The organism is Halocynthiibacter sp. SDUM655004 (genome assembly GCF_026015885.1).
In the GTDB taxonomy this organism is placed as follows: Bacteria; Pseudomonadota; Alphaproteobacteria; order Rhodobacterales; family Rhodobacteraceae; genus Falsihalocynthiibacter; species Falsihalocynthiibacter halioticoli.
The window spans coordinates 1,126,473-1,183,036 of sequence record NZ_JAPDUG010000001.1; the positions used below are offsets into that span (position 1 = coordinate 1,126,473).

Below are 56,564 nucleotides of genomic sequence, written 5' to 3' on the forward strand. Positions count from 1 at the left end.
TCTCAAGATAATGCGCAGGAAGTGTCTCGCGGTTGTTCAGGGTCGCGTCCCCGATTCCGTACACGCCCTGATCCGTTTCGATCTTGAGTGTGACATAGTTCTTTTTCGGGCCGCCGACAAAGACCTTGGCTTTGGTGATTTTCATGCTGCATCTCCTCCTTTGCAACGTTTGGTCCGGCTCAACTCAGCGCAGGGCGCTTGGAGCGGTCCATGGATCGTCGTTGCGGATTTGGTCGATGATCTGCTGATACTGGCTGCCTTCCGCAAAGGTCGGATAGGGCTGGACGGGTTCACCTTGGATATCCTTGATGAAATCCTGTGCCAAAATGTGCCAGCAGAGTTCGGTCTCGCCGGATACATCGGGCATTGCCGCTTCGATGTCCGCGGGGAGGGGGAGCGCTTCCCAATCCTTGTTCTCACCGTAATAGTAGAGCTGCCCGCTGCCGTAATGTCCCTTGAGGTAGATCGCGCCTTTAGTGCCGTAGAATACGATGTGATCTTCGTTGAAGCGCGGCACAAGCCCGCCATGCTTGAACAACACGGAAACGGGTTTCTTTGCCAGCTCGCTTTCGATCTGTCCCATGACGGTATAGGACCATTCAACGTTGCTCTCGCCCCACTCGAGCGTCGGGTCATCAAGGTTCTCCGGGATGAAATTCCGGCGTGTCGCGAAATTATGTACCCCTTTGACAATTGGAGCTTTTCCAAGGTCGTCGCGTACCTCTCCGGCAAGGCCAAGGATGTTTTCGCCGACTATCGAGGTCACGATCGAGAGTGTATGGGTGAAGTTGTTATTCAGCCGCCCGCCGCCATCTTCGGCGCGGTGGGACCAGCCAAAGGGAATGTCGCGTTCAAGGTTGAAATGCGAAATGCACTCAATCTCGGTTGGCTCGCCAATTGCGCCTTCAGCGACGAGGCGCTTTGCATGTAGAACGCTTGGTGTATAGCGGAAGCTCGCGGCGTAGGCGGTCTTGACGCCTTTCTTCTCTGCGAGAACGGCCAATTCAACGGCCGTTGCGCCTGTGGTGGTCATTGGCTTGTCGCAGAAAACATGACAGCCCGCAGCGATGGCCTGTTTGATCGGGTCATAGTGAGCACCGCCAGGGGTCGCGATAGACACGACATCGGGGCGGCACGCTTCCAATGCAGCGGCCCAGTCTGTTCCGGCGTAGGGAATCGCTAGTTTCGCGGCAACGTCTTTGACGACTTCAGGCGTACGTCCGACGATGCCAACAATTTCGGCACCTGCGGCGCGAAACGCCTCTGCGTGACCTTCTCCCGCGAATCCCGTTCCGTGGACCAGTACTTTAAGCCTTTTGCTCATGATATTCCCGTCTTCGGTTTTTAATTGTTGACTAGTATACTACTTTGGGTATGAATTGCCGTCAATCAATATGCTGAACGAAAGAAATAGAAATTTTGAAAGGACGCGCGATCGAATTTCGCAAGCAAACAAGACAGTTTTTTGGTTTTTTGAGCCAAGGAAAGTCTTGACACATCTTGTATACAAGTTAGTGTTGCGTCTACTGACTAGTCGACAGTACGCTGCGAGCCAAGAAGGGGACGGTTCAGAGGAGGCGATGTCGATGGCCATGTGGAGGGGAATTCGAGCAAAAAATTCGGCAGGCCAGAAATGGATGCCCAAACAGAATTCAGGTCCGATTGTCTCGTAATCGACCGGAATACCCAAACACTGAAATTACCAATCAATACCTAGGGAGGAATTATGAAACATACACTAAACGCAACATTCGTTGGTGCAATCACGGCAGTTGCTGTGCTCGGTGGCGCGGCGCAAGCTGCTGACTGGCGCGGCTGGAACATTCATGCAGACGGCTACCCGAACACAGTCGCCATGGATAAATTTGCCGAGTTGCTCGAAGAGAAAACCGGCGGCGAAATCAAGCTCCAGATGTTCCACGGCGGCACATTGGGCAGCCAGCCTGACGCGATTGAGCAGGTTCGCCTTGGCGGTCTGGAAATCGGCAACTTCAACCTTGGCCCAATCGGCCCGATTGCTGCTGAAGCAAACGTTGTTTCCCTGCCGTTTATCTTTAAAGACGTGCCACATATGTTCCGCGTTCTGAACGGTGAGGGCGGCGCGAAAATTGCTGAAGGTATGGCCGCAAAAGGTCTTGTACCTCTGGCATGGTACGACGCTGGTGCGCGTTCGTTCTATAACGGCGAAAAAGCGATCAACGCCCCTGCGGACGTTGAAGGCATGAAGGTTCGCGTTATGAACAACGACCTTTATTCCGGCATGATCGCCGAGCTTGGCGGTAACCCGTCGCCAATGGCATTCTCCGAAGTATATCAGTCTCTTAAGACTGGTGTTGTAGATGGCGCTGAGAACAACTGGCCATCCTACGAGTCCACAGGTCACTTCGAAGTTGCTGGCTACTACTCGCTGAGCCAACACCTGATCATTCCTGAGTGTCTCTGCATCAATACTGATGTTTACAACGGCCTGTCTGACGACATGAAAGCCGCTGTGAAAGAAGCCGCAATGGAATCTGCTGCGCTTCAGCAAGAGCTTTGGGCCGCACGTGAAGCATCCAGCCGTGAAAAGGTTGAGGCTGCTGGCGTTATGACCAACGAAATCGCCGACAAAACTCCATTCCAGGAAGCAATGGCGCCGGTTTACGAAGGTTACCTTGAAGCAAACCCGGATCTCCGTCCGCTGGTTGAGTTGATCCAGGCTACCGAATAATCGGCCGGACCTAAATACATGCCCCTGCGAAGAAATTCGCGGGGGCATTTTTGTAATAGGGTATGCGCATGACTGAACACGAGGCTCCAGAGGCCGCTTCTGATTTTATGACCCCAATCGACAAGGTTTTGGACGGGATCGCTTTGCTTTGCCGTGTCATCACCGGAGTTTCGATTGTTGTACTTACCGTGATTTTCGGCTGGCTTGTTTTTGGCCGCTACGTGCTGAACGCCACGCCCACTTGGGTAGAGCAGGCTGCTCTGCTTCTGGTGATGGTAATCACCTTTCTCGGGGCTGCTGTTGGCGTTCACGAGCACACGCATCTGTCGGTTGCGGCTTTCCGTACCGCTGCTCCGCGCTGGCTTCGAATGATCTTTGTCGTCTGTAGCGACATCGGTATGTTGGTCTTTGGACTGTTGATGTTGATCTACGGTGCAAAACTCACTGCATTCAAATGGGGCTCGATGATTCCACTCATTGACCTTCCCGAAGGGTTACGTTCGCTTCCGCTTACCATTGGTGGTGGTCTCATAATGCTATTCTCGCTCGCTCATCTGGTGCGTATCGTACTGGGTCGTGATCTGCGCAGCGACACAATTCAATAAGGGTCCGCAAAAATGGGGCTTCTCCTACTTCTTGGTTTATTCGCGTTCTGCGTGGTATTTGGCGTACCTGTAGCCTTTGCGCTTGGCATCTCCGCCGTTGCGGCCTTTGCCTTCGAGGGCTTGCCGATCATGATCGGTTTCCAGCGCATCATCTCGGGGATCAACGTGTTTTCGCTTATGGCGATCCCGTTCTTCATCTTCGCAGGGGAGCTGATGTTCCATGGCGGTATCGCCATGCGACTTGTCAAATTCGCCTCTGCTGCGGTTGGCGCGGTGCGTGGCGGTTTGGGCATCGTCAACGTGTTCTCTTCGATGCTGTTCGGCGGTATTTCCGGCTCTGCGGTGGCGGATATTTCCGCGCTTGGTTCGATCCTCGTCCCTGTGATGAAGGAAAAAGGCTATGACGCGGACTATGCCGTTAACGTCACGGTTACATCCTCGATCGCGGGCATCATCATTCCGCCGAGTCACAATATGATCATTTACGCCATCGCCGCCGGCGGGGGCATTTCGATCTCCAAACTGTTCCTCGCGGGCGTTGTTCCCGGCATTCTGATGTGCCTCTGTCTGGCGTTTGCGGCTTATGTGGTTGCTGTGCGTCGCGGTTATAGATCAGAGCGGTTCCCTGGCTGGAATGCTCTGCTCCTCAGCTTTATGGGCGCTATTCCGGGTTTGCTGACAGCGGTTATCATTGTGGGCGGGGTGCTTTCGGGCGTCTTTACAGTGACTGAGTCAGGTGCGTTTGGCGCGATTTATGCCTTTATCGTTACGCTCTTGGTTTACCGCAGCCTCACTTGGGAAAACTTCAAGATCGCTGTGCGTTCCTCGGTGCGGACGACGTCGATGGTCATGATCCTGATCGCATGTGCGGGCGCCTTTGCCTACATGCTGACGTTCTATCGTGTGCCTGACAAAACGGTGACTCTGCTGACAACACTCACAGACAACCCGATCCTGATCCTTCTGATGATCAACGCAGCGTTGCTGATCCTTGGCATGATTATGGACATGGCCGCACTCATCCTGATCTGTACACCGATCTTCCTTCCGGTGGCCACGAGCCTTGGTGTTGATCCGTACCAGTTCGGCATGATCCTCTTGGTGAACCTTGGCCTTGGTCTCTGCACGCCGCCTGTGGGGTCTTGTCTCTTTGTCGGCTGTGCGGTCGGGAAGCTGCCCATGGAAAAAGCGGTGCGGACAATCTGGCCGTTCTATCTGGCGATCTTCGTGGCGCTGATGCTGATCACTTTCGTACCGGCAATCTCGCTCACACTGCCTGGTTTGCTTGATCCATAGAATTCGCCACCAGACACAATTCAAAAGCAGGCCCAACGGCCTGCTTTTTTCGTTCGGCCTCTTCCTTTATGCTGTCTGTTCGGTCTATGAGCACCGAAACCCTTAGAGATCGCATTCTGGATAAGAGCACCCCGTGACCAAGACAGATTCCATATCGGCCCCACGCGCAGCAAAGCTATCGGTTGCCCCCATGATGGATTGGACCGATCGGCACTGCCGCTACCTGCATCGGCTGCTGAGCAAGCGCACGCTGCTCTATACAGAGATGGTGACGTCGCCTGCGATTGTGCGGGGTGGGGCGGTGCATCTGTTGGACTACAATCCCGAGGAACATCCGGTTGCCTTGCAGCTTGGCGGCTCTGACCCCGCCGAATTGGCAGAAGCCTGCAAGATCGCCGCTGACTTGGGATATGACGAGATTAACCTTAATGTCGGCTGCCCAAGCGACCGTGTGCAATCGGGTGCTTTCGGAGCGGTTTTGATGGAAAACATACCGCTGGTGGCAGAATGCGTGGCCGCGATGCGCGCCGCGAGCGATGTTGAAGTGACGGTGAAATGCCGTATTGGCGTTGATGACCAAGCGCCCGAAGAGGTTCTGCCAGAGTTTATCGCCCGCGTGGCCGCAGCAGGGGCAGGGCGCTTTCAAATCCATGCGCGCAAAGCGTGGCTTCAGGGGCTCTCGCCCAAAGAAAACCGCGACATCCCGCCGCTTGATTATGATCTTGTGCTTGAGATGAAGGGATTGTTCCCTGCGCTGCACCTGTCGGTCAATGGCGGCATCACAACGCTAGATCAGGCCGAAGAGTTCCTTGAGCGCGGCATGGATGGCGTGATGATCGGGCGCGCAGCATATCACAGCCCTGCCGATGTACTTTGTGCCGCTGACCGACGGATTTTCGGTACTGACGGGCCAGACAGTGACCCTGTCGAAGTTGTTCACCAGATGGTGCCCTATATCGAACGCCACATCGCAAATGGCGGGCGCCTCCATCAGGTGACGCGCCATATGCTTGGGCTGTTTACGGGTCGTCCAGGTGCGCGGGGCTGGCGGCGTGTCCTGTCCGAAGGCGCAAGCCGTGAGGGCGCAGGGCCGGAATTGCTGCTCGAAGCCCTTGACCGCGTGACCGGAGGCGATATTGGTGTGGAGCAAGCCAGTTAGCCCCCAGTCTAAGGACACTCCATGACCGACCTGATGCAGTACCTGCCAATTCTTCTTTTGCTTTTGGTGATTGGCGGGTTTGCCGGCGTGATGGCAGGGCTTTTGGGCGTTGGCGGCGGAATTATCCTTGTGCCTGCGTTTTTCTATGTATTCAGCGCGCTTGGGTACGGCGGCGATCAATTGATGCAGGTGTGTCTGGCGACCTCACTTGCCACCATCATCGTGACCTCCATGCGTTCAGTGAACAGCCATAACAAGAAAGGCGCAGTCGAGTGGCCCATCCTGAAGGGCTGGGCGCTTGGGATCGCCATTGGTGCGGTGATCGGGATGCTGACCGTTAGCTCGCTTCGCTCTGCGACGCTTCAGGGCATCTTCGGTGTTCTTGGAATTTTCATCGGGCTCTACATGGCGTTTGGCAAATCTGATTGGCGCATTGGCGAGGCCATGCCAACCGGCATCAAGAAAGCAGTGATCTCGCCATTTATCGGGTTTCTGAGCGTGCTGATGGGCATCGGCGGCGGGAGCTTTGGCGTACCTCTGATGAGCTTGCACGGTGTGCCGATCCATCGCGCAGTGGCCACGGCGGCGGGCTTTGGGGTGATTATTGCGCTGCCTTCGGTTGTCGGGTTCTTTTTTGTTGATGTTGCCGCCGACAGTGCGCCGCCCTTTACCCTTGGCGCGGTGAATATTCCCGCGTTTCTCGTGGTGATTTCCATGACAATGCTGACCGCGCCACTGGGTGCAAAGCTGGCGCATCAACTTAATGCCAAGGCGCTCAAGCGGATATTCGCGGTTTTCCTGATTGTGGTTGCGCTGAATATGCTGCGCAAAGCGGTTGGCCTCTAGGGCTTTTCGCGGCGCAAACGCCCTGCGCGGCCACCACGGCGCTGCTTTAGTAATGGCGCGCGCGAGGGAAGGTCATCCAGCACGTCTTGACGCTCCTCGGCTGTCATTTTGCCCCAGCTGGCAATCTCGTCCATGCTGCGCAAACAGCCGGTGCACAGCCGCGCCGCAGGGTGGATAACGCAAATATTCACACAGGGAGACTGCGGCTCTTCGCGTTTCCAGATGGGGGGCTTTTCTTGGGTCATGCGCGTTTGATGTGCTGCATCCGATCAAGCACACCCTGCAGGATGAAGCCCGCGGCCACGTGGTCGATCACCTCGCTGCGCTTGGCGCGGGAAGTGTCTGCCAACAGAAGCGCGCGTTCGGCGGCAACGGTCGAGAGGCGCTCGTCCCAATAGGTTAGGGGCAGATCGGTCACGCCCTGAAGGTTGCGAGCAAAGGCGCGGGTTTTCTGGCAGCGTGGCCCTTCGGACCCGTCCATATTGCGCGGCAACCCAAGCACGATCCCCTTGACCTCACGCTTTTCAAGCAGGGCCATGAGCGCGGCTGCATCCACGCCGAATTTCTTGCGCCGGATGGTTTCAAGCGGCGTCGCCACAGACCAAAGCCGATCCGAAACCGCGACGCCGATGGTCTTGTCGCCAAGGTCCAGCCCCGCAATGGGGGCCATTGACGGCAGGGCTGCCGCGAACTCGGAGATGTCATCAAGGATCATTGATCAAGCCTCGCGCGGCGTTCTGCATCGGCCAAAATATCCAGTGCGGCTTGATCGCCCGAAAATTCCGCGCGCGCATTGGCCAGTGTTTCGCGGGCCAGCGCCTCGTCGCCCAAGACGGTCTGGGATATGATCAACTGTGCATAGTCCTCTGCGGTCCCGCCCTCTTCGTCGATGCGGGTTGTCAGGCGGTCTACCATGTCGCGGATCATCGCATTGCGGTCGTCCTCATTCATGGCCTGTGCGGCTTCGATGGCGGCTTGATCCGGCCCGTTTGCTGTCATCTCGGCATCGGCCGCTGCTGAGTCATAGCGCTCGCCTGCCAGAAACGCCACTTCGGGAAGCTGCTGCACAACCGCATCATACCATGGCATCTGTGGATCGGCCGTATGGGGCAGGGGTTTCCAGAAGTCATACGCAAGGTCAGGGCGGCCCGTTTGGGCGAGCATCAGGCCATAGTAATACCGTGCAGTCGGGACGTTTTCATTGCGGCGCAGCACTTCGGCAAAAATCGCTTCGGCCTCGGGGGAAATATATCCCTCTGCGCCGTACACCATGATCTCCGCCAGCAGCAGAAGGTCATCAACCGTTGCGTCTTCGGGGCCTGCAATCGCAACCACCCTGGACTGTGCCTCACGTGCGGCCACAAAATTGCCGATGCGGGCCTCGTTCTTGGCCAATAGGCGGTGCCCAACAGGATCGTTAGGGCGTGTTTCAAGCGTATCGCGCAGCGCTTGGATCAGGTCGAGGTCTTCTTGCGGGATATTGGCTGCGTGTTCAGGGGCGTCTGATTCCGCCTCAAGCTGGGTTGGGCGGGTTTCATAGCGTTCTTGGGCGGCCAATTTGCGCTCGGTCAGGGGCTGGTCGGGCATGCCAGCAGCGCCAAGTTGGTGATAGAGCGCGGCTCCGCCACCAAACACAACAAGCGCCACAACCGCCGCCAGAGCAATCGCTGCGCTTTTGGGCGCGTTGCTCGGCTCTGTTTCAGAGTTTTGATCGCTTTTCTTATCTGCTTCAAGCAAACGGCGCGAAATTTCCAGCCTCAGGCGCTCTGCCTCGGCTTCGCTAATAACACCGCGGGCCTTGTCGCGCTCAAGCTCGTCAAGCTGCGCACGATACACATCCACATCTCGCGCCTGATCCGCTCGCAAATCCTTGCGAAACAGAACTGCCCAAATCAACGCCACCACAATGGCGCCAAGGCCTGCAATCAATAGATAAAACCACATGGGCTGCTCCTTTTGTTGCATCTCCTTTACCCTGTCTGGGCGGCGTGCAAAAGGCTCAAGTGGTCGCAAGCCTGCGGCAAACAGGAGCAATGTCGCAGATGTGATGAAAACTGTCGTTCATCGTGTGACTATGGCTTGGCAAACGCGACAGAAATGGCAAAGATAGCAGCGAATTGCTGGCTTTGGGGGAGCGATTTGTGTGGCCATTGGAATTGGTAAGCCGCGATTTGCTGTTGTGACGCGGCGAGGTTTGCCATTGCAAGTGCCGCGTATCTGAACCACCCTGAACACAGTCGCCTGTTGGAACTCCTAGCGGAAGAGCCTGAAATGAAACGATATTCTGCCTTTGCCATCGCCCGAGAGGCGTTCCGGTATCACACAGGATGGGAGCGCGCATGGCGCAGCCCAGAGCCAAAATCGCGTTATGACGTTGTGATTGTCGGTGCGGGCGGGCACGGGTTGGCAACGGCGTATTACCTTGGCAAGAATTTCGGCATCACCAATGTGGCCGTGCTTGAAAAAGGCTGGCTTGGCGGCGGCAACACAGGCCGCAACACGACGATTATTCGAAGCAATTACCTTCAGGACCCATCTGCGGCGATCTATGAAAAAGCGCGTGGTCTGTATGAGACCCTCAGTCAGGATCTCAACATGAACGTTATGTTCAGCCCGCGCGGTGTTTTGATGTTGGCGCAAACCGAGCACGAAGTCCGCGGCTATAAACGTACCGCACAGGCCAATGCCTACCAAGGGGTTGATACCGAGTTTGTTTCGCCCGAACGGGTACAGGAACTTTGCCCGATCCTTGATATTGGCGGGCCGCGCTATCCTGTGCTTGGTGCGCTCTGGCAACCGCGGGGCGGCACCGCGCGTCATGATGCCGTGGCGTGGGGCTATGCGCGGGCCTGTTCAGATATGGGGATGGATATCATCCAGAAATGCGAAGTTACCGGCATCACCCAATCCGGCGGCAAGGTGACAGGTGTTCAAACCACGCGCGGCGATATCGCCTGTGGCAAGCTCGGGATTGTGGTTGCAGGGCATTCAGGGCAGCTTGCCGAAATGGCCGGTTTCCGCCTTCCGATCGAAAGCGTCGCCCTACAGGCGATGGTGAGTGAGCCGATCAAGCCCTGCATGGATGTGGTCGTTATGGCGAACTCTGTGCATGGCTACATGAGTCAATCCGACAAGGGCGAGATGGTGATCGGCGGAGGCACCGACATTTACAACAACTATACCCAACGCGGCTCCTTCAATCACATCGAAGAAACCGTGCGGTCTTTGATCGAGATATTCCCTATTGTCTCGCGGCTTAAGATGTTGCGGCAGTGGGGCGGGATTGTGGACATGACGGGCGACCGCTCCCCGATCATCTCGCCCACACCGCTTGGCGGCTGTTTCATCAACTGCGGCTGGGGCACTGGCGGGTTCAAGGCTATTCCTGGCTCGGGCTGGGCTATGGCGGATATGATCGCCCGTGACGCGCCGGGCCCACTTGCTGCTGCGTTCAGCCTCGACCGTTTTGCCGAAGGCCGTTTCATCGACGAAAGCGTCGCAGCGGGGGTCGCGCACTGATGTTTACCCTTTCTGAATTCCGCCCAACCTTTAATGGTCCGACCGTAACCGATTGCGAGGCCCTCCCATGCTGATCCTTCATTGTCCTTATTGCGATCTTAACGCTGATGAAACCGAGCTGGCTGGCGGCGGAGAGGCGCATATCAAGCGTCCTGGAATGGATGCGGATGATACCGCGTTCGAAACCTATCTTTTCTCTCGCAAGAACCCGCGCGGGCCGCATTTCGAGCGGTGGCGGCATGCAAACGGCTGCGGCAAGTGGTTTCACGCGGCCCGCTGCACGCAAACGCTTGAGGTGTTCGGCACATATCCGGCGCAAACCCTTGAGCCGCCTGCGGACATCATCGCCAAAATCCGCAAACGTCACCCCGATTGGCAATCGGACACCGAAGTTAAGGTGGCGTCATGAGCAACCGTTACACACAAGGCCGCCTGACCAACCCCGAAGCGCCGCTTGCGTTCCGTTTCAACGGGCAGAGCTTTACGGGCCTTGCAGGAGATACGCTGGCCTCCGCGCTGCTTGCCAACGGGCAATCGCTGATGGGGCGGAGTTTTAAGTATCACCGCCCGCGCGGACCTGTTGCCTCCGGTGCAGAAGAGCCGAATGCGCTCGTTGCTCTTGGTGAGGGGCCCTATATGGAGCCCAACCAGCGCGCCACGACAACCGAGCTCTATGGCGGGCTATCCGCGCGCAGCCAGAACCATTGGCCGAGCCTTGAGTTCGACGTGGGTGAGATTAACTCGCATCTCTCACGGTTCCTGCCGGCGGGGTTCTATTACAAAACCTTCCTCGCGCCGCGTGCCGCGTGGAAACACCTATTCGAGCCGATCATCCGTAAATCCGCCGGGCTTGGCCCCGCGCCCAAAGACCGTGACCCAGACCGTTACGAGCATTTCTACGCTTTTGCGGATGTCGTTGTTGTTGGTGGGGGCATCGCGGGGCTTCAAGCTGCGCTTGCCGCAGGGCAGGCGGGGGCGAAAGTCTTGCTGCTGGAGCAAACGGCCCATTGGGGTGGTCGTGCGCCAGTTGATGGCGAGGAGATCGCGGGCAAACCTGCAGACGCGTGGATTGAAGAAACCGTTAAAACACTGGAAGACCTAGACAATGTCACCCTGCGCCTACGTACGCAGGGGAGCGGTGTTTACGATCACGGCTCTATCCTCGGCTACGAGCGACTGACCGATCATATCGGACCAGATTCCGCGAAAGGCATGCCGCGCCACCGTCTCTGGCGCATCCGCGCCAAGCGCATCATCACCGCAACGGGCGCCATCGAACGTCCGCTCAGCTTTGCCGGAAATGACCTGCCGAATGTTATGCTCGCAGGGGCTATGCGCGATTTTCTGGTGAACTTCGGTGTTGCGGTGGCAAAATCACCCGTCATCGTGACCAACAATGATGATGCCTATCGAACCGCTATTACGTTTGCCGAGGCAGGGCTTATGCCCGCCGCGATTGTGGATGTGCGGAGCGATCCAGACGGCGATTTGATCCACGAAGCCCGCGCGCGCGGAATCCGCATTGAGCTTGGCAAAGCGATCTCGAAGGTTCAGGGCCGCAAGGCTGTGACAGGGGTGTATATCTGTCCTGCTGATGGTGACGGAAGCGATGCGATCCCGCTGGCCTGTGACGGGGTGGCGATGTCGGGCGGGTGGTCGCCTGTGGTGCATCTCTGGTCCCATTGCGGCGGCAAACTCTTGTGGAATGCAGAAGCCGCGCATTTCGCGCCCGATCCGACGCGCCCGCCTTTGGGGCATGACGGCGAAGGGTTTGTTCTAACAGCAGGGACGGCATCCGGCGCGCTCGCTGCGGGTGATGTGCTGACAGATGCCGATAAGGCGGGCAAAGATGCAGCGCGCGCCAGTGGGTACACGCCGCGTCGCCTCAAAGCGCCCAAGGCCAAAAAGGTGGCCGAAGCGCCGTTGCAACCCACATGGATTATGCCTGCAAATGCCACGCCAGAGTTGCGCGCAAAAGCATGGCTTGATTTCCAGAATGACGTGAAAGTCTCTGACCTCCAGCTTGCCGCCCGCGAGGGGTATGAAAGCGTTGAGCACTCGAAGCGCTATACCACAATCGGCATGGCGACTGATCAGGGAAAGTTGAGTAATATCAACGGTATTGGCGTTCTTTCTCAAGCATTGGGTGAAGATATTCCACAGGTCGGAACAACAACCTTCCGGCCACCTTACACGCCGATTTCGCTCGGGGCGATTGCGGGCGAAGCGCGGGGCGAGTTGTTCCAACCGTTGCGCCGAACACCCATGCATGACTGGCACGAAGCCCACGGCGCAAAGTGGGAGCCTGTCGGCGCATGGCGGCGGCCGTTTACGTATTTGCGTGAGCGCGAAACTGTCGAAGATGCCGTTGCGCGCGAAACCCAAAACACGCGAGAGAATGTAGGGCTTTTGGATGCCTCGACCCTCGGCAAAATCCTTGTGAAAGGGCCGGACGCGGGGAAGTTCCTCGATCTTCTGTACACCAATATGATGTCGACCCTTGCGCCCGGAAAGTGCCGCTATGGGCTGATGTGTAACGAAAACGGCTTCTTGATGGATGACGGGGTTGTTGCCCGAATTGATGAGGACACCTTCCTTTGTCACACCACAACCGGCGGCGCTGAGCATATCCATGGCCACATGGAAGAGTGGCTTCAGACCGAATGGTGGGACATGCAGGTTTATACCGCCAATCTCACCGAGCAATACGCACAGATTGCCGTTGTCGGGCCAAAAGCGCGGAAACTGCTCGAGAAACTTGGCGGAATGGACGTCAGCCGCGATGAATTGCCCTTTATGCAATGGCGGGACGGAACGCTCGCGGGGATTGATGCACGGGTCTACCGGATCTCTTTCTCTGGCGAGCTGTCTTATGAAATCGCAGTTGCCGCCGATCAGGGGCAGGCCCTTTGGGACAAGCTCTATGAGGCAGGGCAGGAATTTGGCGTTATGCCCTATGGCACCGAGGGGCTGCATATCCTTCGCGCCGAGAAGGGCTTTATCATGATCGGCGATGAAACCGACGGCACCGTCATTCCGCAAGACCTCAATCTCAATTGGGCGCTGTCCAAGAAAAAGGATGACTACCTCGGGAAACGCGCCCATTTGCGCAAGGACATGTCGCGCACGGATCGCTGGAAACTTGTGGGATTGCATGCGCTTGATGATTCAGTTTTGCCGGATGGCGCATACATTCTGGCCAAAGGCGAGAACGAAAACGGCCAGCGGAAGATGCAGGGGCGCATTACGTCGACCTATCATTCGCCCAACCTTGGCCATGGCATTGCGATGGCCTTGATTGAGGGCGGCATGGACCGTCTGGGCGATACTGTTGAAGTCGGCAACCTCGGCGGGGAACCGATTGAAGCGACGGTGGTTGATCCGGTGTTTTACGATAAGGACGGGGAGAAGCAGAATGTCTGAGGTAATGCTGACACCGGCGGACGCGACCGTAACAAAGGTTGAGGAGCAGGGGATGATTACCCTGCGCGGCGATTTGGGCCGCAAAAAGCTGCGTGCAGCGGTAAAGGCGCTCACGAAGATTGATGTTCCAGATACCCGCTGCATCACCACCAAGGCACAGGCTTCGGTGGCGTGGATGTCGCCGGATGAATTGCTGATCCTCGTGCCCAAAGCACGGATCAAAGAGGCCGTTTCCGCGCTTTCGACCGCTTTGGCGGGGGATCACGCATTGGTGGCGGATGTCTCTGATGCGCGCGCGGTGTTTACCGTTGCCGGACCGGATGCGCGCGACACGCTGGCTAAACTTTGCCCCGTCGATCTTGCGCCGGATCGGTTTAGCAAAGGCGAAATGCGCCGCACGCGTATGGCTCAGGTTCCGGCGGCGTTCTGGCTATCGGATGAGAGTGCGGAGGAATTCACAGTCGTCGTCTTCCGCTCGGTCGGGCAATACGCCTATGACTTGTTGCAAAACGCGGCGAATTCACCTGCGGTCGGGTTTCACAACGCTGCAGAATAAGGCTCCCTGAGTAATCTGTGCTTTCGTGGCGACACTCGTATAGGTTGCGTTTGCCGATCGGTGTAGGCGTTGATTTCTCAGGAAAAATGCCAGACGGTACGTGTTGTATTGTACGTTTGCATTGGAGAAGCCTTTTGCCTATTTTTTCACGTCGCGGGACATTTGCCGCGCTTTTATTTTCCGTGTTTTGTTTGGTTGCGACAACAACAGTCGCCGAAGTAAAGCGGTGCGAGTTCGTTAAAACGGAGGAGCAACTTGGCTGGATTAGCCAAGAGATTATGGTCGATTTTCAAGACGGCGAGGAAGAGGCGTATATTGGGGACCCAATCGCTCGCGATCTCTTAGGAAAAGATGTTGTGCTCGCGCGTGTCGATGTCGACAACGCAAAGCGCACAACTCTTGTTTGGGAAATCAAAGATACCCGCAAGAGCAAGAATCAGAATGCGAGATTCCTTTATCGGCTGACGTTGATGAAAAACAGCAATAAGGCTCGCATTACAGTTCAGCCGCTTGGATATATTGGGCCATTTCAGGGTGCCGGCGTTTGTACAATCTATAAAGGCAAAAATCCTAGATGGTTGCCGAGGGCCTAAATCACTGATTTTTCAGAACTCAGCCGATAAAAAATCCAGATCGCCCTTGACGTCCCCTAGGTGCGAGGGCCATTTGTGTGGCGATGACACGCGAACACGCGCCTTCGGGCGCCCCAATTTAAAGAGGTTTCACATGGCTTTTTCACTACCCGATCTTCCTTATGCACATGACGCGCTTGCAGCGGATGGTATGTCGGCGGAAACACTCGAATTCCACCACGACCTGCACCACAACGCCTATGTGACAAACGGCAACGCCGCAATCGCAGGTACTGAGTGGGAGGGTAAATCCCTCGAAGAGATCATTGTTGGTACCTATGACGCCAAAGCCGTTGCGCAAAACGGTATCTTCAACAACATCAGCCAGCTCTGGAACCATAACCAGTTCTGGGAAATGATGAGCCCCGGCGAAAGCAAGATGCCAAGCGAGCTTGAAAAAGCGCTGGTTGAAAGCTTTGGTTCGGTTGACGCGTTCAAATCCGAGTTTTCCGCAGCAGGTGCCGGCCAGTTCGGTTCCGGCTGGTGTTGGCTCGTCAAAGACACAGACGGCGGCCTGAAGGTCACGAAAACAGAGAACGGCGTGAACCCGCTCTGCTTCGGCCAGACTGCGCTTCTGGGGTGTGACGTTTGGGAGCACTCCTACTACATCGACTTCCGCAACAAGCGCCCTGTTTACCTCACAAACTTCCTCGACAAGCTTGTGAACTGGGAAAACGTGGCGTCCCGTCTGGGCTAAGCCACAGACATCGCTGTTGAATTTGGCCCGTCGCAGTATCTGCGGCGGGCCTTTTCTTTGCGCGGTCGTGGTGGGCGCTGAGGGGCGGCATTCTGTGTTGCGATACAATTTCGCGCTTTATCCGGCAGCAACTCTGTGAAACGCTGCACCGGCCCAATTACGGCGCGCGACCCAACCCAAAAAGATAGAGGAGGCAGGCATGACAGAGACGGCCAAAGGCTTGATCGCTATGTTTGTCGCCTGTGCGATCTGGGGGTTTTCATCGTTATATTATAATGCCTTGAGCGAGGTTCCTCCGATGGAAGTCCTTGCGCATCGGAGCTTTTGGTCATTTGTGTTTCTTTTGGCTGTGCTCGCAATACAGGGGCGCGTTCGTGAACTTTGGGATTTGTGCCGCGACCGGCCAATGATCGTTCGGGTGGCACTGTCTGCGGCGTTGATCTCGGTGAATTGGTTCTTGTTCATCTTCGCGGTTCAGATCGGGCGTTTGGTGGATTCAAGCCTTGGTTACTTCATATATCCGCTTCTGGCGGTGCTTTTGGGGGCTTTCGTTCTCGGTGAAAAGCTGGCGCCCCTTAAATGGTTTGCCGTGGCGCTGGCGGGCGGCGCCGTGATTTGGCTGACCATCGGATTGGGCGCAACGCCATGGATTGCCTTGATGCTGGCCTCGACTTTTGCGCTTTATGGCCTGATCAAAAAGCAGATTTCGGCGGGGCCGGTGGTGTCTGTTACGGGTGAAGTCTTTCTTATGTTGCCCCTCGTGGTGTTTTGGCTCTTTGCGGCACATGTGTGGGGTTGGCAACCGATCGGCCCACAAGAGGCGGGTGGTTTTGGCCGCGATACCCAAACAACGTTGCTTCTCATGCTTGCGGGGCCAATGACGGGCGGACCGCTTCTGATGATGTCATATGCGCTGAAACGCGTGTCTATGGTGAGCGCGGGGCTGGTTGCCTACACCAACCCCTCGTTGCAATTCTTGCTTGCGATTACGGTATTGGGTGAGGCCGTAACCCGTTATCACCTCGTAGCGTTCCCGATTATTTGGTTCGCTTTGGGGATTTATACGTGGGTTAGTTTCGCCGAGGAGAGATCCTTGCGCAAAGCCGCGCGTAGATCAGAGACCGTTCCGACCTCCTGAATGAAATCACGTAGGCTGGCATCGGCAAATCCTTGGTCGATGATGTGGTCCATCAAGGCAAGCAACGGCGTCCAGTATCCATCCGTTGACAGCAGGTAGATCGGCTTTTGGTGCAGTCCGAGTTGCCGCCACGTGAGGACCTCAAAGAACTCGTCCATACTCCCAGCACCGCCTGGCATCACAACGATGGCGTCAGCGTTCATATACATGACCTTTTTGCGCTCATGCATGTTCTCGGTAACGATAAACTGCGTGAGATCGCGCTTCCCGACCTCCCAATTGAGCAAATGTGTGGGAATCACACCGAAAGTCTGTGCGCCTGCAGCTTGTGCGGCTTGCGCAACGGCGCCCATAAGCCCAACATCTCCTGCGCCATAGACAAGCCGCCAGCCTTCTTCGGCGATCATTTTGCCTGTTTCCCGTGCTGCGGCCTCATATGAGGCTGATTTGCCCATCCGAGAGCCACAATAGACACAAATAGAAGCAGAAAACGGGGAAGTCATGGACAAGCGCCTTTGGTTAGGGTCAATTGAGGCCCGACAGCGGGCCTTGGGCCCACAATCGCGCCTTGCGGGACGAGGTGCAAGACCATTGGGGAATGGAATAAATGGCGGAAAATAAATCCGGGGAAAATGCTGGTAATGCATCTGCAAAGAGCAGCCGTGGCGCAATTATAGGCGGCGGCGCAGCAATCGTTGCGGTGCTTCTGGGCTATCTGCTCTATCAGTCGCAGCAAGACGATGCTGTAGAAACAACTGAGCTTGATACAGAGCAGAGCACAGAGGCCGTTGAAACCGCAGACACCGCAACAACGGATGAAAGCGCAACCGAAAGCGCGCCTGAAAGTGCGGTCACTGAAGAAACCGCTGAAGCAGAAGACACAGCGGATGCCGCACCAGAGCAGGCAGAGGACGCGCCTGCTTCAGATGAGGCAAGTTCAGATCAGGCAGGTGCTGATGCTGCGGATGATGCAACCGAGACTACGGAAGCCGAGGGTGCAACTGATACTGCGGGCGATGAAGCTGCTGAAGCAGGAGAAAGCACAGAAGCAGCAGAAACAGACGCCGAAGCGCCACCCGCTGACTCCGTTGCGACTGATGCCGAAGAAGTTGATGCGCCACCCGCGCCAACATTTGACGTTGTGCGCGTTGATGCAGAGGGCAACGGTCTTGTTGCTGGCTCCGCAACGCCCGGCGCGGAAATTATCATCAAGGTCGACGGAGCCGAAGTTGGCCGCGCCAAGGCTGACGGGAACGGCAAATTCGCACAACTCTTTTCAGTTGAGCTTTCAGATTCTGCGCAGGTCGTTACGCTTCACGCGGGCACAGACGATGTCATGGTGGCTTCGAACGAAAGCGTGGTGCTTGCGCCGGTTGAAGGCGCAGAGGTTACAGCCGATGCCGCCGAGCTTGCCAGTGTGGAAACCGGAGGCGATACGTCAGAGACAGCAGCCACAGAAACCGCCACGGATACCGCGAGCGAAACAGTGGTTGCCGAGGCTGAGGGGTCGGAGACTACAGAAACACCCGCCGAGCCAGCCGCTCCAGCAGCGCCTGAGGGTGCGACAGAAACAGCAGAGGCCACCCAGCCAGAGCAGCCTGCGCAACCAGAAGAACCCGAACAGCCAGAGGAGAAATCCGCCCCTGCGGTGTTGCTCGCAACGGATGAGGGTGTCGAAGTCCTGCAACCTGGCGGGGCGGAATTGCCCGTGGGAACCGTCGCTATCGATGCGATCTCCTATGCGCCAAACGGTGATGTGGTTGTGTCCGGCCGTGGTGATGCGCAATCTGTCTTGCGGCTCTATCTCAACAACAGCTTCCGCGCCGAGGGCAAAGTTGCCGAGGACGGGAACTGGTCCATCACGCTGGATGACGTAAACGCCGGTATCTATGCCATGCGCGTCGATCAGATCGACGCTGGCGGCAAAGTCATTGCCCGCGTTGAATCGCCGTTTAAGCGCGAGGAGGTCGAAGCTCTTGCCGCCGCCAAGCCGGATCAGCCAGCAGCAGGCGAAACCAAGGTCAAGGCCGTCACGGTACAGCCCGGAAACACGCTCTGGGGCATCGCCAAAGACAGCTATGGCGATGGTGTTCTCTATGTGCGGGTGTTTGAAGCCAACCGCGACGCTATCCGCGATCCGGACCTTATCTATCCTGGACAGGTGTTTAACGTTCCTGACGAAGAATAAGCACGAGTACAGAATGAGATTGAGGGCCGGCGGGAGCGCTGGCCCTTTTTCGTTTTACCGATACCATTCACCAGACGCAGGGCGGCTGTGCGCAAATGGGGGATGCTAAATCATGCGCGCCTCTGGTCATTCCTGAATGGCTTGACTAACCTGCGCGTCCGTCCAACGTGCCAGCCCCAGCCAGCCGGAGAATTTGATGCGCCGCCTAACACCAACAGATGCTGCCCTGAATGCCGGTCCGAAAGGGGGCGGCTGGAATGTTCTGCGCCGCGTTGCGCCATATCTCTGGCCAGAGGATCGCCCGTGGGTGAAGCGCCGCGTCGTCGCTTCGATGATTATGCTGTTGCTGGCCAAGTTGATCGCGGTGGTGGCGCCGCTGATCTATAAGGCGGCGGTTGATGCGCTGGCGGGTGAGGGCGAGCAAGCCGCGTGGATGCTCGGCCTTGGCGCGGTTGGGCTGACGTTGGCTTACGGGATGACCCGCGCGCTTAACGTTGGTTTTCAACAGCTTCGGGACGCGATTTTTGCAAAGGTCGGCCAACAGGCTCTCCGCAGCCTTGCGATCGAAACATTCGAGCATATTCACCAACTTTCCATGCGCTATCACATCACCCGCAAGACGGGCGGGCTGTCGCGGATTATCGAGCGTGGCGTAAAGGGCGTTGAATATCTCCTGCGGTTTTTGTTGTTTAATATCGGGCCGTTGATCCTTGAATTGATTATGATCGCCGCGATCCTCTATGTGGTGTTTGACGTCTGGTATCTGGTTGTTGTGGTTGTCACGATTGCCGCTTACGTCTGGTTTACTTTTGCCGTGACCGAATGGCGCGTACGCATCCGCAAAGAGATGAACGATCAGGATAAAGACGCCAACCAGAAGGCCATCGACAGCCTGTTGAACTTTGAAACGGTCAAATATTTCAACGCCGAGAAACGCGAGGCCGCGCGCTATGATGTTGCCATGGCAGGCTATGAACAGGCCGCGCTCAAGACCTCTTATTCGCTGGCCTTCCTGAATTTCGGGCAGTCGGTTTTGATCACCGCAGGGCTTGTGATTGTGATGGTTATGGCCGCGATTGGTGTGGAAAATGGCGCGCTGACAGTTGGCGATTTCGTGATGGTCAACGCCTATATGATCCAGATCACCATGCCGCTGAATTTCCTTGGGTCGGTCTATCGCGAAATCCGTCAGGCGCTGGTCGACATGGGCGAGATGTTTGACCTTTTGGAGCAACCCGCCGAGGTGCAGGACAAGCCCAACGCGCCCGCACTTAAGATCAATGGCGGAGAGATCGCTTTTGACCACGTTGAATTCGGCTATGACGCCAATCGCCCGATCCTTAAGGGTGTGGATTTTACCGTTGGCGCGGGCGAGACTGTGGCCATCGTTGGACCTTCGGGCAGCGGCAAATCCACCATCGGGCGACTGCTGTTCCGTTTCTTTGACGTGAACGCGGGCGCTCTTCGGATTGACGGGCAAGACATTCGTGATGTCACCCAAGAGAGCCTGCATCAGGCGATTGGCGTCGTGCCGCAGGATACGGTGCTGTTCAATGACACGATCCTCTACAACATCGCCTATGGCCGTGAGGGGGCCAGCCAAACCGAGATCGAAGATGCGGCAAAGGCGGCCAAGATTTATGACTTCATCATGTCTCTGCCGGATGGGTTTGATACCCAAGTGGGCGAGCGCGGGTTGAAGCTTTCGGGCGGAGAGAAGCAGCGCGTGGGCATTGCCCGTACCTTGCTGAAAAACCCGCCGATCCTGCTTTTGGACGAGGCGACCAGCGCGCTTGATACCGAGACCGAGCGCGATATTCAGGACAGTCTCAAAGCGATGGGACAAGGCCGCAGTGTGATTACCATTGCGCACCGCCTCTCGACGATCGCGGATTCAGACCGGATTATCGTACTTGAGAAAGGTGTGATTACCGAGGTCGGCACCCATGATGAACTGTTGGCCAACAATGCGCGGTATGCAGCGATGTGGCAGCGCCAGCAGAGCGAAGAGGACGCGGCCTAAGCGCTTTTTGCGGCGAGGCGATACTCAAGCTGTATCACGCCGTTATCAAAGCTTTTGCTCTGGGCGAGTTCCATGGGAACCGCGCCTTTGTCAGAGGCGAAAAGCGGAACCCCTGCGCCAAGCAGGACAGGCATCACAAACAGATCCAGCCGCTCCAGCGCACCAAGTTCAATGAACGCGGCCTGTAGCTTTGGTCCGCCGACAATCCATGTGTCGCCAGTGTTTTGGGCCAAGTCGTCTGCGAGTTCGGATAGGGGGCGGGACCATGCGCGCACATCGCCCAAAACCGTTTCAAGCGGAGAAGACGTAACCACTACGCCGCGCTTGCCCGCATAGGGCCAGCCCACGTCAAACCCGACGATCTGGTCGTAAGTGGCGCGGCCCATGACGACGGTGTCGATCTCTGCCATGAAGGGTTCATAGCCATAATCGACGCCTTGATACGCGTCCAGAAAACCAACGCCGCCGTCTTTATCGGCAACAAAACCATCGGCACTTTGGGCGATATATCCGCGGATCATGGTTGAGCTCCTTAGTAAATGAGAACGGCCTATTGATAACAAAAAACGGGCCGAAGAAATACCTCCGGCCCGTTAGAATTTGATCTGACTATTCTGCGGCGAGGGGACCGTCGCCCTTGGGCTTTGGCGGTGTCTCTTCGCTATTGCTGTCATTCGCCGGCTCTGGTGTCTCGTCCGCGGGGGCGTCTTTTGCATCCTCATCTTTTGGGTCAAGAGCGGACTCAAGCTCGTCTAGGTTGGGGAGGGTTTCGTCCTTCCCATCTGGTTCAAGCAAGTTGCCCCAGTCCAGCTGTGGCGATTTGGCATGACGGGCTTCGCGTTGCAGCGCCCAGTCTTGTGCTGCACGGCTGCCGCGGCCCATAGACATAGCCGCGAGGGCCCGCGCGATCCAGCGCACATAGGTCGCCGCCCAGACCCGCACAGCGAGTAGGGACGGGGTAAAGACCAGCGTTAGGACCGTTGCGATACCAAGGCCGAACACAACCGCCGTGGCAAGCTGTTTCCACCACAGGGCGGTCGGGCTGTCGATCGAGTAGCCGCCGTTGATGAAGTCGAGCGAGAGGCCAAACATCATCGGCGCAAGGCCCGCCATTGTCGTGATTGTGGTCAGAAGCACGGGACGGATCCGGTTTTGAGCCGTACGAACGATGGCTTCGATCTGTGGCATGTAACGGGAGTATTCCTGATAGGTGTCAATCAGAACGATGTTGTTGTTCACAACGATACCCGCCAGCGCCACGATGCCTGTTCCGGTCATGATAATCGAGAAGGCCTGATCCATAACGATCATCCCGATGAGCACACCCGTGGTCGAAAGGACCACCGCGATCAGCACGAGAACAGAGTTGTAGAAGCTGTTGAACTGCGCCAACAGGATCACGAACATCAGCCCGAGCGCACCCGCAAAGGCCTTCATCAAGAAGTCTGCGGATTCGGCTTGGTCTTCCTGATCGCCGGTCCATTCCCATTCCACAGTTTCGGGGAATACGCCTTCTTGGTTCAGCCATTCTGTCAGGGCGGTGATGCGCTCGTTCGCGTTCACAACGCCGATGACAAGGTCGTTGTTGGTGTCGAGTTGTTCCTGAACCGAGGCAAGGGTTACGCCGTCAAGAAGCACTTCAGATTTGTAATATTCCTGTGTGCCGGAAACCGTTTTGGTCAGGTCAAACGCCGCGCCCTCGGCAACTTCTTCTGCACTCACAGGAGAGACAAAGGCGAGCGTTTCGCCTGTTGTTTCCTCATCTTCCGGCGGCAGCGAGATTGAGCTCCAGCCAGCGGCAACGCCGGCTTTTACGTCGAAGTAACGAACCTGATCCACGCGGTCGATCTGGGCCAGCTTGGCAACGGGTTTGCGCGTAACGAAGTTGGACAGCGGCACCAGCCCTTCGCTTGTGCGGATGCGGAGGCTGTCGAGCGTTGAAAGGACGCGATCATCTTCAGGGAAGCGCACGCGGATTTCGATTTCTTCGTCCGAACTGTCAACTCGCATGGTGTCGAGGAGCAGCCCGCGCGTCACAAGCTGCACCATGCCGCCAACCGTGGCCACATCGGTGCCGTAGCGGCCCGCTTTCTGCACGTCCACTTCGATCTGCCAGTCGATACCGGGGAGCGGCATCGTGTCGTCGATATCAATGAGGGCAGGGGTTTCGTCAAACTTGGCGCGTGCGGTTTCTGCTGCGGTCAGCAGGTCTTCCCAATCTTCGCCTTTGATCCGAAGATGAACCGGTTTCGCCGAGGCCGGACCCCGCGATAGGTTCAGGATTTCAACGCGAATTCCAGGGATCGCATCAAGCTTGGCCTGAAGGCGGTCCAGAACGGCGTTACCGTCGTATAGCGGATCAATTACCTCGCGCTGAAGGCCGAAAATCCAGTCTTCTTTGACAGTTGGGCGTTTTTCCCATGCGGTAAGCTCGATTTGGGCCTGACCAATGGAATCCCGTGGCGCACCTGCGCCGCCGTCGTTTTGGTTGAGCCCACCCGCACCGGCAAAGGCAAAGACGCTTTCGACACCCGTTTCGCCAAGGATCATGTTTTCAACGGTGCGCACGGCCTCGTCTTTTTCCTCAAGCGAGAGGTTGCCGCGTTGACGCACATAGATAATGGCTTGTTCGGGTTCGGCATCTACGAAGAACTCAACGCCTTTGTTGTTTGCGCCGAAATAGCTGAAGGTCGTTGCCACAACAAAGATGACAACGCCGATTGTCACCAGCGGCATGATCGGGTTGCCTGCGATGAACTGGATGAACCGGCCAAATGGTGTGCGCCCTTTGCCGACTTTCACGGCTTTTGGCTTACGCTGGATCGCAGCGGCCCCCATGGCCGCAGAGCCACCAACCGCCCCGATAAAGAACAGCAGGGCACCGGGAATGATTGCGGTTATTCCCATGGAACTTGCTGCATCACCAAGCAAGTAGCTCGGGTTCAAAATCTGCATCAATCCGAGGAACAACAGATAGAACATCGGCAGTACGAGCAGCGCGCGTGCCCACCACGGCATGGTGCGTTTCAGCCAAGCCGAAATATTCTCGATGATACGCGAGCCGCGGCCGAACACACCGCCGAGAACCGGCAGGTAGATCAGCGCAACAATCAACGATGCAGAAAGAACAAAGATCAGCGTAACAGGCAACATTCCCATGAACTCACCAGCGACACCAGGCCAGAAGAGCATCGGCAGGAAGGCGCAGAGCGTTGTCGCGGTCGAGCTGACGATGGGCCAGAACATCCGCTTCGCGGCATCGGTAAAGGCGTGCATCGGGCCAACGCCTTCTTTGATGCGGCGGTCGGCGTATTCCACAACCACGATCGCCCCATCAACCAGCATCCCCACAGCAAGGATAAGGCCAAACATCACAATGTTGGAGATCGTGATCCCCATGGCACCAAGCAGCACGAAACACAGCAGGAAGCTTGTCGGAATTGCAAAACCCACGAGCAGCGCAGAACGCGTTCCAAGCGCACCAAGCACAACGATCATCACCAGCGCGATCGCCGTCAGGACAGACCCCTCAAGCTGGCTCACCATGGAGCCAACCGTGCGGGATTGGTCGTTCGAGGTGCCCATTGATACGGCGGCCTGTAGCTGTTCCGGCCATTCGGAGCGGGCTTGGTCGATGGTTTCGCGCACCGCGGCGGCGGTGTCGATGATGTTGTAGCCTTTGCGTTTCACAACCTGCAAAGCCACCGTCGTTTCACCGTTAAAACGTGCTGTTCCTTCGCGGTCTTCGAAGGTGAGGCGGATGTCGGCAAGATCGCCGAGGGTTACGACACGGTCACCGTTTGTTTTGACCGGAAGGTTGTAAATGTCATCCGCTGTCGAAAAGCTTGATGGAATTTTTACCGCAAATGTACCGTTTGGCGTTGTAACCTCACCGGCGGCGATCAACTGGTTGTTGTTGGTCACAACATTGATCAACTCGGGCGCGGTGACGTTGTAGGCTTCCAGGCGGAGCGGATCGATTGTGACCTCGACCATCTCGTCGCGATAGCCTGCCAGAACGGCCTCAAGTACAGGCTCAAGCCCTTCGAGACGGTCCTGAAGGTCCTTACCAACACGCACGAGGGTGCGTTCGGGTAAATCCCCTGACAGGTTTACAATGATGATCGGGAATTCAGAGAAGTTGATTTCGTTGACGGTGTATTTATCCGCGCCAGCAGGAAAATCAGCCTCAACGGTGTTCATCTTGTCGCGAACGTCGGCGATGATCTTGGTTTTGTCCCAGCCGAATTCAAACTCCAGCGCCGCGCCGGCATAGCCCTCTGCGGCGGTGGTGGACATGGTTTTCAGCCCGTCCAGATCGGAAAGCTCCGTTTCCATCGGCTGGACAAGAAGCGTCTCCGCATCTTCGGCCGAAATGCCGGGGAAGGGGACAGAAACGAAAAGAGCCGGGATTTCAATGTCCGGCTCTCCTTCTTTTGGTAGACCCACGTACGCCGCTGCGCCCGCGATCAACGAGATCGCGATAAACGCAAGCACCATTCGGGCACGGGATCCGGCCCAGTCAACAATTCCGGTCATTGGGCGGCCTCCTTGAAGGTCACTTCAACATGCACGCCATCGGTGACAAACTCTTGTCCCGACGTGATAACGCTTGCCTCATCTGGCAGGCCAGCCAACCATACACCATCAACACCATCACGTAGAAGCTGCACTTCGTTAAAGACAACGATGTCGTCATCTCCAACAAGGCGCACACCAAGGTCGCCGTGGTCATTGAGCGTTAGTGCGGATTGCGGCAACAGGTGGGCCAGCGACCCTTCGGAGGCGACGACGATTTCAACGGTCTGACCATCGCGGATCGAGAGGTCTTTGTTTGGTACGGTCACTTCAACGCGGAAAGTGCGGGTGGTTGGATCGGCGGAGCGCGATAGGAACGAAACCTGACCGCCGACTTCGCGGCCCGATGCGAGGCGCGCCATCGCATTTGCGCTAAGCTGAATTTTGTTGACCTCGGTTTCTGGTACGAAGCCCACGAGCTTGATCGGATCAAGCTGCACGATCGTTGCGCATGCAGATCCGGGTTGCAGCAGAGAGCCGAGCTCTGCCGTGTCGGTTTCGAGCAAGCCGGAGAATGGAGCCTTGATGTTCAGGCGTTCCAGCTCTTTTTCGGCAGAAGCAACGCGAGCCTCAGCGGATTTGATCGAGGAATAGGCAGCAGAAAGCGAAGCATTCGCCGATTCAACCGCAGCATGCGCGCTCTCAAGCGCGGCTCTTGCGGAGGCCACGCGCGTTTCAGAGGCAAAGCCCCCTTCCGAGAGGCGCCGCGCTGCGCGGTCATTGATTTCCGCTTCGTTCAAGCGGGCCTCGGCTTCGGCAACGCGGGCTTCCGCTTCGGGAACACCAGCCTGCGCGCGCAGCAAGATTGCGTCTGCGTCTGTTTTATCTGCGGCGCGGGTACCTGGATCAATTTCGCAAAGGAGCGTGCCTTCTTCAACGAAAGCGCCCTTGCGGATCGGTTCCGAAATGACAAGGCCGTTGGTTTCGGAGCGCACTTCCAACTGGCGGGCCGCTTCGGTCTGGCCCCGCAAAAGCACAGCGTTCTCGATATTCTGGGCCGTAGATTTCAGCGCCACGACTTTAACTTTGTGAACAGGTTTAGAGGCGGCCTCGACTTCAGGAGTGATTTCTGTGGCTGCGTCCCCTTCGCTTGCGCCGGCTATGCCGAGCAATGCATCGCGCTCAATAACGAGGAAAAACAGAAAAGCCGAAACAAGTCCGGCTGTTATCAAGGAAATTGGGCGCATTGAGTCCTCTGGTGTTCTTATTCGTAAATTGCCGAAAATTGGCGTGTGTCAAATACAAAAGGGTTAATAGCTATTCCACATAGGCGTTTGGTCCTGAATTTCAAACCGAATCCTCGAAAACTTGTCTAAACCGCACGGTTCAGTTTATTTTCTTTGCGACTGTGTTGCAAGTAGGAGCCACAGTCGGCAATCCTATGTTTTTTATGTGTTCTTACAATGGCCCGTGACAACGCGTTGCCAAGGGCTTTGCCTTCGGGGTAAGAGAGGGGAAACCCAGTGTTTAGGGGCAGGAGACAGCCGTGAGCGATACCGACAGTTTTATTAATGAGGTTAACGAAGAGGTCCAGAAGGACCAGTTTTACGCGTTTGTGCGTAAATACTGGTGGGTTGCGGCCGCGCTTGTTGTTCTGCTTGTTGGCGGCACAGCGTTGAACGAGGCCCGCAAAGCCGGGATCGCGCGGGATGCGCAGGTCTTTGGCGATTCTCTGGATCAGGCGCTTCTGTTGGAAAGCAGCGACGCACGCCTTGCCGCATTAAATGAAATTCCTGCCAAGGAGGGCGACGCAGGCGCAATGCTTGATCTGCTGAAAGCCGCCGAAATGGGCGCTTCGGGTGATACCGCTGGCGAGCAGAGCCTTCTACAGGCGATTGTCGCCGATGAAGACGTAAGCGATGTTTATAAGCAGTTGGCCAAGTTCAAATACGCGCTGTCCCTTGATGCGACCGCTTCGGATGACGAACGCAAAGCGGCCTTTTCCGAGCTGACCGCACCGGGTGCGCCGTTCCGGCTCTTGGCTGAGGAGCAAATCGCGCTAATTGATGCGGGTGCTGGCGACCTTGATGCGGCCACTGCGCGCCTGCAATCCATTGCTGACGATTCCCTTGCGACACCGGCGCTGCGCCAGCGTATCGGCCAATGGCTTGTGGTTCTGGGCGCTCCGGAAGCCGCTCAATAGCGAATTCCTGCACCGTAACGGGGCTGTGGGCGCTTGTTATTTGCGCCCAATCCTGACGCGGTGCAGAGTATGTCACAGCGAATCGGGCTTGGCCCTCGTGGCGCATGTGTTACTCTGCCGGCGAATTTGGAACAGGGCAAAAAATGATCCTTCACAAGTGTTTGAGTACTGGAAAGCCTTTGATGAATGGTGTTTCGTCCGCGTCACGCTCTGCCTATGCTGGGTTTACGCCGCTGCGCACTGGTCTTTTGGCTGTAGTTGCGCTCACGGTTATGGGCTGTTCCGATAAAGAGGTTATCCTGCCCGGCGAGCGGCTAGATATCCGCGCACCATTCGAGGATTCAGCAGCAACAACCGAGCCGCAGGTTAACCGCAAGCAATCCTTCTCTGCGCCACGGGCCGTGAATAACGCCAACTGGACACACCGAAACGGCGGCACAAGCCATTACCTCGGCAATCCGTCCCTTCGCAGCACGCTCGCGCCGCTCTGGAGTGCGTCAATCGGGGAGGGCGATAGCCGCAAGAACCGCCTCTCAACCGATCCTGTCGCCGCCAACGGGCGCATTTTTACGCTCGACAGCCGCGCGCGCGTTTCGGCCCATGCCACCAATGGCGGCCAGCTTTGGTCTGTTGACCTTACGCCAACAGGTGACCGCTCGGGCGAAACCTCTGGTGGCGGTCTTGCGGTGGCGAATGATGTGTTGATTGCCGTTACGGGCTTTGGCGAGATGATCGCGTTGAACGTGAAAACAGGTGCCGAACTCTGGACGCAGCGGGTCGACGCGAATTTCAACAGTAATCCAACCATCTATGGCGATCTTGTTTATGCGGTGAGCCGCGACAACATCGCTTGGGCGGTCAACATCAAGAACGGCCGCGTGCAGTGGCAAATTCCCGGAACCCCGAGCCCGACAAGTATCGTCGGCAGCGCAGGACCGGCAATTTCTGGGGACCGTGTTCTGTTCCCGTTTAGCTCGGGCGAGATTCTGTCTGCTTTCCGACGCGGTGGCGTGCGGCTTTGGGCGTCCTCAGTTTCGGGGCGTCGTCCGGGGGCGGCCTATGCAGGGATCACTGACATCACCGGCGATCCTGTCGTTGTCGGCAGTACCGTCTATGCGGCCAACGCTTCCGGTCGTACCGTGGCGCTTGATCTGCGTAGCGGTGATCTGAAATGGACCGCACCAGAAGGCTCAACCGGCCCGCTTTGGGTCGCCGGAGGCTCTGTGTTCCTTGTAAGCGATCAGGCCAAACTCGTGCGGCTCAACGCCAATACAGGGGACATCATCTGGAAGGTGGACCTGCCGTATTTCGAGGCCGAAAAGATCAAGAAGCGCAAAACCATCTATGCCCACCACGGCCCCGTTCTTGCGGGCGGACGGCTTTGGCTGGCGTCAACGGACGGTTACCTGCGCAGCTTTGACCCAACCGATGGCCGCGAGGTTGCACGGATCGAATTGCCCGATGGCGCAACGACAAACCCGATTGTGGTCAATAACACGCTTTATATCGTGACGACTGCGGGCAACCTTCTGGCCTACCGCTAGGGCTAATTTCACCAGCCCTTGTGAAAAACGCTTTAAGTCGCGCCCCGTATCGTGATACGGAGCCGTCTGATCCGTGCATTGGAGCATGATATGAGCTTTACCCTTGCCATCGTGGGCCGCCCAAATGTTGGGAAATCCACGTTGTTTAACCGCCTTGTTGGCAAACGACTCGCCTTGGTCGACGACCAACCCGGCGTGACGCGCGACTTGCGCGAAGGTGCGGCGCGGATTGCCGACTTGAAATTTACCGTGATTGATACGGCGGGACTTGAAGAAGCGACCGACGAAAGCCTTCAGGGGCGGATGCGGGCACTGACCGAGCGCGCGGTTGATATGGCCGATGTTTGCCTTTTTATGATCGACGCGCGGGCAGGGGTCACAGCAACAGATCGCGTGTTTGCCGATATCCTGCGCAAGCGGGCTGATCACGTTATCCTTGCCGCGAACAAGGCCGAGGGCAAAGCCGGTGAAGCCGGAGCGCTGGAAGCCTATTCGCTGGGTCTTGGCGATCCGCTAAGCCTATCTGCGGAGCATGGCGAAGGGGTAAGCGAGCTTTATACAATGCTCGCACCAATTGCGGACGAGCTTGCCGAGAAACAGGAAAGTTTCGAGCCAGAAACAGACGTTGAAATCGACGAGGACGAGGATGAGGACGCCCCGCGCGTTCCGACCAAAGCCAAGCCCCTACAAGTTGCGGTTGTTGGCCGCCCGAATGCAGGAAAATCCACGCTTATCAACCAGTTGCTTGGCGAGGATCGTCTTCTTACCGGCCCCGAAGCAGGGATCACACGAGACTCGATTTCGGTACAGGTGGATTGGAATGGCGTGCCTGTTCGCCTCTTTGATACGGCCGGAATGCGTAAACGCGCCAAGGTTCAGGAAAAGCTCGAGAAACTATCGGTATCCGATGGATTGCGCGCGGTGAAATTTGCCGAGGTTGTTGTTGTACTGCTTGATGCGGCGATCCCGTTCGAGCAACAAGATTTGCGTCTCGCCGACCTTGTCGAACGCGAAGGGCGGGCTGTTGTCGTAGCTGTAAACAAATGGGACGTTGAGCCGCATAAACAACAGAAACTCAAAGACTTGCGTGAATCCTTCGAGCGCCTCTTGCCGCAATTGCGCGGCGCGCCTTTGGTGACCGTATCGGCCAAAACGGGCCGTGGTATGGATCGCCTTCAGGACGCCATCATGCGCGCTCATGAGGTCTGGAACCGCCGCGTCACCACCAGCCAATTGAACCGTTGGCTCATGGCCATGATGGAGGCCCATCCGCCCCCCGCACCGGGTGGCCGTCGGATCAAGCTGCGCTACATGACACAAGCCAAAACCCGCCCGCCGGGGTTTGTTGTGATGTGTTCGCATCCGGAGAAACTGCCCGAAAGCTATTCTCGTTATCTTATCAATGGGTTGCGAGAAGACTTTGATATGCCGGGAACGCCGATCAGGCTTTATATGCGTAGCCAAGCCGCCGCGAACCCCTACAAGGATCGCAAAAAATCCACCCCAAGCCGCCTGCGCAAGCACCTCGGCAAAGGGGCAGCAGACGAATAACGACTGCTCAGATGATCAACGAAAAGGCCCGTGCGTTGCGCGGGCTTTTTTGCGTTTGGAGCATGGTGAAATGGGGCGTCAATCTATGCAGTAGCCCGCCGTTGCTGTGCGCCGATCTCGCAGGTTTCCGCCAATTGTGGTGAACCGTTGGAGGTGGCATACCCAATCCCTAGCTTAATATTAATTGGGAGGGACAGGGGCGCCTGTTCGATCAGCTTGTTGTATTGATCTTGCCACCCGACCTACCTCAGACGACAGCATTTAATCTCGTTTCACGATGCTCTCACCTAAATCGCGATTTTCCAGATATCTCACAGACCTCACGAAAACGTCATCATCAATTCACGCCCTTAATTGATCCAACATGAGCTCGGCCTCGTAGTTGGAGTACTGAAACTTCGGGCAAGTTGTTTTGCTCGAGCCACAATTATGGAGGCAAAAGTGAAAAACAAATTTGCATTGGGCGCGGCCGTTTTGGCAATTTCAACAACTTCGGCGCTCGCTCAGGATTGGTCCGGCTTCTATGCCGGTGGGGGAATTGGCAACCTAAGTATTGATACAAGCCTTGACGGTGTCGATGGCAATAGCACCACACTCGGTGTCCACGCTGGATATCGCTTTGACTTGGGCGAGGCCGTTCTTGGCGGTGAATTCGAGTATGACGCTGCTGATGTTGAGCTTGTTCCCGGTGCTGTGACTGCGGACAGCGTGATGCGCTTGAAGGTTACTGCTGGTTACGACCTAGGCTCGACATTGCTTTATGTCGCGGCTGGTTCTGCTCAGGTCAATGTTGATGGCCTCGGAGACGAGTGGGGCGGGTTCTTGGGCCTTGGTGCCGCATATGAGATCGCGCCACAAACCGTGATTGGCTTGGAAGTGCTCCAGCATGAATTCAAAGACATCGCTGGGTCTGGCATTGACGCAGACGCAACAAGCGTTGGACTAAGAGCGTCCTGGAGGTTCTAAGACCTCTAAGGGGAGAAAAAAGGCCCGCAGTGTGAAATGCACTGCGGGCCTCTTAATGGACGTGTTTGTATTGCCTAGACCAATTCGCCTTCGGCAGTGATGCGCGTCTTGCCGCCAAGATAAGCGTGCAGGCAAGCGGGAAGGGTGACGGAGCCGTCCTCTTCCTGTCCGTTTTCCAGAACCGCAATCAGTGTCCGTCCGATCGCAAGGCCAGAGCCATTGAGCGTATGGACGAATTCCGGCTTGCCACCCTCGGCGGGCTTATAGCGTGCATTCATCCGCCGCGCTTGGAAGTCACCCGCAAGCGATACCGAAGACACTTCGCGATATTGGTCCTGCCCAGGAAGCCAGACTTCCATATCGTGGGTGCGTTTCATGCCGAAACCAAGATCCCCCGTACAGAGAACAACCGTGCGATAGGGCAGGCCAAGCGCCTCAAGAATGTTTTGAGCGCATTCTGTCATCCGCTTGTGTTCCGCCTCTGAGTCTTCTGGGCGTGTGATCGAGACCATTTCGACTTTCTCGAACTGATGCTGGCGAAGCATGCCCGCTGTGTCGCGCCCAGCAGAGCCGGCTTCCGACCGGAAACATTGCGTTTGCGCAACATAGCGGCGTGGCAAATAGGACTCCGAGATCGTCGTGTTGTTGACGATGTTGGTCAGCGTCACCTCAGCCGTCGGGATGAGCCACCAACCGTTTGTGGTCTGATAGCTATCCTCGCCGAATTTCGGTAGTTGCCCTGTGCCTTCCATCATCTCGGTGCGCACCAAAACCGGCGTGTTGGTTTCGGTCAGGCCGTGTTGATCAATATGTGTGTCGATCATGAACTGCCCAAGCGCACGGTGTAGCCGCGCCACAGCACCCGAGAGCACAACAAAGCGGCTGCCCGAGAGTTTGGCGGCGGTTTCGAAATCCATTCCGTCTTGTACGGCTTTGATTTCATAGTGTTCTTTTGGCTTGAACGAGAACTCGCGTGGCGTTCCCCAGCGGCGGATTTCGACGTTATCGTCTTCATCCGCGCCGTCAGGAATGTCATCAGCCGGAGCATTTGGCAAACCCATCAACAGATCGCGCAGCTTGGCGTCTTCTGCTTTGGCTTCCTCCTCCAGAGTCGCGATCTCTGCCTTTTTCTCGGCAACTAGCGCGCGCAGGCGTTCAAACTCTTCCTCATCCCCACGGGCCTTTGCAGCGCCGACTTCCTTGCTGGCTTTGTTGCGTGTGGCAAGGGCATCTTCGGCTGCGGCGATCTTTTCGCGGCGGGCAGCGTCGAGGGCAAGGATCTCTTCGGAGAGAGACGACAGCCCACGGCGAGCCATAGCGGCATCAAAAGCGGCGGGGTTTTCGCGGATTTGGCGAATGTCGTGCATGTCGTCTGTCCTTTGTGTTGATCTATGCGTCGTGCGCACCATATGCCTTAGAACCTCCCTTGAAGGAAAGGGAGAAATGCAGTCGCGCCACCTTGCCAAGCATTTGGGCCACATATAGGGTGCGCGCCAGAATTCGTGGTGCATTTTGCGCTAACACACAAAGAAAAGGACGACCCTAATGCTCGTAACTCCCGCTTATGCTCAGGCCGCTGGTGGTGGCGCAGGCGCAGCCATGCAATTTTTGCCGCTGATCCTGATCTTCGCGATCATGTATTTCCTCATGATCCGCCCCCAGCAAAAGAAGCTCAAAGAGCACAAAAATATGGTGTCCGCTCTTAAGCGTGGCGATCAGGTTGTGACACAAGGCGGGTTGATCGGTAAGGTCACCAAAGTCAAAGACAACAACGAGCTTGAGGTTGAACTGTCCGAAGGCGTTAAAGTGCGCGTCGTACAGACCACAATTGCACAGGTTCTCAATAAAACAGAGCCTGCAAACAACTAAGCCGATCAGACAGGGCCGCATTTATAGGCGGCCAAGCAACGACGACGGACGGACATTATGCTTCAAATCGCTTTCTGGAAGCGAGTTGTGATCTGGGCGCTTTGCGCTGTTGGATTGCTCTTCGCCCTGCCAAATGCTTTTTACCCTCGGGTCGAAAGCTTCAACGACGCCCACAAGGCGATTGACGCAGGGGTGGGTACGCCCGCCGATCAGGAGGCAGCCGGTTTGTGGCCGGAGTTCCTTCCGTCTGGTCTGGTTAATCTGGGCCTCGACCTTCGGGGCGGGGCGCATTTGCTGGCCGAAGTAAATTTGGCCGAAGTTTATGCCGACCGTATGGACGGCATGTGGCCCGAAGTGCGTGATGCGCTGCGGGCTGGCGATGTCGGCCCGATCCGCGAGGTCAAGAATGATCTTGGCGAATTGCATGTCCGTCTGCAAAACCCTGAGAATATGACCCGTGCGATGGAGCTCGTTCGCGAGCTGTCGCGTCCGGTTGTGACGCTCACAGGTGTTGGGCAAAGCGATCTTGAGGTGACCGCCGATGGCGATTTGCTGAAGGTCGCCTTGTCCGAAGCCGAGAAACTCGCCACGGATGAGCGCACAATGGGCACCTCGCTTGAGGTTGTCCGCCGCCGTGTAGATGCCGCAGGGACCCGCGAGCCGACCATCCAGCGCCAAGGCGAAGATCGCATTCTTATTCAGGTGCCAGGCATCGGCTCTGCGGAGGAGTTGAAAACGCTGATTGGCTCCACTGCCAAGCTGACCTTCCACCCCGTTGTTCGCCGCACCAGCAGCGACAGCGAGCGCGTGAATTCACGCGAGTTGCTCTATCCTTCCCTTGACGAAGAGGGCATCTTCTACGTTCTTGAGAAAACACCTGTTGTAACGGGCGAAGACCTCACAACCGCGTCGCCGCAGTTTGACCAGAATGGTCGCCCCGCCGTGGCCTTCACGTTTAACGCATCCGGTGGACGCAAGTTCGGCGACTATACCGCCGAGAATATCGGCTCTCCTTTCGCCATTGTGCTTGACGAGGAAGTCATTTCCGCACCGACCATTCAAAGCCATATCTCTGGCGGCTCTGGTATCATCACCGGTAACTTTACCGTCGAAGAAACCACCCAGATGGCGATCCTCCTGCGCGCAGGGGCCTTGCCCGCCAAGATGACCTTCCTTGAAGAACGCACCATTGGCCCAGAGCTTGGGCAAGACAGTATTGATGCAGGGCGTATCGCTTGTATCGTCGCTTTTGTGGGCGTGCTGGTGTTTATGGTGCTGGCCTATGGCACCTTTGGGGTCTTCGCCAACATTGCACTAATCATCAACGTCGGGCTTATCTTCGGCCTGCTGTCGATCTTTGGCGCGACCCTGACGCTTCCGGGTATTGCGGGGATCGTGTTGACCATCGGTATGGCGGTTGACGCCAACGTGCTTGTGTTCGAGCGGATCCGCGAGGAACTCAAGGCCAAGCGCGGCCCTGTGCGCGCCATCGAGCTTGGGTATGAAAAAGCTCTGAGCGCGATTGTAGACGCCAACATCACCACGTTGATCACCGCGACCATCCTGTTTGTCATGGGCTCCGGTCCGGTCAAAGGGTTTGCTATCACCCTCGGCCTCGGCATCATCACATCGGTCTTTACCGCCATTTTCGTGACGCGCCTCATCATTGTGATGTGGTTCGAACGTCGCCGTCCCAAAACAATCGAGGTCTAAGCCATGCGTTTGAAACTTGTACCTTCCGAAAGCCATTGGGATTTCTTCAAGCACACCAAAGTGACACTCGGCGCTTCTGCGATCGCCTGTCTTGTGTCGATCGTGCTGTTTTTCACGATGGGTCTGAACTTCGGTATCGACTTCAAGGGCGGCACCACGATCCGTACCGACTCTGAGGTTGCCGTTGATGTTGGCGCATATCGTGACGCGCTGACGCCCCTGAACCTTGGCGATGTGACGATCACAGAGATTTTTGACCCGACCCAACCTGAATTGCATGCGTCGCAAATCCGCATCCAAGCTCAAGAGGGCGCAGAGGCTGTTTCGATTGACGTTTTGGCCCAAGTCAAAGACGCTTTGTTGGCCGTTGATAACACCCTGACATTCCCAGAAGTTACGTCCGTTGGCCCGAAAGTCTCGGGCGAGTTGGTGCAAACGGCTGTTCTGGCTGTTGTGGCGGCGATTGCTGCGGTGCTGTTCTATATCTGGTTGCGGTTTGAGTGGCAGTTTTCGGTCGGTGCTGTGGCCGCGCTCGTGCATGACGTGGTGCTTACCATCGGTGTCTTTAGCATCCTTCAGATCAAGTTCGATCTGGCGATTATCGCCGCGCTTCTGACAATTGTGGGCTACTCGCTCAACGATACTGTGGTCGTGTTTGATCGCGTGCGCGAAAACTTGCGCCGCTACAAAACCAAGCCGCTGCGTGAGGTTCTGAATCTATCAATCAACGAAACCCTAAGCCGCACCGTGATGACCTCGGTCACCACGCTTCTGGCGCTGATTGCGTTGTTTGTGCTTGGCGGCGACGTGATTCGAGGCTTTGTGTTCGCAATGATCTGGGGCGTTGTTGTCGGGACATATAGCTCGGTATTCGTGGCATCCGCGATCCTGCTTCGCCTAGATGTGAAGCGCGACTGGAGCAAAAAAGACTCCGAAGCCGGAACACAATTCGCAAATCCTGATGCTTGAGGTCTTCGCCCCGGTTCTTGAAGTTCCGGGGCTGATCCCAATGATCCTTGCCGTTTTGGTTGGGGGCATTGTTATGGGGTTTGCCGGATTCGGTAGCGGGCTCATCTTTTTCCCTGTCGCGGCGGCCTTTGTGTCGCCACATATGGTTGTGACTTCGTTTGCCCTAACCACCATCGGCTCCATCTTTACGGTACTGCCAAACGCGTGGCGCGACTGCGAGAAGCGGCGCACCATTACCATGGTCCTTCCAGCATTTGCGGGGCTTTTGGCGGGGATCTTTGTCCTGCGGTATGGCGATCCAGTTTTTCTGCGCTGGCTTATCACGCTGCTGGTGCTTGTGACCCTCGTAGCGATGGTTTTGGGGTGGCGTCGGACCGTTGGCGAAACGCCGCGTGCTCTTGCGAGCATTGGTGGCGCGGCGGGCGTTGTTGGCGGCGCATCGGGGCTTTTTGGCCCTGTGGTGATCCTGTTTAACCTGTCTGGCACGGCCCCCGCGCGTGTGACGCGGGCGAATATCCTGACGTTTCTGGTTATCGTGAGCAGTTCGACAATCCCAATCCTCTATCTGCAAGGACTGTACTCAGTTGAGTCCTTTGGCCTGGGGCTGCTGTTTGTGCCGGTATACATGATCGGAACGCTCTTCGGACAAGCGCTTTTCGTACCGAAATACGAGCGCCACTACCGTATTGTCGGTTATCTCATTGTCGCAGGGGCGGTGCTTGTCGGGCTGCCGATTTGGGGCTAGGGTGCGGCCATGAAATTTACCGAAGTATCATATGGTGATCTGCTGCCTGTTGACGGCTACGGCCCAGGATTTTTCCGTATTGGTGGCGAGAAAGTTGAGGGTCCGATGGCGATTATGCCATCCGGACGGATCGAATGGGGCGGCTATGAGGATAGCGATGCGCTCGTGGCCGAAGCAGGGAACATTGATGTGCTGTTCTTTGGCACAGGGACAGAGATCGCATATCTGCCCAAACCGTTGAAACAGGCGCTTGAAGCTGCGGGCATTGGCGTGGAACTTATGGCGACCCCTGCGGCCTGTCGGACATATAACGTTTTGCTTTCCGAAGGGCGGCGCGTTGGAATTGCCGCAATTCCGGTGTCTTAACATAGGGTGCGGCGTAAAAACGCTTGCGATTTTTGCGCGATAGGATACCCAACCCCCATGACACTTGAGGTTCAGTCAGTAGCAGTGCAGCGCGGCAGCGTTCCGGTTTTGGCGGGCGTTGATTTTGCGCTGCCCGCTGGCGAAGCTCTGTTTTTGCGGGGTCCAAATGGCATTGGCAAAACCACGCTTCTACGCTGTATCGCAGGGCTGCAACCGCCTCTATCTGGCGTAGTGCGGATGGCCAATGGCGGAGCAGCAACAGATGAAATCGCCTATGCCTCCCACGCCGATGGGGTCAAACCCACGCTGACCGTGGCCGAAAACCTTAGCTTCTGGGCCAGTGTTTTTGGCGCAAGCGGCATTGATGCTGCCCTTGAGACCTTCGACCTTGTGGAGCTGCGCAACCGCGCTGCGCAAAACCTTTCTGCGGGGCAGAAGCGTCGTCTGGGCCTGGCGCGAATGCTGGTTACGGGGCGAAATATTTGGGCGATGGACGAACCAACCGTATCTCTTGATGCCGCTGCAACCGCCAATTTCGCCCGCGTAGTTCAAGATCATTTGGCGCGCGGTGGCTCTGCCTTGATTGCGACCCATATCGACCTCGGGTTCGACGCCAAAGTGCTTGACCTGACACCGTTCAAAGCCACCACAGAAAACGCGCCCGAATTTGACGAGGCCTTCTTATGATTGCCCTCTTGCTTCGCGATATTCGGCTTTCCATGCGCTCTGGCGGAGGGTTCGGGCTGGCGTTGGCGTTTTTCCTGATCGTGATTGTGCTTGTTCCTTTTGGGGTTGGGCCCGAGACTTCGGTGCTTGGCACCATTGCGCCAGGTATCCTTTGGGTCGGGGCGCTTCTGGCTTGCCTGCTGTCGCTTGATCGGATTTTTGCGCTGGACTACGACGATGGCTCGCTTGACCTGATGGCAACCTCGCCGCTGCCGCTTGAAGGCGTTGTGGTGGTTAAGGCGTTGGCCCATTGGATCACAACGGGCGTGCCGCTTACCTTAATTGCGCCTGTGCTGGCGCTTTTGCTGAACTTGCCGCAAGACGGCTATTTCTGGCTGCTCGTGACGCTCGCCATTGGTACGCCGGCGTTGTCGATCATCGGGACGTTCGGCGCTGCTCTCACTGTTGGCCTCAAGCGGGGCGGGCTGCTTCTCTCATTGCTCGTGCTGCCGATGTATGTGCCAACTCTCATTTTCGGCGCCGAAGCCCTGCGGCGGGGGATGCGTGGAATGGAGGCCGGTGTGCCGCTTCTATTCCTCGCGGCGATCTCTCTTGCGGCGCTTGCGTTGCTGCCACTGGCGGCGGCTGCGGCAATCCGTATCAACCTGCGCTAACACAAATCTGTGTAGGGTGATTGCGCAACAAACAAAGGCGAAATAAGGTCCGGCCATGTCACTTTGGGAATACGCAAATCCGCGCAAGTTTATGCACACATCCGGCGCCGTTCTGCCGTGGGTGATTGCGCTGGCCGTTGTCACGCTGGTTGTGGGTGTGATCTGGGGTTTTTTCTTTACGCCGGATGACTACCGCCAAGGCTCGACCGTCAAGATCATCTTTCTGCATGTGCCTTCTGCATTGATGGCGATTAACGCGTGGCTGATGATGCTGATCGCGAGCCTGATCTGGCTCGTCCGCCGCCACCACGTGAGCGCACTTGCCGCGAAGGCCGCTGCGCCTATCGGCATTGTCATGACAGTCATTGCGCTGCTGACGGGTGCGATCTGGGGGCAGCCGATGTGGGGCACGGCGTGGGAATGGGATCCTCGGCTAACGTCCTTCCTGATCCTGCTGTTGTTTTACCTCGGGTATGTGGCGCTCTGGGCGGCGATTGATAACCCCGATACAGCCGCAGACCTTACCTCTGTTCTGTGTCTCGTTGGCTCTGTCTTTGCGCTTCTGAGCCGCTATGCGGTGTTGTTCTGGAACCAGGGGCTCCACCAAGGGGCGAGCCTATCGCTTGACCGTCAGGAGAATGTGCACAACGCCTTTGCCCTGCCGCTTTATGTTTGCATGGCCGGATTTGTGGCGCTCTTTGTGAGCCTGCTCTTGATCCGAACCCGAACCGAAATCCGCAAGCGCCGGATGAACGCGCTTCTTGCACGGGAGCGCGCCGCATGATGCCTGAACTCGGGAAATATGTTGTCGAGGTTTTGCTCGCCTATGCAGTGACCGGCCTTTTGTTGGCGGGGCTTATTCTGTCGACGCTCTGGAGCAGCCGCCGCGTAAAGGCCCAGCTTCAAGACGTCGAAGGACGCAACAAGGATCAGAAGAAAAATGGCTAAATTTCCGGTTATTGCAGTATTGCCGCCGCTGATTTTCGCAGGGCTTGCCGCAACCTTTTACATTGGTATGCAGAAAGAAGACGCTGATGCGTTGCCCAGCACCCTGATTGGGAAGCCCGCCGCGCAATTAACCACAACGCCGATGCCGCAATCGCCTTCGTTTGATGGAGAGGATCTGGCTGCGTCCGGTGTGAAGCTGGTGAACTTCTGGGCGAGTTGGTGTGTACCGTGCCGAGCGGAGCATCCGCAGCTTGAGCAGCTTGCTGAAGAGGGCGTGACCCTTTATGGCGTAAACTACAAAGACAAACCCGAAGACGCAGAACGTTTCTTGGCCGAGCTTGGCAATCCATTCACTGCCCTTGGTGCTGATACAACCGGCGTAACGGCGCGGGATTGGGGCGTTTACGGCGTTCCGGAAACCTTTGTGGTAGACGGAGAGGGAAATGTGGTTCTACGGTTTGCGGGGCCAATTGATCCTACGGTTCTAGAAAGTAAGATCCGCCCTGCGATGGAAGAGGCCGCGAAGTAATTGCTCCGCTGCTTTGGCCCCAAAGCGCCACATTTTTTCGTAGTTATAGAGCGCTGCATTCCGCGCGTGATTGCTGCGCTGTAAACCCAATTTGAACGCTGCCGTATTTCAGACGATTGAAAACTCATCAGAAATTGCCCGCGCTTGCGCGAGGCGACTGAATGCCGACCACCAAATTATGTGAAGTTAAGGCTATATCGCTTCAAACGTCGGGACTCCGAGCGTGGGTTGAAGCGCAGGTAGATTTAAGAAGTGTTAGAGCGGCCAACTACCGACAAGGGCCAACAAAACAAAAGCAGCAAGTTCAAAAGAAGGTGCCATTAAATAATCTCACTCGTACTGGTTACATGACTAGGCTAACGAAATTCGGTTAACAGTTCTACAACGCCACAGTCTTGCCACATTATTTTCACAGAAATACACTGTTTCCATATTCAAGGCAATGCATATGATAAGCGCCCCATCTGTAGGTTGGGGCGCTTTATTCTTTTTATATCAATGATTTATGATTTTGCGAGGTTGCGCAGAACATAGTGAAGAACACCACCGTGCTCGATGTATTCAACCTCGATTGCGGTGTCGATTCTGCATTTTAGGGTGATGTTTTTCACAGTTCCGTCAGCCATCGTGATCTCGCAGGGCACATCTTGGAGCGGTTCGACCGAATCCAGACCCATGATCGAAACAGATTCGTCACCTGTAAGGCCGAGTGATTTTCGGGTGTCGCCACCGGTAAATTCAAACGGAATCACACCCATACCAACGAGGTTGGACCGGTGGATACGTTCAAAACTCTCGGCAATGACCGCCTTCACCCCAAGCAGAGCCGTCCCTTTGGCCGCCCAATCGCGGGAAGAGCCGGCGCCATATTGTTCGCCACCGAAAATCACCAGTGGGGTGTCGGACGTTTGATAGGCCATAGCGGCATCGAAGATAGATGTTTGTTGCCCGTCTGGCCCTTTGGTGTAGCCGCCTTCAACGCCGTCGAGCATCTCGTTCTTGATGCGGATGTTGGCAAATGTGCCGCGCATCATGACCTCGTGGTTGCCGCGCCGCGATCCATAGGAGTTGAACTCGCGGACAGGAACCTGATGGTTAGTGAGATATTGCCCAGCGGGCGTTGTTTCCTTGAAGGAACCAGCAGGAGAAATGTGGTCTGTGGTGATCATATCGCCAAGCACCGCGAGTACGCGAGCGTCTTTGATATTTGTGATCTCGCTTGGATCTTTGCTCATCCCTTGGAAGTAGGGTGGATTCTGAATATAGGTTGACGCCGCAGGCCAATCATAGGTGAGGCTATCTGTGGTATTTACCGAACGCCATTTATCATCCCCTTTGAAAACATCGGCGTATTTGCTTTGGAAGGCCTCACGCGTGACGGTTCTTTCAACCAGTTCGGCGATTTCCTGTGTGCTCGGCCAAATATCTTTGAGGAACACGTCGTTTCCGTCTTTGTCTTGGCCAATCGGTTCGGTGGTCAGGTCGATATTCATATCACCTGTAAGCGCATAGGCCACGACCAAAGGCGGAGAGGCGAGGTAATTGGCGCGCACGTCCGGCGAGATGCGCCCTTCGAAATTTCGGTTGCCCGACAGCACAGACGTCGCAATGAGATCGCCTTCGGCAATCGCGTCGCTCAGTTCCTTTTGGATGGGGCCGGAGTTTCCGATGCAGGTGGTGCACCCATAGCCAACAAGGTTAAAGCCGATGGCGTCCAAATCTTCCTGCAAACCTGCGGCCTCAAGATAGGCGGAAACAACCTGCGACCCTGGTGCGAGCGAGGTTTTAACCCATGGTTTACGGTTTAGGCCAAGCGCACGCGCTTTGCGCGCCACCAAGCCAGCGCCAATCATCACATATGGGTTTGAAGTGTTGGTACAGGATGTAATTGAGGCAATTACGATTGATCCGTCCCGTAAACTGTAATCTTCTCCTTTAACGGCATGCGATTTGCGCGGATCGGTTGGCGCGGTTGGCGCAGGGCCTTCCGAGGCCATTTCGGCAGCGGCGGGTTCGGCGTCAACACCCCGATATTCGCTCACAACTTTCAGAAAGGCATCTGAGGCTAGATCAAGCGGAGTATGATCTTGTGGTCGCTTCGGACCGGAAATCGCAGGGACGACTGTGCTCATATCCAATTGAAGCGTATCAGTATAAATGGGCGCGTAATCTGCACCGCGCCATAGACCATTCTCTTTTGCATAGGCTTCGACAAGCGCAATTCGGTCTTCATCGCGACCTGTCGTGCGCAGGTAGCGCAGAGTTTCGTTGTCAATCGGGAAGAAGCCACAGGTCGCGCCATATTCTGGAGCCATATTGGCGATCGTTGCGCGATCTGCGAGGGGTAGGCGGTCAAGTCCCGCGCCATAGAACTCGACAAATTTGCCGACAACGCCTTTTTCGCGGAGCATTTCCACAACCTTGAGAACAAGGTCGGTGCCCGTTGTGCCTTCGACCATTTCGCCTGTCAGCTCAAAGCCGACAACCTCGGGAATGAGCATAGAAATTGGCTGTCCGAGCATCGCGGCTTCTGCTTCGATGCCGCCAACACCCCAACCCAGAACCGCAAGGCCATTCACCATTGTCGTGTGGCTGTCTGTGCCGACGAGCGTGTCTGGATAGGCAACTTCTTCGCCGTTTTGGTCCGTGTCGCTCCATACGGTTTGAGCGAGGTATTCGAGGTTCACCTGATGACAGATACCAGTGCCAGGAGGCACAACGCGGAAGTTGTCAAACGCCGACTGGCCCCACTTGAGGAAGGTATAGCGCTCCATATTGCGCTCGTATTCGCGGTCCACGTTCATCTGGAACGCGCGCGGATTGCCGAACTCGTCGATCATAACCGAATGGTCAATCACGAGGTCCACGGGGTTGAGCGGGTTGATTTTTTCTGCATCACCACCGAGGGCAACGATCCCGTCGCGCATCGCCGCAAGGTCAACCACGGCCGGAACGCCGGTGAAATCCTGCATCAACACGCGGGCAGGGCGATAAGCAATCTCGCGCGGGTTCTTGCCGCCGTTCGCGCCCCATTCCGCGAAGGCTTTTATGTCGTCCAAAGTAACAGTCTTGCCGTCTTCAAAGCGGAGCATGTTTTCAAGCACCACCTTGAGCGCAGCGGGAAGCTTGGAAAAATCGCCAAGTCCGGCTTCGGTCGCGGCGGGAATGGAGTAATAGGAAATGGATTTACCACCCGCGCTAAGCATTTTACGGGTTTTGGCGGTATCGTGTCCGACTGTAATGGGCATATTGGCCTCCCTTTTGAAATAACAGGGTATCGCTAGCGCAATTTCTGAAGCAATCCGCAGTGTTTATCAAGGTGGCGCCACAGATAGCTGCGATTTCACACGCGCATTTGATCAGCCTTCTTGGCGGGAGGAACGAACAGCGTGCGTCGCGGAAATGCACGGCTTCTGTTACTGCGCATTCTTTACGCATTCTGAAACGAATACGTGTTCTTATTATTGCGAGTGCTCTCGAATGGTTGATTAGGGTTTTGCGAGGTGATTGTCTAAAACGGGGGGAATGGGGATCAAAGGACGAGTAATGGAAGATTCGCTGAATAAGCGACTCGGTAAGGCGTTGCGCATGGGCATTGCGGCGCTTGGAGTTGCATTTGTACCGTTTACGTATACGAGCGCCGCTGCCGATCCAGTTGTGGTTGAGCTTTATACCTCACAAGGGTGTTCATCCTGTCCTCCTGCGGATGAGATGTTGTCGCATTTGGCAACGCGCTATGATGTGATCGCGCTTGGTTTGCATGTGGATTATTGGGACTACATCGGTTGGGCCGATGAATTTGCCAAGCCAGAGTTTACCGACCGCCAGCGCGGATATGCCCGCGCGAAAGGGGAGCGGATGATTTACACACCGCAGATGGTCATCGGCGGGCTTGATCATGTGATCGGCAGTAAACCCGCAGAGGTCGAAGCTGCGATCAAAGCTCATAAAAAACAGAAATCGCCAGTTCAGATGACCGCAACGCGCAATGGCAACATGCTCGAGATCAAGGCTACGTCTGCGAAGCCCGAGAAGATGACTGTGCAGGTTGCAGTCTATGCGCCGTCGCAAACTGTGAATATCAAACGCGGTGAAAACGCGGGCCGCAGCATCACCTATGCCAATGTGGTCACCGATTGGGTGAAGGTGAAGGAGTGGAGCGGCACTGACGCGTTAAGCTCTAAGGTGCAGCTGAACACGGAAAATCCGGTTGCTGTCATCGTTCAGCAAGGCAGCCATGGGCCAATCCTTGCCGCTGCTAAGGTGAAGTAAGTCCCGCGCGGCGCTTAGGATTTAAAGCGCCAGCGCGTGTGCCCCCAGAGCCATTGCCCCAAATTCTCGCGCACATGTTTCTCAAGGCTATCGTTGAGCATTTGAGTCATTTCGAGCGGCTCGGAGTGCGGGATAGGCGGGTCGATGATGATATCGAAATCCAGCCCGCCGTTTTTGCGGACACCGTAAACCGGGATCAGCAAGGCATTGTATTTCAACGCCATTTCAGCGGCGGAGACAGCAGTTTTTGCACGCTTTCCCATGAACTTCAGCTTTGCGCCTTTTGACATATGCTGATCGTTCAGGATCGCGATTGTGTTGCCTTGCCGCAGGAATTTCAGCATTTGAGCCAGACCTTTACGGCCACGGCCAAAGAGGGGCGCATTGTTTTCCTCAAGACGGCGGGCATAGTACGGATTGAAGAATTCGTTGTTGGTCGGGCGGTAAAGCGCGCCAACGGCAACGCCTTCAACGCCAAGTTTGGCGCGAATGGCATCGTAATTGCCGAAATGCCCCGAAACGAGAATAACAGGGCGCTTGTTTTCCACCGCTTCGCGAAGGTCTTCGACGCCGCCGCCCTGCATCGGAATATCCGCCACAAACTTGCGGAAGTCCTTGCCGGAGAAGTTCTCGCAAATCGTGCGGCCCACGTTGCGGGAAACCTCGGTTGCGATTGGCTTCATCTCTTCAGGAGACATGTCAGGGAAGATATAGCCGAGGTTACGTTTGATGGCATTCGGCCAGCCGACCATCGGAGCAATAACATGTGCTGTGATCCACCCAACGACATTCCGGCGGGTGTTGAAAGGCAAAATTCTCGTACCCTCGATGATAATCAAGAACACGATGTACTGAATGAAATATGATGCCTTTTTCCAGAATGACATTGCGGCTCCTTAAGCGGCTCTGGGCCGTGTTCGACAGCAGACATATGCGCTCTTGCGTTAACCCTCAAGAGGATTTGACGTAACGGTCATGACTTGTCTGTGGGCATGTTGCCGAAAAAGGGATTGTGCATGAATTGGTTGATGGTTTGGTGCCACGCTTGTGGATGAACAAGGCTGCGAAATGCGTAAAAGGGCAGAGCTTTGAGTAAACTCTCCGTTGTTTGATCTACTCACCTAAAACGCGTCGGCTCCTTCCAACACTATGCGTCATCCATTCGAAGCGAAATTTCACCAGTGGATTCAAGACGGCGCACCATGGCAACGACCTTGGCTTGGGCGGCTTCGCCATCTGCTTCGCCGACCTCGCCGCGCTCACCGATCTCTTCGTTAAGCGAAGCGGCCAAACGCTTTGACATGTTTTGCATGATATAATCGACAGCGGCCTCTTCGCCGGTTTGTCTGGCGTAGCCAAGCGCGGTCACGAGGTCCGCTTGATCCAGCCCACGGATGATCTTGGGCATGTCGCCTTCGTAAATACGCTGCGGGATGTTGGCGAATGTGAATATGGCCTTGCGGACGCGGGCGGCGAAGTCGCTGTCGTCTTGCTCCAATCCGTCCAGAACCTCATCGCGGCGGCGGGATTGTGAGAAGTTTAAGATCGCACCGACGCGGTCCACCGGATCATCATCAAAAGCCACAGGAGGTTGGTTGTTAAGCTGTTGTGCGAGCGAAATCCCAATGCGGCGCACGGCTTCGGGTGTGACGGATTTGGTAAGCGACACGGCATAAGCAATGCGCCGTGCTCGCGCTCCCGGGATTAGGCCAAGCAGTTCCGCAGCGCGGGACACGTCGAGCTTGGAGAGCATAACGGCGCAAACTTCGATACTTTCGTTGCGCATGGCGTCGAGCAGAATTTCAGTCGGTAGATCGACGATTTTCTCCCACGGATCGCCATAGAAAACACCGCCAGCCTCACGGCGGAGCCGCGTGACCATGGAAGGCGACAAACTGTTTTCAAGAATTTTGAGCGCGCCATCTAACCCGCCCGGGAAGAACATGCCGACATTGTCGATCTCGGAAATGAATTCCTCAACCACGGCCACCATCGTCTCTTGTGTGATGCTCTTGAGGCTCCCCATGCTGCGGGTTAGACTGTGTTGCAGGTCCTCGGGGAAATCGGAAATTGGCAAATCCGCGCCGTCGGCCAGCAAAACCCGCACGATGATAGCGGCTTTCTGTCCACGTGAAAGGCTCGCCAAGATTGCGGTTTGGTCCGGGCTTGGAAAATCTGATTGCGAGAAACTGGCTCTGTGCCCGTTTCCGGCCTCTGCCTGCGCGGGTGGGGACATTGGCGATGACAGCGGCGTTGCCATGGGGATGTTATCCGCAGGCGAAGGAAGGTCCGGCGGCAGGTCAAGTGGCGGTGTGCCAAGATCATCAAGAGAGGCCAATTCTGTACTCACGTAGGTCTCCATTCAGGATGTGAGCAGGTTGGCATGTCTTGTCTTAAGGCAGCGTTAAAATCACCCCGACAAAAATAGGCAACCACTCAATTTTGATGAAAACTGTCAGTAGAAATTTCCATATCCGAGCTTTGAATGAAAAAGGGGGCCGTTAAGCCCCCTCAATTCGCATAGATTTCCGTTTGGATCAGGACTCGCCAAAGACCCGCTTAAAGATCGTGTCAACGTGTTTGGTGTGATAGCCGATGTCGAACTTCTCTTCGATTTCTTCGGGCGACAGCGCTTTCAGCACGTCCTCATCCTGAAGCAATTCGGTTTTGAAATCCTTGCCTTCTTCCCACACGCGCATCGCGTTACGCTGCACAAGCTTGTAGCTGTCCTCACGGCTTACGCCCGCTTGGGTCAGGGCAAGAAGTACGCGTTGGCTCATCACGAGGCCACGGAATTTGTTCATGTTTGCCAGCATGTTATCTGGGTAGATCACCAATTTGTCGACAACCATAGTCAGGCGCGCAAGCGCGAAGTCGAGGGTGATTGTGGTGTCTGGCCCGATGTTGCGCTCAACCGAAGAGTGGCTGATGTCGCGCTCGTGCCAGAGGGCAACGTTTTCCATCGCAGGCACTACCGACATCCGCACAAGGCGGGCAAGGCCCGTTAGGTTTTCGGTCAGCACAGGGTTGCGCTTGTGGGGCATCGCGGAGGAGCCTTTTTGACCCTTGGAGAAGAACTCTTCGGCCTCAAGAACTTCGGTGCGCTGCATGTGGCGGATTTCGGTTGCGATATTCTCGATCGAGCTGCCGACAACGCCGAGTGCGGCAAAGAATGCGGCGTGGCGGTCGCGTGGAATAACCTGTGTGCTGATCGGCTCGGGCTTGAGGCCAAGCTCTTTGCAAACATGTTCTTCGACGGCTGGGTTGATGTTGGCGAATGTGCCGACCGCGCCAGAAATCGCGCCAGTTGCGATTTCTTCGCGAGCGGTTTTGAGACGGGCGAGGTTGCGGTCCATCTCGGCGTAGAAGCGCGCGAAGGTGAGGCCCATGGTTGTTGGCTCGGCGTGGATGCCGTGGGAGCGGCCGATGCGGACTGTCATTTTGTGCTCAAGCGCGCGGCGTTTGAGGGCGGCCAGTAGTTTTTCGACATCGGCAATCAGAATATCAGCAGCGCGGACAAGCTGGACGTTGAAACAGGTGTCCAGAACGTCGGAACTTGTCATGCCTTGGTGAACAAAGCGAGCCTCGTCGCTGCCCACATGTTCGGCGAGATGTGTGAGGAAAGCGATGACGTCGTGCTTGGTGACGGCTTCGATTTCGTCAATGCGGGCCACGTCGAATTCAACATCCTTGGCTTTCCAGACGGCCTCGGCATTTTCGCGCGGGATCACACCCAGATCAGCTTGGGCGTCACAGGCGTGGGCTTCGATCTCGTACCAAATTTTGAACTTGGTTTCAGGAGACCAGATAGCAACCATTTCGGGGCGGGAATAACGTGGGATCATGGGGTAGCCTTTTTTCGTAAACAGACATGGCAGAGGCGCGCGGCTTCTCTTAGACTGCATGGGCTTTGGCGGCAAGAGAGCGCGCCGGATAACAGGGGAAATGGCGTGGGTTTTTCGCTTAAATTGGCGGATTTTGCGGGTGTTTGGCAGATTGACCGTGAGATTCGCGGATTTGACGGCAAATTGCACGGTGAGTTTAGCGGGCAAGCCGTGTTCTCGGAGGTATCGAGCGGGCTGTCTTATGTTGAGGCAGGCACTCTATTAAGCAACGGAACGCGGATGCAGGCAGAGCGCCGCTATCTTTGGCGGGGTGCGCCGCAGGAGAGGAAAATCGATGTGCGTTTTGACGATGGCCGCGCCTTTCACGAGATTGATCTTGCCACGCCCGAACATGCGCCGCAGGCACGGCATTTCTGTGATCCGGACACTTATGTTGTGACCTATGATTTTCGTAACTGGCCAGAATGGGTGGCCCGTTGGCGGGTTACGGGACCGCGCAAATCTTATGTGATGGTGAGCCGCTATAGCCGCGCCGATTAGTTATCGGTTTTGACTTCGGCAAGAACGGTTTCGATAACAGATGTGCGTTCAAGCGTTTGATGCACGGGGCAGCGATCTGCGATCTCAAGCAGGCGGGCGGATTGCTCCGGCGCGAGCGGCCCCTCGAGGGTAATGCGGCGCGTAAAGCGGTCGATCTTTTCGGTGCTGGTGTTGCAGGTTGTTGCGTCTTGGGCATGGACCTTGTTGTGAGTCACATCCACATAAACAGAGGCAAGCGGCCATTTCTTGCGGCGCGCAAACATCCGCAAAGTCATCGACGTACACGCGCCAAGCGCCGCACTGAGCAAACCATAGGGTGACATGCCTTTGTTGGTGCCGCCATAGGCGAGCGGCTCGTCGGCTGTGATGTGGTGATGCGGCCCTGCGGAAATGTCTTGCAAGAATCCGTCGTGGTCGGCCTCGGTGACGCGCACAACGCCTTCGGGCGCGCCGATGGGCGGGGCAGGTGGTGATAGGTCAATATAGCGTCCTGCCCATGTCGCGATCATCTCTGCGGCATATTCGGCGTCGGCCGCATCGGTGAGCATGTGATCGGCTGTGTCGAGCGTTATGAAGCTTTTGGGATGGCGAGCGGCCATGAAAATTTCAGCAGCGTTGTCGATGCTGACGATTTCGTCGCGCGGGGCATGAAGCACAAGAAGCGCGGCTTTCAGGTCTTTAAGAGTCGGCAGGAGCGCAGGGCCCTTGAGGTCTTGCAGGAATGCTTCGCCCACGTTGACAGGAACGCCGCCGAGTGAAACTTGAGCAGAGCCGTTGCGCTCGATTTCCTCCAGAGCGGGGCCGAACAAATGCGTCACATGCGCTGGATCAGCAGGCGCGCCAAGTGTCGCGATCGCGCGGATGTCTGGAAGTTCTTGGGCCGCGCGCAACACCGCCGCTCCGCCAAGCGAATGGCCGATGAGCATGGAGGCTGGCATTCCGAGAGACTCCATATAGGCCGCCGCCGCCACGAGGTCTTGGGCGTTGCTGGTGAAACTTGTTTGGTCGAATGACCCTTCAGAGCCAAATAACCCAGTAAAATCAAACCGGAGCACCGCGATCCCCATGGATGCGAGCCGTGACGAAATGCGTTTGGCGGAGCGGATGTCTTTGCCGCAAGAGAAGCAATGCGCAAAAATTGCGGTGGCCAAATGCGGCCCTTCCGGCGTGTCGAGCCGTGCCGCGAGGCTTGAGCCATCATGGCCGGCGAACCGGTGGGTTTCAATTGGCATAGGCGCTCCTTTGGGTCGGTCGACCTAGGGTGCAGGGTTGTTAACGCTAGGGCAAGAGGCGTGGCGGCGAAGTCACGGCTTGGTGATCTTTGGTGGGTGCATCGAGCGTAAATAAAATCGCCATAGAAAGGCAGAGGCGGCAAAGTTAGGGTGACGCATGGAAACTGTTTTGAACGTTGAATTACCGCCGGATCAGATCGCTGCGGCCTGTCGTCGATTGCCGGGAATGGCGCCGCTGGATATGGCGGATTGGCTCGATGTGAACGACGCATATGTGGGGCAAATGCAGTTGCGAGAGGCGCTTTTGGCATCGCGCCGCAGCGAGGTTGTGGCGCAGGAAGCCTGTGCGCAAGGGGCTGCTGAGGAGTTGTTGGCGCTTGTGTTGGAGCGGCTTCGTTTACGTGATGATTTTGAGGTTGCGGCAACACAGGTGCGTTGCCCCGACGGGCGCTTGGTAGAGATTGATCACAGCGCGCCGCTTGTCACTTTGGGCCATCTTGTTCAGGAGGATTTTTGCATTCTGCAGGAGCAGGGCGGGGCTTACCTCCTTACCGGCGCGGTGCTGTGCTTTCCTGCGAGTTGGACTTTGGCGGAAAAGCTGGGCCGCCCGCTTTTGGGGATACATGACCCAGTAGACAGCTATACGCCCGACCTCGCCAAACGGGTGCAGCGCCTGTTTGATGCAATCCGGCCTGAGCGCGGGATGTGGCGGGCCAATGCGCTGTTTTACGATACGCCGGAGTTGTTTCATCCACGCGCCGAGTCTGACCCGCGCGTGCCGCTGTCAAAAGAGCCGCCGTTTCTTCGGAGCGAGCGACAATCCTTGCTGCGATTGCCTGACAGTGGTGCGGTGGTTTTCTCGATCCATACCTACATGATTAACCGCAAGAGTCTGCGGCCCGATGATGCGCGTGCGCTGGCCGAGAGATAGCAGCCTAGATAGGACCGTAAGCAGAGCCGTATGCAAAAAGGGCGCCCCAATGGAGCGCCCTTTCCGTTTATTTCCAGCAGCTTATACGCTGTAGTACAGGTCGTACTCAACTGGGTGTGGTGTGTGCTCGTATGCATACACTTCTTCCCACTTAAGCTCGGAGTAACCTTCGATCTGGTCTTTTGTGAACACGTCACCTGCGAGCAGGAAGTCGTGATCTTCTTCCAGAGCTTCCAGAGCTTCACGCAGGGATGCGCAAACTGTTGGAATGCCTGCCAGCTCTTCGGCTGGGAGATCGTAAAGGTCTTTGTCAGACGCCGCACCTGGGTCGATCTTGTTCTTGATGCCGTCAAGGCCAGCCATAAGCAGTGCAGCAAAGCAGAGGTATGGGTTGGCAGCCGGATCAGGGAAACGAGCTTCAACGCGTTTGGCTTTGGGCGATTCCGCGAATGGGATACGCACACAACCGGAGCGGTTCGATGCAGAGTAAGCGCGCAGAACAGGAGCTTCAAAACCTGGGATCAAACGCTTGTAGGAGTTTGTCGATGGGTTTGTGAAGGCGTTCAGAGCTTTAGCGTGCTTCAGGATGCCGCCGATGAAGTACAGAGCTTCCTGAGACAGGTCAGCGTATTTGTCACCAGCGAAGAGTGGCTTGCCGTCTTTCCAGATCGACATGTTCACGTGCATACCTGTGCCGTTGTCGCCAGCGATTGGCTTTGGCATGAAGGTTGCCGATTTGCCGTAGGCGTGGGCAACGTTGTGCACAACGTATTTGTACTTCTGAAGGTGATCCGCTTGCTCTGTGAGCGAGCCGAAGATCAGGCCAAGCTCGTGCTGACAGGACGCAACCTCGTGGTGGTGCTTGTCAACTTTCATGCCCATGCGCTTCATAGTGGAGAGCATTTCGGAGCGGATGTCCTGAGCGTCGTCGATTGGGTTAACAGGGAAGTAACCGCCCTTAACGCCAGGACGATGGCCCATGTTGCCCATTTCATACTCGGTGTCTGTGTTCCAAGCTGCGTCTTGTGCGTCAACTTCGAAGGACACTTTGTTCATGGTGTTGGAGAAACGTACGTTGTCAAAGAGGAAGAATTCTGCCTCTGGGCCAAAGTAGGAAACGTCACCGATACCGGAGGACTTGAGGTAAGCTTCGGCTTTCTCGGCTGTACCACGTGGGTCACGAGAGTAAGCTTCGCCTGTGTCCGGCTCAACGATGGAGCAGTGGATGCAGAGCGTTTTCTCGGCATAGAACGGATCCATATATACGGAGTTTGTGTCCGGGATCAGTTTCATGTCGGATTCGTTGATGGATTTCCAACCAGCGATGGAGGACCCGTCAAACATGAAGCCTTCTTCGAGGAAGTCTTCGTCAACTTCGTCTGCAATAACAGTCACGTGCTGTAGTTTGCCGCGTGGGTCTGTGAAGCGAATGTCCACATAGTCCACGTCTTCGTCCTTGATCAGTTTGAGAACGTCAGCTTTGCTCATCTTGATCTCTTCCCTTTTATTTAGTGTTAGACTGGTGCCGATGACCGGCGGTGTTGCTTAAAGTGCGTCTTCGCCGCTTTCGCCGGTCCGGATACGGATGGCTTGCTCAACGGTAGAGACGAAAATCTTGCCGTCGCCGATCTTGTCGGTTTTGGCGGCGTTCACGATGGCTTCGATGGCGTCATCAACCTGATCATCAGGCAGAACAACTTCGATTTTCACCTTAGGAAGGAAGTCCACCACGTATTCGGCACCACGATAGAGTTCGGTGTGACCCTTCTGGCGGCCAAATCCTTTGACCTCAACAACTGAGAGGCCTTGTACGCCGATTTCCTGAAGTGCCTCTTTGACTTCGTCCAGCTTGAACGGCTTGGTGATGGCTTCGATCTTTTTCATTGGCGACTCCTTGAAATCGGTCAGTGGATTCTTCGCTTCGATTGGTTCAGAACACTTCCCTATCTGAGGGACAATCGGGTATGCTGACGCAGCGCGGGTCAGCTTGTGGAATCCCGCTACTTTGGTGCGTTTTTGTGCGGGTTGCACAATAAATAGACAGAATGAAAACATTTCACCACCCGCAACTGCTCATTTTTTTCGCGTTCGATCTTTCTCTATGCGCTAACTCTGCCTGAAGCCTCTGTGTGTGCTCCGGTAAATAGCGCATTAAGTATTGCGTTGCCTGCGACGATCTCGGGCTTGCTTAGGGCCATGGCGCTGCCTAGCCTCTGGAGGAGTGACGCGGAGGTAAGAAACATGAGCCGAACCACCATCTACATGACCGCCGCCGAGATGCGTGCCCTCGAAATTCGCGCCATGGAGAGCGGGGCTGTCACCGGTGCGGACCTAATGGAGCGGGCAGGGCGCGGCGTTGTGGATGCGACTTTTGCGCGTTGGCCTGCATTGGCAAAGACGCGGCATCGCGCGGTGGTTTTATGCGGGCCGGGGAATAACGGCGGAGATGGCTATGTCATTGCGCGCCTTTTGCATCATGCTGGATGGGGCGTGCGTGTTCTTAGTCTTGGAGACACAAAATCTCTCCCTGCTGACGCGAAGTTGAATGCACAGCGATGGTCGGCGCTGGATCAGGACAGTGCGGCTACTGCGCCTTTGAATGCCGAAACGCTGGCTGATGCTTTGGGCGAAGGCTGTGACCTCGTGGTCGATGCGCTGTTCGGCTCTGGCTTAAATCGCCCAGTTTCTGGGCTGGCCTATATAGAGGGGTCGATTTCTGCGCTTGAGGCGCGCCCGATTGTGGTTGCTGTGGATGTGCCATCTGGTCTGTCCTCTGATACCGGAACATGCCTTGGTGAGCCCGTTGCCCCACTGCGGGCTGATCTCACCGTCACGTTCCATAGCCCATTTGTTGGCCATGTGCTTGTGGATGGGCCGGAAGTATGCGGCGCACTTGAGGTGGTTGATATCGGTTTGGCGCGCTTCGCAGAGCCTGTGGATGTTCGCGCGCAAACGCCGAACCCGAGCGGGCTAGCCAAACATCCCAATGCTCATAAATTCACTCACGGCCACGCGCTGGTGTTTTCGGGCGGCGCGGGGAAAACAGGCGCGGCACGACTTGCGGCGCGTGGGGCGTTGCGGATCGGGGCGGGGCTTGTAACGCTCGGCTGCCCGCCGGATGCGCTTGCGGAATGCGCCGCGCAGGTCACCGCCATCATGCTTCGGCCGCTCAATGATACCGAGGCTTTGCGGCAGACCTTGGATGATACGCGGATAAACGCGCTCTGCCTCGGTCCGAATTTCGGTCTATCGCCTGACCGCGCGGATTGGCTTATGGACGTGCTGGCCACAAAACGCGCCGCGGTTCTTGACGCCGATGCGTTGACACTTTTGGCTCGCCACGAAAAGCCATTTTCGAAGCTGCATGAGCAGATCGTCCTCACGCCACATATGGGCGAGTTTAAACGTCTGTTTCCCGAGATTTCCGCCGAACTTACTGAAAACAAGCTTTATTCCAAGCTGGACGCCACGCGCGATGCTGCCAAAACGGCGGGCTGTACTGTGTTGCTCAAGGGCGCGGCGACGGTGATCGCCAATGCCCAAGGGGACTGCCGGATTGTGGCGTCCTGTTATGAGAATGCTGCTCCTTGGCTCGCAACAGCGGGCGCGGGGGATGTGCTCGCGGGCATGATAACAGGGCTTTTGGCGCGTGGGTTTGCGCCAATCGAAGCTGCCGAATCTGCCGCGCACCTTCATGCCGAATGCGCCCGCCGCTTTGGCCCCGGCCTTATCGCCGAAGACCTTCCCGAACAGCTGCCAGCCGTCTTGGCCGAACTTGAAAGCGCGTCGAAACGCTCGTCATGAATTTTTTTCGCATTTGCGCGAATTTTCCCCTCGCATCCCCGAAAATCCTGCGCTAGAAGGGCGCGGTTGACGGCGATTGCCGCAACAGGATGCGGGTGTGGCGAAATTGGTAGACGCACCAGATTTAGGTTCTGGCGCCGCGAGGCGTGGGGGTTCAAGTCCCTCCACCCGCACCACTAATTTTCTTCAGGAATAAAGCGGCGCGAGCTTCGGCTTTAAAGCTGCATGAAGTGCGCAAAAAACGCACACGGAACTATGTAAGCGGTTCTGGTGCACCGTATTCGTTTGAGCCTTGGTCGCTCGGCTGAACATAGAAATAGATCAGAACAAGCACACCGATTAGCGGAATGAAGGCAATAAGAAGCCACCAGCCACTGCGCCCGATATCGTGCAAGCGTCGTGCGGCGACGGCGATATTCGGAAGGAACAACGCCAGCATTACGAGTATTGAGATGGGCTGGCCGGCTTCTGCTTGGAACGCGGTGAAGCCGAGCATCGGAGCAACAAGCGCGCCGTCGATGATCTGGGCAACGATGTTGATGCCGAATACTGCCAAGGCCCACCACCAGAATTCCGGTCGCGTGGCGCGCCCCGTGAAGGTTGCATATTTAGACAAGACCGTACGCGTTGCTTTGGATATATCCGACATGTTTCACCTCAAATAATTCGTTTAAATTCAACCTATGTTGGTATTCGGCAATGGTAGTATGCCGTGATATCCCCGAGCGATCAATAATTGGAATTCCGCTCAGGACAGACACCAATAGGTTGAAAGAATTGTGTATTCTAGGCGGCCTGTCCCTGCCTCAAGGTGGCGCTTGTTATTTCGGCTAAAGAGGCCGTGTTTCATACTCTAGTTATTGCCCTCACCAAAAAGCACAGGAAGCCAATCTCCGCGCTTGAACTCAGGTTGTTTTAGCTTCATTGGTAATCCTGTGAATTGTTTGATTGCGTCATTATGCAATCAGGAGGGGAATATGCTGACGAAGTTCAAGGCAACCTGTGCTGCAGTTGTTACGACGCTCGCGTTCACTGCGCCTGTGCACTCTGATCCGGGAGAAGTTACCAAATACCTGATGAATGAGCCCGCAACGGTTTTTGATCTCGGGTTGATCCGGTTGGAGTATTTTCTCACGAGCTATTACCCGCCGTTGGGAAGCACACTTTACGATTCGCGGAATGACAGGCTTACGATCCGTAAGGCCTTTGACGAAGTTTCCAGCAGCGACATTGCCGAGCAGACCTGCAAGGATTGGCTGGAACGGGTCAGGAAAATTGGCGCAGTCGATCCATTGAGCGGAATGGTCGAACCGCCTTTTGAAAACTCGGTGTACTCGAATTTCTTCAAACACATCTCGCAAAGAAACGATGACGCTCCCGAGGATTACCTCAAAAAATTTGACGAGATAATCCATCTAAAGTGCAACCACCTTCTAGACGATGGCACAATCCTTTCGATAGGTGCGCCTTTGCTGGGCGGCTCCTTCGTCATAAGCCGCTTATAGGCTATAAGTTTAGGGCGCCTGATTGTGTGCTACGCACCTGAATTGACCTGATTGTTCTGTTGATACAGGTATCTTCCCGCCAACCAAGACAAGTCGGCCCCTTTCTCCTTGCATCCTTGGGCTGCGAGCCCTAGAAGGGCGTCTGATTTACAAGCCATCCGCCGCGTCCGAGCGGCCTATGATACATGAGGACAAATATGTCGGTCACAGAGACCCTGAACGAAGGCCTGAAGCGCGGTTACCAAATCGTTATCCCTGCTGGCGATCTCGACGCGAAAGTAAACGAAAAGCTGAAAGAAGCTCAGCCAGAAGTCGAAATGAAAGGCTTCCGCAAGGGCAAGGTGCCTCTCGCTCTGCTGAAAAAGCAATTCGGCCAGCGCGT

The 56,564-nt window shown here is 56.2% G+C and carries 52 protein-coding genes and 1 tRNA gene (2 of these 53 cut by a window edge); 35 read left to right on the forward strand and 18 right to left on the reverse strand.

Annotation, left to right across the window (positions count from 1 at the left end):
• Positions 1-145: the beginning of a D-mannonate dehydratase ManD gene (gene manD, locus N9C89_RS05535; protein ID WP_263952838.1), read on the reverse strand. The gene continues 1,082 nt to the left of window position 1, outside the view; the window shows 145 of its 1,227 coding nt (coding positions 1-145); it begins with the start codon at positions 143-145; its stop codon lies off the left edge, out of view.
• A gap of 39 nt (positions 146-184) precedes the next feature.
• A complete protein-coding gene (locus tag N9C89_RS05540; RefSeq protein WP_263952839.1) occupies positions 185-1,324 on the reverse strand; it encodes a Gfo/Idh/MocA family protein in 1,140 nt (379 codons plus the stop codon).
• Positions 1,325-1,726: 402 nt separating this feature from the next.
• Between N9C89_RS05540 and N9C89_RS05545 the strand changes: the two genes are divergently transcribed.
• The 5 genes from N9C89_RS05545 to N9C89_RS05565 all read left to right on the forward strand — a co-directional run bounded on the left by N9C89_RS05545 (position 1,727) and on the right by N9C89_RS05565 (position 6,616).
• On the forward strand, positions 1,727-2,710 hold the full coding sequence (locus N9C89_RS05545; RefSeq protein ID WP_263952840.1) for a TRAP transporter substrate-binding protein: 984 nt from the start codon (positions 1,727-1,729) through the stop codon (positions 2,708-2,710).
• 68 nt (positions 2,711-2,778) lie between these two features.
• Complete coding sequence (locus tag N9C89_RS05550; protein WP_263952841.1) at positions 2,779-3,315, forward strand: TRAP transporter small permease; 537 nt, start codon at positions 2,779-2,781, stop codon at positions 3,313-3,315.
• 12 nt (positions 3,316-3,327) lie between these two features.
• Positions 3,328-4,611, forward strand: coding sequence for a TRAP transporter large permease (locus N9C89_RS05555; RefSeq protein ID WP_263952842.1), 1,284 nt, complete (start codon positions 3,328-3,330; stop codon positions 4,609-4,611).
• Positions 4,612-4,744: 133 nt separating this feature from the next.
• Positions 4,745-5,770: a tRNA dihydrouridine(20/20a) synthase DusA gene (gene dusA, locus N9C89_RS05560; RefSeq protein WP_263952843.1), complete on the forward strand. Its 1,026-nt coding sequence runs from the start codon at positions 4,745-4,747 to the stop codon at positions 5,768-5,770.
• Between the two features lie 21 nt (positions 5,771-5,791).
• Entirely contained in the window at positions 5,792-6,616 is an 825-nt protein-coding gene (locus tag N9C89_RS05565; RefSeq protein WP_263952844.1) for a sulfite exporter TauE/SafE family protein, read from the forward strand.
• Here N9C89_RS05565 and N9C89_RS05570 read toward each other — a convergent pair.
• The 3 genes from N9C89_RS05570 to ccmI are packed head-to-tail and all read right to left on the reverse strand — an operon-like array spanning position 6,613 to position 8,560.
• Positions 6,613-6,861, reverse strand: a complete 249-nt coding sequence (locus N9C89_RS05570; RefSeq protein WP_263952845.1) for a DUF1289 domain-containing protein — start codon at positions 6,859-6,861, stop codon at positions 6,613-6,615. The genes N9C89_RS05565 and N9C89_RS05570 overlap by 4 nt on opposite strands.
• On the reverse strand, positions 6,858-7,331 hold the full coding sequence (gene ruvX, locus N9C89_RS05575) for a Holliday junction resolvase RuvX (protein WP_263952846.1): 474 nt from the start codon (positions 7,329-7,331) through the stop codon (positions 6,858-6,860). Before ruvX ends, N9C89_RS05570 begins: the two co-directional genes overlap by 4 nt.
• Positions 7,328-8,560, reverse strand: a complete 1,233-nt coding sequence (ccmI, locus tag N9C89_RS05580) for a c-type cytochrome biogenesis protein CcmI (protein WP_263952847.1) — start codon at positions 8,558-8,560, stop codon at positions 7,328-7,330. Before ccmI ends, ruvX begins: the two co-directional genes overlap by 4 nt.
• A gap of 327 nt (positions 8,561-8,887) precedes the next feature.
• Between ccmI and N9C89_RS05585 the strand changes: the two genes are divergently transcribed.
• The 7 genes from N9C89_RS05585 to rarD all read left to right on the forward strand — a co-directional run bounded on the left by N9C89_RS05585 (position 8,888) and on the right by rarD (position 16,581).
• Positions 8,888-10,135 (forward strand): sarcosine oxidase subunit beta family protein, encoded by a 1,248-nt coding sequence (locus N9C89_RS05585; protein ID WP_263952848.1) that lies wholly within the window; start codon positions 8,888-8,890, stop codon positions 10,133-10,135.
• A 67-nt stretch (positions 10,136-10,202) separates the two neighbouring features.
• Complete coding sequence (locus tag N9C89_RS05590; RefSeq protein ID WP_263952849.1) at positions 10,203-10,544, forward strand: sarcosine oxidase subunit delta; 342 nt, start codon at positions 10,203-10,205, stop codon at positions 10,542-10,544.
• Positions 10,541-13,558 carry a sarcosine oxidase subunit alpha family protein gene (locus N9C89_RS05595; protein WP_263952850.1) on the forward strand — a complete coding sequence of 1,006 codons (3,018 nt, stop codon included), beginning with the start codon at positions 10,541-10,543 and terminating at the stop codon, positions 13,556-13,558. The genes N9C89_RS05590 and N9C89_RS05595 overlap by 4 nt, the downstream gene beginning before the upstream one ends.
• The gene (locus N9C89_RS05600; protein WP_263952851.1) at positions 13,551-14,114 is read left to right on the forward strand and encodes a sarcosine oxidase subunit gamma; all 564 of its coding nucleotides are present in this window, start codon (positions 13,551-13,553) and stop codon (positions 14,112-14,114) included. Before N9C89_RS05595 ends, N9C89_RS05600 begins: the two co-directional genes overlap by 8 nt.
• 134 nt (positions 14,115-14,248) lie before the next feature.
• Entirely contained in the window at positions 14,249-14,707 is a 459-nt protein-coding gene (locus tag N9C89_RS05605; protein WP_263952852.1) for a hypothetical protein, read from the forward strand.
• A gap of 133 nt (positions 14,708-14,840) precedes the next feature.
• Positions 14,841-15,443: a superoxide dismutase gene (locus N9C89_RS05610; RefSeq protein ID WP_263952853.1), complete on the forward strand. Its 603-nt coding sequence runs from the start codon at positions 14,841-14,843 to the stop codon at positions 15,441-15,443.
• A gap of 199 nt (positions 15,444-15,642) precedes the next feature.
• Positions 15,643-16,581 (forward strand): EamA family transporter RarD, encoded by a 939-nt coding sequence (gene rarD / locus N9C89_RS05615; RefSeq protein WP_263952854.1) that lies wholly within the window; start codon positions 15,643-15,645, stop codon positions 16,579-16,581.
• Here rarD and N9C89_RS05620 read toward each other — a convergent pair.
• A complete protein-coding gene (locus N9C89_RS05620; RefSeq protein ID WP_263952855.1) occupies positions 16,503-17,084 on the reverse strand; it encodes a TIGR00730 family Rossman fold protein in 582 nt (193 codons plus the stop codon). The genes rarD and N9C89_RS05620 overlap by 79 nt on opposite strands.
• Positions 17,085-17,188: 104 nt before the next feature.
• On the opposite strand from N9C89_RS05620, the gene N9C89_RS05625 reads away from it, so the two are divergent.
• The gene (locus tag N9C89_RS05625; RefSeq protein WP_263952856.1) at positions 17,189-18,769 is read left to right on the forward strand and encodes a LysM peptidoglycan-binding domain-containing protein; all 1,581 of its coding nucleotides are present in this window, start codon (positions 17,189-17,191) and stop codon (positions 18,767-18,769) included.
• 196 nt (positions 18,770-18,965) lie between these two features.
• On the forward strand, positions 18,966-20,792 hold the full coding sequence (locus N9C89_RS05630; RefSeq protein WP_263952857.1) for an ABCB family ABC transporter ATP-binding protein/permease: 1,827 nt from the start codon (positions 18,966-18,968) through the stop codon (positions 20,790-20,792).
• On the opposite strand, the gene N9C89_RS05635 is transcribed toward N9C89_RS05630, so the two are convergent.
• The 3 genes from N9C89_RS05635 to N9C89_RS05645 form a co-directional block, all read right to left on the reverse strand.
• Positions 20,789-21,313: a dihydrofolate reductase family protein gene (locus tag N9C89_RS05635; protein WP_263952858.1), complete on the reverse strand. Its 525-nt coding sequence runs from the start codon at positions 21,311-21,313 to the stop codon at positions 20,789-20,791. The two genes, N9C89_RS05630 and N9C89_RS05635, sit on opposite strands and share 4 nt — an antisense overlap.
• A gap of 88 nt (positions 21,314-21,401) precedes the next feature.
• Entirely contained in the window at positions 21,402-25,331 is a 3,930-nt protein-coding gene (locus N9C89_RS05640; protein WP_263952859.1) for an efflux RND transporter permease subunit, read from the reverse strand.
• A complete protein-coding gene (locus tag N9C89_RS05645) occupies positions 25,328-26,557 on the reverse strand; it encodes an efflux RND transporter periplasmic adaptor subunit (RefSeq protein WP_263952860.1) in 1,230 nt (409 codons plus the stop codon). The genes N9C89_RS05640 and N9C89_RS05645 overlap by 4 nt, the downstream gene beginning before the upstream one ends.
• Before the next feature lie 299 nt (positions 26,558-26,856).
• On the opposite strand from N9C89_RS05645, the gene N9C89_RS05650 reads away from it, so the two are divergent.
• From N9C89_RS05650 to N9C89_RS05665, 4 genes are all read left to right on the forward strand, one after another.
• Complete coding sequence (locus N9C89_RS05650) at positions 26,857-27,513, forward strand: hypothetical protein (protein WP_263952861.1); 657 nt, start codon at positions 26,857-26,859, stop codon at positions 27,511-27,513.
• Between the two features lie 182 nt (positions 27,514-27,695).
• Complete coding sequence (locus N9C89_RS05655) at positions 27,696-29,057, forward strand: PQQ-like beta-propeller repeat protein (RefSeq protein WP_263952862.1); 1,362 nt, start codon at positions 27,696-27,698, stop codon at positions 29,055-29,057.
• 90 nt (positions 29,058-29,147) lie between these two features.
• Positions 29,148-30,608: a ribosome biogenesis GTPase Der gene (gene der, locus N9C89_RS05660; protein ID WP_263952863.1), complete on the forward strand. Its 1,461-nt coding sequence runs from the start codon at positions 29,148-29,150 to the stop codon at positions 30,606-30,608.
• A 441-nt stretch (positions 30,609-31,049) separates the two neighbouring features.
• Positions 31,050-31,574: a porin family protein gene (locus N9C89_RS05665; RefSeq protein ID WP_263952864.1), complete on the forward strand. Its 525-nt coding sequence runs from the start codon at positions 31,050-31,052 to the stop codon at positions 31,572-31,574.
• Between the two features lie 74 nt (positions 31,575-31,648).
• On the opposite strand, the gene serS is transcribed toward N9C89_RS05665, so the two are convergent.
• Positions 31,649-32,941, reverse strand: coding sequence for a serine--tRNA ligase (gene serS, locus N9C89_RS05670; protein ID WP_263952865.1), 1,293 nt, complete (start codon positions 32,939-32,941; stop codon positions 31,649-31,651).
• A gap of 178 nt (positions 32,942-33,119) precedes the next feature.
• Between serS and yajC the strand changes: the two genes are divergently transcribed.
• From yajC to N9C89_RS05720, 10 genes are read left to right on the forward strand one after another with little or no spacing between them, the layout of a single operon-like run.
• The gene (gene yajC, locus N9C89_RS05675) at positions 33,120-33,443 is read left to right on the forward strand and encodes a preprotein translocase subunit YajC (protein ID WP_263952866.1); all 324 of its coding nucleotides are present in this window, start codon (positions 33,120-33,122) and stop codon (positions 33,441-33,443) included.
• 57 nt (positions 33,444-33,500) lie between these two features.
• Positions 33,501-35,156, forward strand: coding sequence for a protein translocase subunit SecD (secD, locus tag N9C89_RS05680; protein WP_263952867.1), 1,656 nt, complete (start codon positions 33,501-33,503; stop codon positions 35,154-35,156).
• A 3-nt stretch (positions 35,157-35,159) separates the two neighbouring features.
• Positions 35,160-36,125 (forward strand): protein translocase subunit SecF, encoded by a 966-nt coding sequence (secF, locus tag N9C89_RS05685; RefSeq protein WP_263952868.1) that lies wholly within the window; start codon positions 35,160-35,162, stop codon positions 36,123-36,125.
• Positions 36,118-36,870 carry a sulfite exporter TauE/SafE family protein gene (locus N9C89_RS05690; protein WP_263952869.1) on the forward strand — a complete coding sequence of 251 codons (753 nt, stop codon included), beginning with the start codon at positions 36,118-36,120 and terminating at the stop codon, positions 36,868-36,870. Before secF ends, N9C89_RS05690 begins: the two co-directional genes overlap by 8 nt.
• Before the next feature lie 9 nt (positions 36,871-36,879).
• Positions 36,880-37,236: an Mth938-like domain-containing protein gene (locus N9C89_RS05695; RefSeq protein WP_263952870.1), complete on the forward strand. Its 357-nt coding sequence runs from the start codon at positions 36,880-36,882 to the stop codon at positions 37,234-37,236.
• A gap of 57 nt (positions 37,237-37,293) precedes the next feature.
• Positions 37,294-37,923: a heme ABC exporter ATP-binding protein CcmA gene (ccmA, locus tag N9C89_RS05700; RefSeq protein ID WP_263952871.1), complete on the forward strand. Its 630-nt coding sequence runs from the start codon at positions 37,294-37,296 to the stop codon at positions 37,921-37,923.
• Complete coding sequence (ccmB, locus tag N9C89_RS05705) at positions 37,920-38,576, forward strand: heme exporter protein CcmB (RefSeq protein ID WP_263952872.1); 657 nt, start codon at positions 37,920-37,922, stop codon at positions 38,574-38,576. Before ccmA ends, ccmB begins: the two co-directional genes overlap by 4 nt.
• 55 nt (positions 38,577-38,631) lie before the next feature.
• Positions 38,632-39,360 carry a heme ABC transporter permease gene (locus tag N9C89_RS05710; RefSeq protein WP_263952873.1) on the forward strand — a complete coding sequence of 243 codons (729 nt, stop codon included), beginning with the start codon at positions 38,632-38,634 and terminating at the stop codon, positions 39,358-39,360.
• Positions 39,357-39,524 carry a heme exporter protein CcmD gene (ccmD, locus tag N9C89_RS05715; RefSeq protein ID WP_263952874.1) on the forward strand — a complete coding sequence of 56 codons (168 nt, stop codon included), beginning with the start codon at positions 39,357-39,359 and terminating at the stop codon, positions 39,522-39,524. The genes N9C89_RS05710 and ccmD overlap by 4 nt, the downstream gene beginning before the upstream one ends.
• Complete coding sequence (locus N9C89_RS05720) at positions 39,517-40,053, forward strand: DsbE family thiol:disulfide interchange protein (RefSeq protein WP_263952875.1); 537 nt, start codon at positions 39,517-39,519, stop codon at positions 40,051-40,053. The genes ccmD and N9C89_RS05720 overlap by 8 nt, the downstream gene beginning before the upstream one ends.
• Before the next feature lie 503 nt (positions 40,054-40,556).
• Here the strand turns inward: N9C89_RS05720 and acnA are convergent.
• Positions 40,557-43,301, reverse strand: coding sequence for an aconitate hydratase AcnA (acnA, locus tag N9C89_RS05725; RefSeq protein WP_263952876.1), 2,745 nt, complete (start codon positions 43,299-43,301; stop codon positions 40,557-40,559).
• 298 nt (positions 43,302-43,599) lie between these two features.
• Between acnA and N9C89_RS05730 the strand changes: the two genes are divergently transcribed.
• Positions 43,600-44,325 carry a DUF1223 domain-containing protein gene (locus tag N9C89_RS05730; protein WP_263952877.1) on the forward strand — a complete coding sequence of 242 codons (726 nt, stop codon included), beginning with the start codon at positions 43,600-43,602 and terminating at the stop codon, positions 44,323-44,325.
• A 14-nt stretch (positions 44,326-44,339) separates the two neighbouring features.
• Here N9C89_RS05730 and N9C89_RS05735 read toward each other — a convergent pair whose 3' ends face one another.
• The 3 genes from N9C89_RS05735 to purB all read right to left on the reverse strand — a co-directional run bounded on the left by N9C89_RS05735 (position 44,340) and on the right by purB (position 48,170).
• Entirely contained in the window at positions 44,340-45,212 is an 873-nt protein-coding gene (locus N9C89_RS05735) for a lysophospholipid acyltransferase family protein (protein ID WP_263952878.1), read from the reverse strand.
• Between the two features lie 260 nt (positions 45,213-45,472).
• Entirely contained in the window at positions 45,473-46,675 is a 1,203-nt protein-coding gene (locus N9C89_RS05740; protein ID WP_263952879.1) for a flagellar motor switch protein FliG, read from the reverse strand.
• A 187-nt stretch (positions 46,676-46,862) separates the two neighbouring features.
• Positions 46,863-48,170, reverse strand: a complete 1,308-nt coding sequence (purB, locus tag N9C89_RS05745) for an adenylosuccinate lyase (protein WP_263952880.1) — start codon at positions 48,168-48,170, stop codon at positions 46,863-46,865.
• 105 nt (positions 48,171-48,275) lie between these two features.
• Between purB and N9C89_RS05750 the strand changes: the two genes are divergently transcribed.
• Positions 48,276-48,710, forward strand: coding sequence for a DUF6314 family protein (locus N9C89_RS05750; protein ID WP_263952881.1), 435 nt, complete (start codon positions 48,276-48,278; stop codon positions 48,708-48,710).
• Here the strand turns inward: N9C89_RS05750 and N9C89_RS05755 are convergent.
• Entirely contained in the window at positions 48,707-49,942 is a 1,236-nt protein-coding gene (locus tag N9C89_RS05755) for a bifunctional alpha/beta hydrolase/OsmC family protein (RefSeq protein WP_263952882.1), read from the reverse strand. The genes N9C89_RS05750 and N9C89_RS05755 overlap by 4 nt on opposite strands.
• Positions 49,943-50,099: 157 nt before the next feature.
• Here N9C89_RS05755 and N9C89_RS05760 point away from each other — a divergent pair, with 157 nt between their 5' ends.
• Positions 50,100-50,873: a heme-dependent oxidative N-demethylase family protein gene (locus tag N9C89_RS05760; protein WP_263952883.1), complete on the forward strand. Its 774-nt coding sequence runs from the start codon at positions 50,100-50,102 to the stop codon at positions 50,871-50,873.
• A gap of 81 nt (positions 50,874-50,954) precedes the next feature.
• Here N9C89_RS05760 and glnA read toward each other — a convergent pair whose 3' ends face one another.
• Both glnA and N9C89_RS05770 read right to left on the reverse strand, forming a co-directional pair.
• A complete protein-coding gene (gene glnA, locus N9C89_RS05765; RefSeq protein WP_263952884.1) occupies positions 50,955-52,361 on the reverse strand; it encodes a type I glutamate--ammonia ligase in 1,407 nt (468 codons plus the stop codon).
• A 57-nt stretch (positions 52,362-52,418) separates the two neighbouring features.
• Positions 52,419-52,757, reverse strand: coding sequence for a P-II family nitrogen regulator (locus tag N9C89_RS05770; protein WP_263952885.1), 339 nt, complete (start codon positions 52,755-52,757; stop codon positions 52,419-52,421).
• A 357-nt stretch (positions 52,758-53,114) separates the two neighbouring features.
• On the opposite strand from N9C89_RS05770, the gene N9C89_RS05775 reads away from it, so the two are divergent.
• On the forward strand, positions 53,115-54,677 hold the full coding sequence (locus N9C89_RS05775) for an NAD(P)H-hydrate dehydratase (protein WP_263952886.1): 1,563 nt from the start codon (positions 53,115-53,117) through the stop codon (positions 54,675-54,677).
• Between the two features lie 91 nt (positions 54,678-54,768).
• Positions 54,769-54,853 (forward strand) — tRNA-Leu (locus tag N9C89_RS05780).
• A gap of 77 nt (positions 54,854-54,930) precedes the next feature.
• Here the strand turns inward: N9C89_RS05780 and N9C89_RS05785 are convergent.
• The gene (locus N9C89_RS05785) at positions 54,931-55,326 is read right to left on the reverse strand and encodes a DUF805 domain-containing protein (RefSeq protein WP_263952887.1); all 396 of its coding nucleotides are present in this window, start codon (positions 55,324-55,326) and stop codon (positions 54,931-54,933) included.
• A gap of 328 nt (positions 55,327-55,654) precedes the next feature.
• Between N9C89_RS05785 and N9C89_RS05790 the strand changes: the two genes are divergently transcribed.
• Together N9C89_RS05790 and tig are read left to right on the forward strand one after the other, a co-directional pair.
• Entirely contained in the window at positions 55,655-56,182 is a 528-nt protein-coding gene (locus tag N9C89_RS05790) for a hypothetical protein (RefSeq protein WP_263952888.1), read from the forward strand.
• Between the two features lie 197 nt (positions 56,183-56,379).
• On the forward strand, positions 56,380-56,564 hold the 5' portion of the coding sequence (tig, locus tag N9C89_RS05795) for a trigger factor (RefSeq protein ID WP_263952889.1). Its footprint extends 1,147 nt past the window's final position; 185 of the gene's 1,332 nt are visible here — the first part of the coding sequence; the start codon lies at positions 56,380-56,382; the stop codon falls past the right edge of the window.

What these genes read in the sequence shown, in the direction of transcription:
- N9C89_RS05775 (WP_263952886.1), top strand. Translation starts at nt 53,115, where the DNA reads ATGAGCCGAACCACCATCTACATGACCGCCGCCGAGATGCGTGCCCTC.
- N9C89_RS05545 (WP_263952840.1), top strand. Translation starts at nt 1,727, where the DNA reads ATGAAACATACACTAAACGCAACATTCGTTGGTGCAATCACGGCAGTT.
- N9C89_RS05640 (WP_263952859.1), bottom strand. Translation starts at nt 25,331, where the DNA reads ATGACCGGAATTGTTGACTGGGCCGGATCCCGTGCCCGAATGGTGCTT.
- N9C89_RS05550 (WP_263952841.1), top strand. Translation starts at nt 2,779, where the DNA reads ATGACTGAACACGAGGCTCCAGAGGCCGCTTCTGATTTTATGACCCCA.
- ccmB (WP_263952872.1), top strand. Translation starts at nt 37,920, where the DNA reads ATGATTGCCCTCTTGCTTCGCGATATTCGGCTTTCCATGCGCTCTGGC.
- N9C89_RS05655 (WP_263952862.1), top strand. Translation starts at nt 27,696, where the DNA reads ATGAATGGTGTTTCGTCCGCGTCACGCTCTGCCTATGCTGGGTTTACG.
- N9C89_RS05690 (WP_263952869.1), top strand. Translation starts at nt 36,118, where the DNA reads ATGCTTGAGGTCTTCGCCCCGGTTCTTGAAGTTCCGGGGCTGATCCCA.
- purB (WP_263952880.1), bottom strand. Translation starts at nt 48,170, where the DNA reads ATGATCCCACGTTATTCCCGCCCCGAAATGGTTGCTATCTGGTCTCCT.
- N9C89_RS05760 (WP_263952883.1), top strand. Translation starts at nt 50,100, where the DNA reads ATGGAAACTGTTTTGAACGTTGAATTACCGCCGGATCAGATCGCTGCG.
- secF (WP_263952868.1), top strand. Translation starts at nt 35,160, where the DNA reads ATGCGTTTGAAACTTGTACCTTCCGAAAGCCATTGGGATTTCTTCAAG.
- yajC (WP_263952866.1), top strand. Translation starts at nt 33,120, where the DNA reads ATGCTCGTAACTCCCGCTTATGCTCAGGCCGCTGGTGGTGGCGCAGGC.
- acnA (WP_263952876.1), bottom strand. Translation starts at nt 43,301, where the DNA reads ATGCCCATTACAGTCGGACACGATACCGCCAAAACCCGTAAAATGCTT.
- N9C89_RS05695 (WP_263952870.1), top strand. Translation starts at nt 36,880, where the DNA reads ATGAAATTTACCGAAGTATCATATGGTGATCTGCTGCCTGTTGACGGC.
- rarD (WP_263952854.1), top strand. Translation starts at nt 15,643, where the DNA reads ATGACAGAGACGGCCAAAGGCTTGATCGCTATGTTTGTCGCCTGTGCG.
- der (WP_263952863.1), top strand. Translation starts at nt 29,148, where the DNA reads ATGAGCTTTACCCTTGCCATCGTGGGCCGCCCAAATGTTGGGAAATCC.
- N9C89_RS05785 (WP_263952887.1), bottom strand. Translation starts at nt 55,326, where the DNA reads ATGTCGGATATATCCAAAGCAACGCGTACGGTCTTGTCTAAATATGCA.
- N9C89_RS05630 (WP_263952857.1), top strand. Translation starts at nt 18,966, where the DNA reads ATGCGCCGCCTAACACCAACAGATGCTGCCCTGAATGCCGGTCCGAAA.
- glnA (WP_263952884.1), bottom strand. Translation starts at nt 52,361, where the DNA reads ATGAGCAAAGCTGACGTTCTCAAACTGATCAAGGACGAAGACGTGGAC.
- N9C89_RS05595 (WP_263952850.1), top strand. Translation starts at nt 10,541, where the DNA reads ATGAGCAACCGTTACACACAAGGCCGCCTGACCAACCCCGAAGCGCCG.
- N9C89_RS05710 (WP_263952873.1), top strand. Translation starts at nt 38,632, where the DNA reads ATGTCACTTTGGGAATACGCAAATCCGCGCAAGTTTATGCACACATCC.
- N9C89_RS05770 (WP_263952885.1), bottom strand. Translation starts at nt 52,757, where the DNA reads ATGAAAAAGATCGAAGCCATCACCAAGCCGTTCAAGCTGGACGAAGTC.
- N9C89_RS05735 (WP_263952878.1), bottom strand. Translation starts at nt 45,212, where the DNA reads ATGTCATTCTGGAAAAAGGCATCATATTTCATTCAGTACATCGTGTTC.
- N9C89_RS05565 (WP_263952844.1), top strand. Translation starts at nt 5,792, where the DNA reads ATGACCGACCTGATGCAGTACCTGCCAATTCTTCTTTTGCTTTTGGTG.
- N9C89_RS05625 (WP_263952856.1), top strand. Translation starts at nt 17,189, where the DNA reads ATGGCGGAAAATAAATCCGGGGAAAATGCTGGTAATGCATCTGCAAAG.
- ruvX (WP_263952846.1), bottom strand. Translation starts at nt 7,331, where the DNA reads ATGATCCTTGATGACATCTCCGAGTTCGCGGCAGCCCTGCCGTCAATG.
- N9C89_RS05635 (WP_263952858.1), bottom strand. Translation starts at nt 21,313, where the DNA reads ATGATCCGCGGATATATCGCCCAAAGTGCCGATGGTTTTGTTGCCGAT.
- N9C89_RS05790 (WP_263952888.1), top strand. Translation starts at nt 55,655, where the DNA reads ATGCTGACGAAGTTCAAGGCAACCTGTGCTGCAGTTGTTACGACGCTC.
- N9C89_RS05730 (WP_263952877.1), top strand. Translation starts at nt 43,600, where the DNA reads ATGGAAGATTCGCTGAATAAGCGACTCGGTAAGGCGTTGCGCATGGGC.
- secD (WP_263952867.1), top strand. Translation starts at nt 33,501, where the DNA reads ATGCTTCAAATCGCTTTCTGGAAGCGAGTTGTGATCTGGGCGCTTTGC.
- serS (WP_263952865.1), bottom strand. Translation starts at nt 32,941, where the DNA reads ATGCACGACATTCGCCAAATCCGCGAAAACCCCGCCGCTTTTGATGCC.
- N9C89_RS05620 (WP_263952855.1), bottom strand. Translation starts at nt 17,084, where the DNA reads ATGACTTCCCCGTTTTCTGCTTCTATTTGTGTCTATTGTGGCTCTCGG.
- N9C89_RS05720 (WP_263952875.1), top strand. Translation starts at nt 39,517, where the DNA reads ATGGCTAAATTTCCGGTTATTGCAGTATTGCCGCCGCTGATTTTCGCA.
- N9C89_RS05570 (WP_263952845.1), bottom strand. Translation starts at nt 6,861, where the DNA reads ATGACCCAAGAAAAGCCCCCCATCTGGAAACGCGAAGAGCCGCAGTCT.
- ccmI (WP_263952847.1), bottom strand. Translation starts at nt 8,560, where the DNA reads ATGTGGTTTTATCTATTGATTGCAGGCCTTGGCGCCATTGTGGTGGCG.
- N9C89_RS05755 (WP_263952882.1), bottom strand. Translation starts at nt 49,942, where the DNA reads ATGCCAATTGAAACCCACCGGTTCGCCGGCCATGATGGCTCAAGCCTC.
- N9C89_RS05610 (WP_263952853.1), top strand. Translation starts at nt 14,841, where the DNA reads ATGGCTTTTTCACTACCCGATCTTCCTTATGCACATGACGCGCTTGCA.
- N9C89_RS05600 (WP_263952851.1), top strand. Translation starts at nt 13,551, where the DNA reads ATGTCTGAGGTAATGCTGACACCGGCGGACGCGACCGTAACAAAGGTT.
- ccmA (WP_263952871.1), top strand. Translation starts at nt 37,294, where the DNA reads ATGACACTTGAGGTTCAGTCAGTAGCAGTGCAGCGCGGCAGCGTTCCG.
- ccmD (WP_263952874.1), top strand. Translation starts at nt 39,357, where the DNA reads ATGATGCCTGAACTCGGGAAATATGTTGTCGAGGTTTTGCTCGCCTAT.
- N9C89_RS05585 (WP_263952848.1), top strand. Translation starts at nt 8,888, where the DNA reads ATGAAACGATATTCTGCCTTTGCCATCGCCCGAGAGGCGTTCCGGTAT.
- N9C89_RS05555 (WP_263952842.1), top strand. Translation starts at nt 3,328, where the DNA reads ATGGGGCTTCTCCTACTTCTTGGTTTATTCGCGTTCTGCGTGGTATTT.
- N9C89_RS05540 (WP_263952839.1), bottom strand. Translation starts at nt 1,324, where the DNA reads ATGAGCAAAAGGCTTAAAGTACTGGTCCACGGAACGGGATTCGCGGGA.
- N9C89_RS05590 (WP_263952849.1), top strand. Translation starts at nt 10,203, where the DNA reads ATGCTGATCCTTCATTGTCCTTATTGCGATCTTAACGCTGATGAAACC.
- N9C89_RS05645 (WP_263952860.1), bottom strand. Translation starts at nt 26,557, where the DNA reads ATGCGCCCAATTTCCTTGATAACAGCCGGACTTGTTTCGGCTTTTCTG.